This window comes from Amycolatopsis pittospori (assembly GCF_013870525.1).
Taxonomy (GTDB): Bacteria; Actinomycetota; Actinomycetes; order Mycobacteriales; family Pseudonocardiaceae; genus Amycolatopsis; species Amycolatopsis pittospori.
Window position 1 is genome coordinate 1 of sequence record NZ_JACBXD010000046.1, and the last position, 55,006, is coordinate 55,006.

Below are 55,006 nucleotides of genomic sequence, written 5' to 3' on the forward strand. Positions count from 1 at the left end.
GTGCCGCGGGAGTAGAGCAGCGTGCCGTCCGGGGTCACCAGCCGGATCTGCTGCTCGGCGTGCTTGTCGAGTTCCGGCGCGACCCCGCGCAGCGCGGTCGAGACGACGAGGAGCTTGCCGGCGCGGGCGCCGGTGAGCGGGAGCGCGGTGAGGACGAGCGGGGTGTCGCCGGGACGGGCGATCGGGCGGACCGTGAGGTTGGCGACGGCGACCTCACGGAGGTTCTCGACGGCCACCGGCTCGCCGTGTGTGGCCAGGACCTTCCGGGCGGCGGGATCGAAGACGACGACGCCGCGCCAATCCGGGTAGGTCTCGCCGAGCCGGTCGAGGAGGGCGGCGTCGTCGGCGTTGTCGAACAGTCCTGAACCGGTGCTGACCTGGAGGTCGCCGGCCGCGGTGGTGGCCGAGGTGGCCAGTGCCTGCGCGAGTGCGGCGGTCGCGCGCCGCTGGCCCTCGGTGACCTCGTCGGAGACGACGTCTCCGACGTTCCCGTCGATCGCCGAGAGCGGCCCTGTCGTGGACAGGTAGAGGGCGGTGAAGGCGGCGATCATCAGCAGCAGGACGAAGCCGGTCGCGGACGCCACCCCTACGCCACGCGGGAATCCCGCCTCGGGGATCTGGTCGCGAAGACGCGCCACCGGATCGAGCCGGTCCTTCTGCCTGTCCACCTGGCCCCCAGGCCTTTCGATTCTACGATCGGGGGAGATCGCGGCCTGGATCGGCCACTAGCGATACCCGCACCCGATCGGGTTACACGCAGATATCAAAATTGTGCACAGTGACGTTACAAGTCACCTCAAAGGATCCAAAACGCGGCCGAGGCTACCCATTCGGGTGAGTCGGTAGGGTTCGGGTGGTGATCAGCCGAAAGCGGATGCTGCTCAGCGTGACCAGTGTGGTCGTCGCGCTGGCCCTGGTGCTGACCATCGTGCTGGTCCTGGGGGACGACGAGGCATCCGCGCCCGCCCCGGCACCGGACGGGAGCCTGGGCTCCGTTGTCGCCGAGTTCACCGCGGCGTTGTCGGCCGAGCAGGACTACCGCTCGCCGAAAGCCGACGAACGTCGCAAGGCCGCCGACGGCTTCGCGGCGCTCGTGGACGCCGGCCGCACGGCGCCGGCCGATCTGGAAAAGCTCGGTTTCTCGGTGAAAGACGGGGTGGACGCGGACACCGGGCGGCCGTACACGATCGCCACGAACGAGTCCGGCACCGAGCGGGCCTGGGGGATGTACCTGATCGACCGATCCGCCCCGCCGTCACTGGTCATCGAGGTTCCGCACCCGGCGTCGGATCTGCGGACGGAATTGTTCGGACTCGACTACTTCCGGCAGGTCCCGGGCGCGGTCCTGTTGATCGCGGGTGCGCACCGGAAGGCGGACGACGGTCGCGCCGACGTCGCGCACGAGGTGGACTCGGTCTTCCACGTCGTCGCCTCGCTCCTCGCGGGGCGGGGGATGACGCAAGTGCAGCTGCACGGCTTCGACGACCAGAACATGCCCGACGACGACATCGTGCTGTCCGCCGGCGCTTCGGTGGCCGGGGATCCCGTGCGGCGTGCCGCCGACCGGCTCGCCGGCGGCGAGTTCGCCGTCTGCCGGGCGTGGACGTCGTCGTGCGGCGCCCTGGAAGGTATGAAGAACGTTCAGGGCAGGGCGGCGGCCGAAGAAGGCACGGCCTTCCTGCACGTGGAGATGAGCCGCACCGTCCGTGACTCCGCCCCCGCCCGCGCCGCCGTGGTCCGCGCCCTGATCGAAGCCGATCTCCGCAAAGCCTGAGCCGGGGGCGGTCGCCCGCAACCGCGTCAAACGCCGACTTCGAACACCGACTACCCTGGAAAGCCGCCGGTCCGTACCGGCTCGCCACAACGACCCAGCTGGAGCGTGCACACCCGTGTTCGACACCCTCTCCGATCGGCTCACGTCCGCCCTGCAGACCCTGTCGCGCAAGGGCAGGCTCTCCGACGCCGACATCGACGCCACCGCGCGCGAGATCCGCATCGCGTTGCTCGAAGCGGACGTCGCGCTCTCCGTGGTCAAGGACTTCATCGCCCGGATCAAGGAACGCGCCAAGGGTGCCGAGGTGCACGGCGCGCTGAACCCGGCGCAGCAGGTCATCAAGATCGTCAACGAGGAACTCGTCACCATCCTCGGCGGCGAGACCAGGCGGCTCACCTTCGCGAAGAACCCGCCGACGGTCATCATGCTCGCGGGTCTGCAGGGTGCCGGTAAGACCACCCTCGCGGGCAAGCTCGCGATGTGGCTGAAGAAGCAGGGCCACGCGCCGATGCTGGTCGCCTGTGACCTCCAGCGTCCCAACGCCGTCACGCAGCTGCAGGTCGTCGGTGAGCGGGCCGGGGTCGCGGTCTTCGCGCCCGAGCCGGGCAACGGCGTCGGCGACCCGGTCGACGTCGCCCGTCGCGCCATCGACGAGGCCAAGCGCGCCCAGCACGACATCGTCCTGGTCGACACCGCCGGTCGTCTCGGTGTCGACGAAGAGCTGATGAAGCAGGCCGCGGACATCCGCGACGCCGTTTCGCCGGACGAGACGCTGTTCGTCGTCGACGCGATGATCGGTCAGGACGCGGTCACCACGGCCGAGGCGTTCCGCGACGGCGTCGGCTTCAGCGGCGTCGTCCTCACCAAGCTCGACGGTGATGCCCGCGGTGGTGCCGCGCTGTCGGTCCGCCAGGTCACCGGCCAGCCGATCCTGTTCGCGTCCAACGGTGAGAAGCTCGAAGACTTCGACCTCTTCCACCCGGACCGGATGGCCAGCCGGATCCTCGGCATGGGTGACGTGCTCAGCCTCATCGAGCAGGCCGAGCAGCACTTCGACCAGGAGAAGGCGGAGCAGACGGCCGCCAAGCTCGGCAGCGGCCAGCTCACCCTGGAGGACTTCCTCGAGCAGATGCTCGCGGTCCGCAAGATGGGCCCGATCGGCAACCTGCTCGGCATGCTGCCCGGCGCCGGGCAGATGAAGGACCAGCTCGCGCAGGTCGACGACAAGCACCTCGACAAGCTGCAGGCGATCATCCGCGGTATGACCCCCGCCGAACGCGACGACCCGAAGATGATCAACGCTTCGCGCCGTCTGCGGATCGCGAAGGGTTCCGGTGTCGCCGTCCGCGACGTCAACGAACTGGTCAACCGGTTCTTCGAGGCGCGCAAGATGATGGCGCAGATGGCGGGCCGGTTCGGCTTCGGCGGCGGAGGCGGCGGCAGCAAGAACCGCAAGGGCAAGAAGGGGAAGAAGGGCAAGGGGCGCGGCCCCACGCAGCCCAAGGTCCGTGGCGGCTTCCCCGGCGGCATGCCGATGCTGCCCCCGGGCGGGATGCCCGGCGGACCCGCCGGCGGGATGCCGGATCTCTCCCAGCTCGGCGGCATGAACGACGTACCCGGGTTCGACCCGAAGAAGTTCAAGTTCCCGAAGGAAAAGTAGTCGTGGAGGCTCTGCACCTGGCGGGGGTCGTCCTGCCGGACGGCGAGCACCGCGAGCTGTGGATCACCGGCGGCCGGATCACCACCGAACCGGTCGCCGGGGCGGAAACCGTTGTCCGGGAAGGCTTTCTCGTACCCGGGCTGGTGGACGCCCATTGTCATCCCGGGATCGGGGTCGGCGGCCCGACCACGCTCGAAGAGGCCACCGAACAGGCGATCACCGATCGGGACGCCGGGACGCTGCTGATCCGCGACTGCGGGCTGCCGATCGACGTCCGGCCGCTGCAGGCACGCGCCGATCTGCCGCGCATCATCCGCGCCGGACGGCATCTCGCCCTGCGCAAGCGCTACATCCCCGGCCTCGGCATCGAACTCGAAGACCCTTCCGAACTGCCGAAGGCGGTCGCCGAACAGGCCCGCGACGGCGACGGCTGGGTCAAACTCGTCGGCGACTGGATCGACCGCGGCGTCGGGGATCTCGCGCCGCTGTGGCCCGACGACGTCCTCGCCGAGGCCATCGCGGTCGCGCACGCCGAGGGTGCCAAGGTGACGGCGCACGTCTTCGGCCAGGCCGCGTTGCCGGGGCTGATCGACGCCGGCATCGACTGCCTCGAACACGGCACGGAACTGTCGCACGCTCAACTGGGCGTCCTCGCCGAACGCGGGATCGCGCTCGTGCCGACCCTGATCAACATCGAGAACTTCCCCGGGATTGCCGACAAGGCGGGCAGATACCCGGTGTACGCCGACCACATGCGCGCACTGCACGCGGGCGTCGGGGAGATGGTCTCGACGGCGATCGAGGCGGGCGTCGCGGTCTACGCGGGAAGCGACGCGGGCGGCATGGTCGAACACGGCAGGCTCGTCGACGAGATCGAGGCCCTGCACAAGGCCGGGATGACGCCGGAGCAGGCACTGGCGTCGGCTTCGTGGGCGGCTCGCGAGTGGCTGGGCGTGCCGGGGATCGTCGACGGAGCTTCCGCCGACCTCTTGGTGTACCCGACGGATCCGCGGGAAGACCTCGCCGTCCTCCGGCATCCGAGCCATATCGTCCTGCGTGGCAAGATCTTCGCCTGACCCGCCTCCAACCGTGACCGAGACGGCACTTAGCGTGGAGGCGTGGTGGACGACGGGCAGGCCCGCGAGCGTCTCGTGCTCGGAGCGCACTGGGGATTCGTAGCGTTCTTCGCGGGCATAGCCGGGTACCACCTCGTCACGCTCGTCATGAGCTTCGCGATGTCAGGTCGCTTCGGCGGCTACGACCCGCTGGAACTCCGCGACGTCGGTCCGCTGCTGATCCTCGCGTTCCTGCCGACCTTGGTACTCGGCCTCGGTCCCGTCGTCGGCTCCCGGGTCTGGGGGCAGGGACTTCGCACGGACTTCGGACTCCGCCCCACCTGGCGAGACGTCCGGATCGGGCTGGCCTGCGGGGCGGCCGCGCTCGCCGCCGGCTATCTCCTGAACCTGCTGCTGCTCGCCGTCTACGGGACCGACAGCACCGACAGGTCCATCGACGACTTCTCGGCCGCACCGATCACCGAACTTTCGGGGACGGTCGAGGGCGACACCGTTTGGCTGGTGCTCGCGGCGGCCATCGTCGTCTTCGCCGCCCCGGTCACCGAAGAACTGCTGTTCCGGGGCTCGCTCTGGAACGCGATGGGCTTCCACCGGTTGCCCTCGTGGGTGATCCTGCTGGTCACGGCGCTGGTGTTCGCCCAGTTGCACGGCGAGGCCTCGCGCACGATCGCCCTGTTCGGTCAGGGAATCGCCATCGGTCTCGCGCGCTACCTTTCCGGCAGGGTCAGCGCGTCCGTGATCGCGCACGCGGCCAACAACCTCCCACCGGCGGTATTGCTCTTCGCGGCGAGGTGATCACGGTTAGAGTGTCTGTGGGTAACCGAACGATCACCGGAGGATCGGCGTGACCGTATCTCAGCCGAGGGAGCCGATCCCCGAGGCCGCGCCGCCGGAAGAACTCACTGCCGGAGGTGAGGTGGCCGCGCTCGGCACGCCACCGCCGCATCGCTGGGGATTCGGGGCCTTCCTGCTCGTGGAGGCCGTCCTCTTGTCGTCGGCGGCGTTCATCAGCGTCCTGCTCGGAGACGTCCAGCCCGGCCAGCCGCTGCCGATGCGGATGGTGCTGCTCGGCACGATGGTGCCGACCATGGTGGCGGCCGCGGTCGCGCTGCTGATCACCCGCCTCCGCGGCAACGGGCCGTTCACCGACCTGCGGATCGGCTGGAGCTGGGCCGACGTCAAGGTCGGCCTCAAACTCGGCGTCCTCGGGCTCGGGTTCACCTCGCTCGCCGCCTACATCTGGACACAGGTCGTCGGCGACGCGAACGCGACCTCCGCGATCAGCGCGCTCGTCGAAGACCGGCGGATGTCGGTTTCGGCGGCCGTGGTCATGTTCGTCTACCTGTGGCTGCTCGGGCCGATCTGCGAGGAGATCATCTACCGGGGCGTGCTGTGGGGTGCCGTCGAACGGCTGCAGTGGCGCACCGAACGCTGGGGGAGGATCGCGGCGTTCCTGGTCTCGACGGCCATCTTCGCGGCGAGTCACCTCGAACCGCTGCGCACGACCTTGCTCCTGGTGATCGCGGTACCGATCGGGCTCGCCAGGGTGTTCACCGGCAGGCTGCTCGGCAGCATCGTCGCCCATCAGGTGAACAACTTCCTCCCGGCCGTGACGATCCTGCTCGCCTCACTCGGGATAGCCGCGTTCTGATGGCCGCCGGGCGTCTGGCAGAATGTACGCTTGCCTGCTTTGGCCGGACCCTCTCACCGCGCCCGAGCTCCGGACCTTCGGGTGTGCGTAGCCGTGTCCCCACTCGGTTTTCGCGCGCCTTCCACCTGCATCAGAGAGAACTGAGGAGTACCCACACCCGTGGCCGTCAAGATCAAGCTGCAGCGTCTCGGCAAGATCCGTGCGCCGTACTACCGCATCATCGTCGCCGACGCGCGCACCCGCCGTGATGGCAAGGCCATCGAGACGATCGGCAAGTACCACCCGAAGGAAGAGCCCAGCTTCATCGAGGTCGACACCGAGCGTGCCCAGCACTGGCTGTCCGTCGGCGCCCAGCCGACCGAGCCGGTCCAGCGCATCCTCGAGATCACCGGTGACTGGCAGAAGTTCAAGGGCCTGCCGGGCGCCGAGGGCACCCTGAAGGTCGCCGAGCCGAAGCCGTCGAAGCAGGACCTGTTCAACGCCGCGCTCGCGGCCGCCGGCGAGGAGCCCTCCGCCGAGGCCACCACGCCGAAGAAGAAGTCCGCCCCGAAGAAGGCCGAAGCCGACAAGGCCGAGGCCGCCGAGGGTGACAAGGCCGAGGCGTGAGCTTCCTCGCCGATTCCCTCGAGCACCTGGTGCGCGGGATCGTCGACAACCCGGACGAGGTCCGGGTCGAGCTGCTGACCACACGTCGTGGCCGCACGCTCGAGGTGCATGTGCACCCCGACGATCTCGGCAAGGTGATCGGCCGGGGCGGTCGCACGGCGACCGCCCTGCGCACCGTCATGGGCGGCATCGGTGGCCGCGGCGTCCGGGTGGACGTCGTCGACACCGATCGCTGACCACGGACAGAGACAGAGCGGGATGGACGTCGTAGTCGGCCGTATCGCCAAGGCGCACGGAATCCGCGGGGAACTCGCGGTGGACGTGCGCACGGACTCGCCGGAACAGCGGTTCGCGGTCGGTTCGGCCGTCACGACGAAGCTGCGTGACGGCAGCAGCAGGAACCTCACCATCGCAGCCGCCCGCGAACACAGCGGGCGGCTGCTGGTGCGTTTCGAAGAGGTGCTGACCAGGGATGTCGCGGAGACCCTCCGCGGCGCCCTGCTGATCGCCGACACCTCGACGCTGCCGCCGACCGAGGACCCGGACGAGTTCTACGACCATGAACTCGAAGGCCTGCGGGCCGAACTTGCCGACGGCACGCTCGTCGGCAAGGTGCTCGAAATCGTGCATTCGCCGGCGGGGGAACTGCTGTCGATCGAGCACGACGGACGCGAGGTGCTGGTGCCCTTCGTGAAGGCGATCGTCCCGGCGGTAGACGTCGCGGGCGGCCGTGTGGTCCTCGACCCGCCGGAAGGCCTGCTGGACGCCTGATGCGCCTCGACGTAGTCACGATCTTCCCCGAATACCTCGACCCGCTCCGCGCCGCACTGCTCGGGCGCGCGATCGACCGCGGCCTCATCGAGGTCGGCGTGCACGACCTGCGCGACTGGACGCACGACGTCCACCGCGCGGTGGACGACGCCCCGTACGGCGGCGGGCCCGGCATGGTGATGAAACCGCAGATCTGGGGCCCCGCCCTGGACGACGTCTGCGGCGAGAACACCCGCCTCGTGGTCCCGACCCCCGCCGGACGGCCGTTCACCCAGGCCATGGCCCACCAGTACGCCGCCGAGGAACACCTGGTGTTCGCGTGCGGCCGCTACGAGGGCATCGACCAGCGGGTGATCGACGACGCCGCGAAGCGCATGCCCGTCGACGAGGTCTCGATCGGCGACTACGTACTGGTCGGCGGCGAGGCGGCGGTGCTGGTGATGGTCGAGGCCGTCGTCCGGCTGCTGCCCGGCGTACTCGGCAACGCCCGCTCGGCCGAGGAGGACTCCTTCTCCGACGGCCTCCTCGAAGGCCCCAGTTACACGCGGCCGGAGGTCTGGCGGGACCTGGCCGTACCGGACGTCCTGCGCTCGGGCAACCACGCGCTGATCGACCGCTGGCGCCGCGACCAGGCCCTCGAACGCACCGTGCGGCGCAGGCCGGAACTGATCGGCCTCCTGCCGGAAGGTAGTCTCGACAAGCACGATCTCGGGGTCCTCGAACGCTTGGACGAGGGCACCGGCCAGGCCGGGTCGAGCACCTGAGTCCCGGTCTGCAATACTTGACAGGTTGGCGTGAGCGGACGCGCGAACTTTTACTTCGGCCAGTGGCCGGGTGAAGGGCGCGAGGTCGGCCGGAACGCCATCAGCCCCCGGGTAGGTCGCAGTGCACCACTGCGCGCCCTGCTGTACGTAAGCCATACGAAGACGAGGACGGACCACCGATGAACACCCTGGACGCGCTGGACGCGCAGTCACTGCGTTCCGACATCCCGGACTTCCGACCGGGCGACACGCTCAAGGTTCACGTCCGCGTCATCGAGGGCAACCGCGAGCGTAACCAGATCTTCCAGGGCGTCGTGCTGCGTCGCCAGGGCGGCGGCATCCGCGAGACCTTCACGGTCCGCAAGGTGTCGTTCGGCGTCGGCGTGGAGCGCACCTTCCCGGTGCACTCGCCGAACATCGCCGAGGTCGAGGTCTTCAAGCGCGGCGACGTCCGCCGGGCGAAGCTGTACTACCTCCGCGAGCTTCGCGGCAAGGCCGCCAAGATCAAGGAACGCCGCGAAAACCGCGAGACGACCTCCGCCAAGTAGGTAGCCGCACGGTTACAGGTAACCTGGCGTCGTGGTCGAACCCGTGTCCCAGAACACCTCCGAAGACGAGCCCGATCGCCCCGACGAAGAGCGCCCCACTCGGGCCTCCCGCCGGGGCCGATCCGGATCTCAGAAGAAATTCGGCAAGGTCAACAAGAAGCGGTCGTTCTGGAAGGAACTGCCGATCCTGATCGTCGTCGCACTCGTGCTGACGATCTTGATCCAGCAGTTCCTCGCCAAGGTCTACATGATCCCCTCGGGGTCCATGGAGACCACCTTGCACGGCTGCGCCGGGTGCACGGGTGACCGGATTCTGGTCGACCGGATCACGTACGACTTCACCGATCCCGGTCCGGGCGACGTGGTGGTCTTCAAGGGACCGCCGGCGTGGGCGGGCGAGATCGAGACGCCGGAGTCCAGCAACATCTTCGTCACCGGTTTCCGCGCACTGGGTTCCCTGATCGGCTTCGCGCCGCCGGACGAGCGAGACTTCGTCAAGCGGATCATCGCGACCGGCGGTCAGACGGTGCAGTGCTGCGACAACAACCGTGTGGTCGTGGACGGCAAGGCACTCGACGAGCCGTACGTCCACTGGGAAGAGGGCATGGCCCCGACCGAGAAGACGTTCGAGCCGGTCAAGGTGCCCGCCGGATACGTCTGGGTGATGGGCGACAACCGCAACAACTCGAGCGACTCCCGGTTCCAGGGCGGTGGCGGCGTCAACGGCGCGGTCCCGGTCGACAACATCATCGGCAAGGCGCGCGTCATCGTGCTCCCGCCCGGCCGCTGGGGTGGCGTTTCGGACCACAACCCGCAGGCGAGTGCGCAGCCGGTGGCGCTGGGTGCCCCGGCCTGGCAGCAGGGGCTTCCCCTGGGTGTCGGCATCGCCGCGGCGTGGCCCGTGGTCTTCCTCGGCAGGCGGATGTCGTCCGGAGTGCGCAAGGCGGTCGACCGGAGGCGGTAAGGCCTTGAGAGTTCCTGTACCGCTCACACCGGCCGAACCTCTTCGGCCGCCGCGAGCAGTGGTGCGTGGCGACCTCTTCTGGGGGTTGCAGGGTGCGCTGGACCGGCGGGGCCTCGGGCCCGTCGCCGGAGTCGACGAGGCCGGGCGCGGCGCCTGCGCCGGCCCGCTCGTCGTGGCCGCGTGCGTCCTGCGCCCGGGAGACGCCGCCCGGCTGCCCGAACTCACCGATTCCAAGGTCCTCACGGCCAAGGCCCGCGATCGCGTCTACGACCGGGTCGTCCAGCGTGCTCTCGACTATTCGGTCATCGTCATCCCGGCGGCCGAGGTCGACCTGCTCGGCATCCACGTGATGAACCTCGAAGGCATGCGGCGTGCCGTCTCCGCCTTGCGGGGTACCCCGGGCTACGTCCTCACCGACGGGTTCCGGGTGTCCGGGTTGCCCGCCCCGAGCGTGCCCGTGATCAAGGGGGACAAGGCCGTCGCGTGTGTGGCGGCGGCGTCCGTACTGGCCAAGGTCACGCGGGACCGCATCATGGGCGACCTGCACGACGTCCACCCGCACTACGGTTTCGACGTGCACAAGGGCTACAGCACCGCCGAACACAGCGCGGCGCTGAAGACGCACGGCCCGAGCCCGGTGCACCGCTGGTCGTACGCGAATGTCGCCACCGCGGCCGCCGCGCACGGCGCGCGACCGCCTCATCCGGTGGTGCTGACCGTGGCCGCACTGGAAAACCCAAGCGTGCCGATACGTGCCCTCGGCCCGTACGTGGGTAACAATGAACGCTCCGCCGCTGGAGCAGCAGCAGAATCGCGAGGAGGGGCGCGGATTTCATGAGCGCAGAGGATCTCGAAAAGTACGAGACCGAGATGGAGCTCTCGCTTTACCGCGAGTATCGCGACATAGTCGGCCAGTTCTCGTACGTGGTGGAGACCGAGCGGCGGTTCTATCTGGCCAACGCCGTCGACGTGCAGGTGCGCGACGGTGGCGGTGAGGTGTACTTCGAGGTCCGCATGTCCGACGCGTGGGTCTGGGACATGTACCGCCCCGCCAGGTTCGTCAAGCACGTCCGCGTCATCACGTTCAAGGACGTCAACGTCGAAGAGCTCGACAAGCCGGATCTCCGCCTGCCGGAGGACGGTCCGTTCTCGGGCTGAACCGACTCCCGAATACGTGAAGGCCCCCTCCGACGTCTTGGAGGGGGCCTTCACGTATTTCTGGCGCGCGCCCCTAGCACCGGCCACCGACAGTTTTCGTCCGGCGGGCTCCGGCCGCACGCGATTCATCCACAGGACCCCGGTTGTCCACAGGCGGGCGATTCGAGTCTGGCCGGCGCCCTGGTGACCCTGGCAGCGTTGATCGCACACGCACTGTGACGATCGCTGAGGGGGATCGAGATGATGGGCACGGCCGAACAGCCGTTCACCGGGGCATCACGCATCGAGCTGGGGCGCTGGGGCGAGGATCTCGCGATCCGGCATCTGGAGAGCACGGGCTACGTCGTCCTGAGCCGCAACTGGCGTTGCCGCGACGGCGAACTGGATCTCGTCGCGACCGACCAGGAACGCCTGGTCTTCTGCGAGGTGAAGACCAGGAGCGGGCTCGGTTACGGCACCCCCGCCGAGGCGGTGACGCCGGCCAAGGCGGACCGCATCCGCCGTCTCGCGAACCTGTGGCAGCGCCGGTTCATGCTCCGCTGGTGCCCGGTCCGCTACGACATCGTCGCGATCGTCGCCCCGCCCGGCGAGCTGCCGTACGTGCGGCACATCAAGGCGGCGTTCTGAATGGCCCTGGCGAAGGCGTGGGCCGTGGCGCTGCTCGGCGTCGACGGCAAGATGATCGAGATCGAGGCCGACATCGGCGGCGGATCCCCCAGGGTGACCATGGTCGGGCTGCCCGACGCCGGGTTGAAGGAGGCCAAGGACAGGGTCCGCTCAGCGGTCCGCAACTCGCGGCAGACGTGGCCGGACGAGAAGGTGATCCTCGGCCTGTCACCCGCGAATCTCCCGAAGGTGGGTTCCGGCTACGACCTCGGCATCGCGGCGGCGGTCCTCGCCGCGACCGGGTCGGTCCCGGCCACGAAACTGCTCCAGACCGTGCTGCTCGGCGAACTGGCCCTCGACGGCCGGGTGCGGGCCGTCCGAGGGGTCCTGCCGGGGTTGCTCGCGGCGCGCAGGGCCGGGTACCGGAGGGCGGTCGTGCCCGCCGAATCGTTGTTCGAAGCCGCGCTCGTGGACGGTTTGGAGGTCGGCGGGGTAGCCCGGCTGAGCGATTTCGTCGACTGGCTCAAGGGCGAGGGGGAACTGACCCGGCCCGAGCCGTCCCTGGTCCAGGAGACGCCGGAGGTGCCCGACCTGGCGGACGTCGTCGGGCAGCCCGAAGCCCGGTGGGCACTGGAGGTGGCCGCGGCCGGCGGCCATCACCTGCTCATGACCGGACCGCCCGGGGTGGGCAAGACGATGCTCGCGAAACGTCTCCCCGGACTTCTGCCGCGTCTGACGACGGAGGAGTCGTTGGAGGTCACCGCGGTCCATTCGATAGACGGCTCGTTGTCGCGGTCCGCTCCGCTCGTGACCGTGCCGCCGTTCGTCGCTCCGCATCACTCGATCAGCGTGCCCGCGCTGATCGGCGGCGGTAGCGGTCTGGCCGTGCCCGGTGCCATCAGCCGGGCGCACCGCGGCATCCTGTTCCTCGACGAGGTCTGTGAGTTCGGGCCGGAACGGCTGGAGTCCCTGCGCACGGTGCTCGAAGAGGGCGAGGTGCGGATCGCGAGGGTCAAGGGCTCGGTGTGCTATCCGGCGCGCTTCCAGCTGGTGCTCGCGACGAACCCTTGTCCTTGCGCCCCCGCCAAGGACGCCGATTGCACCTGCTCCGCGTCCGCGCGAAGACGCTACTTGGGCAGGCTGTCGGGACCTTTACTCGATCGGGTGGATTTGCGGGTGCGGCTGCGGCCGCTTTCCGCGCTCAGCGCACACCTGAGCGAAGCGCCGGAACCTTCCGCTCCCGTCCGGGAACGGGTCTTGGAGGCCCGCGAGCGAGCCGGGAAACGGTGGGCCGATCACGGCTGGCCGACCAACGCGGAAGTGCCCGGACCGGCCTTGCGTCGCGAGTTCGCTCTTCCCGTGCAGGTCACGGCGTTGCTGGACCGTGCGCTGGAACGAGGAGCCCTCACCGCCCGCGGCGCGGACCGATGCCTTCGCATCGCCTGGACGCTCGCCGACTTGAAGGGCATCGAAAAGCCGGAAGCCGACGAGGTCGCGGCCGCGCTGAACTTCCGGGAGAGGTCATCCTGATGGGTGAATTCGAGGCTGAGCGGATCGCGCGGTCGTATCTCCTGCGGGTGGCCGAGCCACCGGCGCCCGCCTTGGTCGATTTCGTCGGGGAGCACGGCCCGATCGTCGCCGCGGAACGGGTGCGGCGCGCCGGCTGCCCGCCGAAGGTACGAGACGAGACGGCGGCCCGGCGAGCACACGACTACGCCGAGCGTGACCTGGAAAGAGCGGCCGCCGACGAGACCCGGCTCGTCATCCCGGAAGACGACGAATGGCCTGCTTGGCCACTGCTTTCGCTGTCCGTCGCCCGAGGACGGGGCGTCTCCGGCGTGGCACCTCCGCTGGCGTTGTGGGTGCGAGGTCCGGCCCGGCTCGACGAGGCGGTGGACCAGGCGATCGCGATCGTCGGCGCCCGCGCGGCCACCGAGTACGGCGAGCACAACGCGGCCGAACTGGGCTATCACCTGGCGGGCCGGGGGATCCCGGTGTTCTCGGGAGCGGCGTACGGCATCGACGGGGCGGCTCATCGCGGTGCCCTCGGTGCCTCCGGTACGACGGTCGCCCTGCTCGGCTGCGGGATCGACGCCGGTTACCCGGCCCAGCACACGACGTTGCTGCGCACCATCGGGCGGACCGGCGCGGTGGTCAGCGAGTACCCGCCCGGTACCCCTCCCGCCAGGCATCGGTTCCTCGTGCGGAACAGGCTCATCGCCGCCCTGACCGAGGGGACCGTCGTGGTCGAGGCGGGCAGGCGGAGCGGTGCCCGGAACACCGCCGGCACCGCCGGAGCCCTGGGAAAGGTCGTGATGGCGATGCCGGGACCGGTGACGTCCGGGATGTCCTCCGGCTGCCACGCCCTGATCCGTGAAGGGCAAGCGACGCTCGTGACCTCGGTAGACGAGGTCCTCGAGACCGCCGGACGCCTCGGCCAGCCGTTCACCGACCCGGCGAAACCTCGCCGTCGCACCGACGAACTCGGGCCGGAGGCGCTGCGAGTGCACGACGCGCTGTCCGGACGGGCGGCGAAACCGGAGGAGCGGGTCGCCGCCGAAGCCGGCATCCCGGTCGAACGCGTCCGGTCCCTGCTGCCCGAACTCGAACTGGACGGTTTCGCCGAAAGGGGTGACTCAGGGTGGCGAAGACGGACCGGCAAGACCTGACTGGCCTACACCCGAGACGCCATCCCGGCACGATCCGACCACGGACACCACAACAGGGTGCGGCGATACTTGACCATCCGCCGTACATCGCGCAGCGTGATCGCCATGCCGTCGACCGAAGGTCCCCACGGCACGGGAAAACGCGCCCGCAGGCCCGATCTGCGCGCCGCCCGTGCCGCGCTCCCGGAACCCGTCCGGAAGCTGATCGACGACTACGAGCGGCACCTTTCCCTGGAACGCGGGCTTTCCGCGCATACGGTGCGCGCCTACCTCGGCGATGTGGTGTCGCTGCTGGGCTTCGTGGACGGGAACGGCGGCCGGTTCGCCGATCTCGACATCGCGACGCTGCGCGGATGGCTCGCCCGGCAACGTGAGGAAGGCGCCAGCCGGACGACGCTGGCCAGGCGTGCGGCGGCGGCCCGCACCTTCACCGCCTGGGCGCATCGAGGCGGGGCGCTCGCGACCGATCCGGGCGGCCGGCTGGTGGCGCCGCGTGCGCACCGCAAGCTTCCCGGGGTCCTCCGGGCGGAGCAGGCCGGCGAGGTCATGCGCTCCTCAGCCGCCGGTGCCGAACAGCGGGACCCGGTGGCCTTGAGGGACAGTGCCATCGTGGAACTGCTCTACGCGACCGGAGTGCGGGTCTCCGAACTGTGCGGGCTGGACGTCGGCGACGTCGACTTCTCCCGCCGTGTCGTGCTCGTGATGGGCAAGGGCGGCAAGGAACGGGTCGTGCCGTTCGGCGTCCCGGCCGAGGCGGCCTTGCGGGCGTGGCTGGACGACGGCCGGGGGAAGCTCGCCGTGGAGTCGAAGGGCGTGGAGGCGGAAGGTCGCGTCGAGGCCGCGCTCTTCCTGGGGGCGCGAGGCGGCAGGCTCGATCCGAGGGCGGCCCGCCGGGTCGTCCACGACGCCGTCGGCTCGGTGCCGGGCGCGAGCGACATGGGTCCGCACGGCCTCAGGCATTCGGCGGCCACCCATCTGCTCGAAGGCGGTGCCGATCTTCGGAGCGTTCAGGAACTGCTTGGTCACGCTACGCTGGCTACAACGCAGCTCTACACTCATGTGACCGTCGATCGGCTGAAGGCGATCCACGACCGCGCGCACCCCCGGGCCCGATGATGCCGGGGAGAACTCGGCAGGGGACCCGACAGCCCGAATCGGCGGCGCACGCGCATCCGCACGAGCACGGAGACCACCCTGAGTCGCATGCTGAGAACGGCGGTCCGATGACCGCCGACCCACATGTCACCGAAGCCGCCGGGAAACACCGTCCCGGCGGGGACGGTCCTGCCGTCGCGCCCGAAGCGCGGACGAGCTACGAGGTGGACGCCGGGATCCAGGCGTTGTGGCGGCAGTTCGTCGAGTCGCCGGACCAGATCCTGCGCGACAGGCTCGTGCTGCACTACGCCCCGCTCGTCAAATACGTCGCCGGCCGCGTCGGCACCGGCCTGCCGACCCACGTCGACGTCGGCGACCTGATCCAGTCCGGGATCTTCGGCCTGGTCGACGCCATCGAGAAGTTCGAACCCGCCCGTGGCCTGCGGTTCGAGACCTACGCCATGCAGCGGATCCGGGGCGCGATCCTCGACGACCTCCGTTCCCAGGACTGGGTCCCGCGAGCGGTGCGAAGCAAGGCCCGCGAGGCCGAGCGTGCGCTGGAACGCCTCGGTGCCCGCCTGAACCGCACCCCGACCGACGCCGAACTGGCGGCCGAACTCGAAATCAGCGTCGACGACCTGCGCGAGTTCTACGGCCAGATGCAGCTGACCAGCGTCATCGCGCTGGAAGACCTCGTCGCCGCGGGCAAGGACAGCGGATCCCTCGTCGACACCCTGCCCGACGACGGCGCCGTCGACCCGGTGGCCGTCCTGGTCGACCAGGACAACCGCCGCCAGCTGGCGCAGGCCATCGCGCAGCTCACCGAACGGGACCGGATCGTCGTCGGGCTCTACTACTTCGAAAGCCTGACGCTCGCCGAGATCGGCAAGGTCCTCGGCGTCACCGAGTCGCGGGTCAGCCAGCTGCACACCCGCGCCGTCATGCGGCTGCGCGCGAAGCTGGTCGAGCAGGCCTAGAGGCCTTCCCAGGGCTTGAGGCGGATCTCCGACGGTTCGCCGATCAACGCCAGCGGATCGACGTACTCCTCGCCCCGCAGGACACCGAAGTGCAGGCACGCCTGTTCCGGGCAGCCCGGATGGCCCACCACGAGCGTCCCGAGCACTTGGCCCCGGTAGACCTGATCACCCGCGGTGACGGTGAGGGCGAGGGGTTGGTAAGTGGTGCGCAGGCCTCCTTCGTGATCGATCGAAACCACTCCGCGGCCAGCCACCTGGCCGGCGAACATCACCACCCCTTCGGCCGCCGCGAGCACGTTCGCGCCCGGCGCCGCGGCGAGGTCGACACCTCGGTGGCCGGGTCCGTACGGCGTCGCGGGCGGCTCGAAGTACCTGGTGACGCTGGGTGCCGGTGAGACCGGCCAAGAGAGGCGTCCTTGGGGTGAAGGAGCGCCTCTGGCCGTCCCCGGCATGGCCGAAGAGGCGAAGATCGCGAGCAGCGTCGCGAGGATCGCGAGGCGAGGAAGACGCCTCGGCCGTCCGGGACGGCGGTGCCGGCCGCCGGAGCGGTCGAGCGCGAAGGAATGCCTGGTGACAGGGCGGGAACAGGTCGTCATCGTCATGTGTTCCAGCTTGGGCGACCGGCGTGGCGGGCGGGGCGCGCCGGGGGAATCTGTGGATAACCGAGCCGGTTGTGGACAACCGCTCTCATCAGGGGCTGCCGGTGCGGTAGGCGGTGACGACAGGGAGTAGACTCTTTTGCGCGGTCCGCGGCAGCGGACTGACTTCGCGTGCACGTGCGCGCTCCCGACGGCCGATCTCCTCACGGAGGGTCAGGACAAGCGGGGGCACACGGCCCGGCGGTCCCTTGGGTCACTTCACTCCGGGGTCCGGGCCCGAGCATCTGCACCAGGGCGATCGGCCACCCGGCCGAGAGCGACGAACCGAGCAAGCGCGTTCCGGCGGAGCCGGGCGCGCACGACACAGAAGAGGTTGATTCCGGCAATGGCCGTCGTCACCATGAAGCAGCTGCTCGACAGCGGCGTGCACTTCGGGCACCAGACCCGTCGGTGGAACCCGAAGATGAAGCGCTACATCTTCACCGAGCGCAACGGCATCTACATCATCGACCTGCAGCAGACGCTGACGTACATCGACCGTGCGTTCGAGTTCATCAAGGAAACCGTCGCGCACGGCGGCACCATCATGTTCGTCGGTACCAAGAAGCAGGCGCAGGAAGCCATCGCGGCCGAAGCCTCCCGCGTGGGCATGCCCTACGTGAACCAGCGCTGGCTCGGCGGCATGCTGACCAACTTCCAGACCGTGCACAAGCGTCTTCTCCGCCTCAAGGAGCTCGAGTCGCAGGAGCAGACCGGCGGCTTCGCCGGCCTCACCAAGCGCGAGATCCTGACGCTGACCCGCGAGAAGGACAAGCTCGAGAAGACCCTCGGCGGTATCCGCGACATGGCCAAGGTGCCGAGCATCGTGTGGATCGTCGACACCAAGAAGGAGCACATCGCCGTCGGCGAGGCTCGCAAGCTGAACATCCCGGTCGTCGCGATCCTGGACACCAACTGCGACCCGGACGAGGTCGACTACCCGATCCCGGGTAACGACGACGCGATCCGTTCGGCCGCGCTGCTGACCAAGGTCGTGGCCGAGGCCGCCGCCGCCGGTCTGATGGCCCGCTCCAGCCGTAACGGTTCCTCCAACGCCGACGCCAAGCCCGAGGCCGGCGTCGCCACGGACGAGCCGCTGGCCGAGTGGGAGAAGGAGCTGCTCGCCGGCTCCGAGACCGCCGCTTCGGATGCCAAGGAAGCCGCGGCCGCGACGGAGGCGGCCACCGAGCCCGCCGCCGAGCAGGCCACCGCCTCCTCCTGATCCACCTCGCTCGTGGGGTCGCCGTCCGGCGGCCCCACGGGTACCTCTCCCAAAAGACTTTCTCGTACCTGAAAAGGACGGACAACGCACGATGGCGAATTACACCGCCGCAGATGTGAAGCGCCTCCGCGAACTGACCGGCGCCGGCATGATGAACTGCAAGAAGGCGCTGGAGGAGAACGACGGCGACTTCGACAAGGCCGTCGAGTTCCTGCGCATCAAGGGTGCCAAGGACGTCGGCAAGCGCGCCGAGCGCGCGACCGCCGAGGGCCTCGTCGCCGGTGACGGCGGCGTGCTGATCGAGCTCGACTCCGAGACCGACTTCGTCGCGAAGAACGAGGACTTCCAGACCCTCGCCGCGAAGATCGTCGAGGTCGCGAAGACCGAGAACACCAGCGATGTCGAGAAGCTGAAGGCCGCTTCGCTCGACGGCAAGACCGTCGCCGAGGTCGTCCAGGAGCTCGCCGCCCGTATCGGTGAGAAGCTCGAGCTGCGCCGCGTCGCCGCCTTCGAGGGCACCACCGCCACCTACCTGCACCGTCGCGGTGCGGACCTTCCGCCCGCCGTCGGCGTGCTCATCGAGTACACCGGTGAGGGCGAGGCCGCCGCCGAGGCCGCTCGTGGCGCCGCCATGCAGGTCGCCGCGCTCAAGGCCAAGTACCTCACGCGTGACGAGGTGCCCGCCGAGATCGTCGAGAACGAGCGCACGATCGCCGAGAAGACCGCCCGCGAAGAAGGCAAGCCGGAGCAGGCCCTGCCGAAGATCATCGAGGGCAAGGTCAACGCCTACTACAAGGACACCGTCCTTCTCGAGCAGCCTTCGGTCAAGGACAACAAGAAGACCGTCAAGACCCTGCTCGACGAGGCCGGCGTGACCGTGAACCGGTTCGCCCGGTTCGAGGTCGGCCAGGCCTGATCCAGGCACGGAACACAAGAGTCACCACTGTGCCCCGTCTCCGTCCATCGGGGACGGGGCACAGTCGGGTTCAGAGCATTAGGGAGGGCGACATGGGTGTCCGGGTCGAAGGCGGATACCGGCGGGTGCTGCTGAAGCTGGGCGGCGAGATGTTCGGCGGCGGTTCCATCGGGGTTGATCCGGATGTGGTGCACTCGGTCGCTCAGCAGATCGCCGACGTGGCGCGCACGGGCGTGCAGATCGCCGTCGTCATCGGCGGTGGCAACTACTTCCGCGGCGCGGAACTGTCGCAGCGCGGCATGGACCGCGACCGCGCCGACTACATGGCGATGCTCGGCACCGTCATGAACTGCCTGGCGCTGCAGGACTTCCTGGAGAAGGAGGGCCTGCCCACCCGCGTGCAGACCGCCATCACCATGGGGCAGGTCGCCGAGCCGTACATCCCGCGTCGCGCCGAGCGGCACCTGGAGAAGGGCCGCGTCGTCATCTTCGGCGCCGGGGTCGGCATGCCGTACTTCTCCACCGACACCGCCGCCGCGCAGCGCGCGCTCGAACTCGGCTGCGAGGCCGTCTTGATGGCGAAGGCCGTCGACGGTGTCTACACCGCGGACCCGAAGAGCGACCCGACCGCCGAGATGTTCCACGAGATCAGCCACCGCGAGGTGCTGGAACGGGACCTCAAGGTCGCCGACGCCACCGCGTTCAGCCTCTGCATGGACAACAACATGCCGATCATCGTGTTCAATCTGCTCACCGAGGGGAACATCGCTCGTGCGGTCAGTGGTGAAAGGATCGGCACCCTGGTCGACACCCCCGCCGACGGGGTGCCCGCGTAGTCCTGCTCTGATCTTCGCAACCGGTACGAATACACAACAACGGGAGTTGCCGTGATCGACGAGACCCTCCTCGACGCCGAGGAGAAGATGGAAAAAGCGGTGTCCGTCGCCAAGGAGGACCTGTCGTCGGTGCGCACCGGCCGGGCCCACCCCGGGATGTTCTCGCGCGTTGTCGTCGACTACTACGGCGCGCCGACCCCGCTGAACCAGCTGGCGGGCGTCAACATCCCCGAAGCCCGGATGGCGTTGATCAAGCCTTACGACCAGACGTCGCTCAACGCCATCGAGAAGGCGATCCGCGAGTCGGACCTCGGCGTCAACCCGAGCAACGACGGCAACGTGATCCGCATCGTCATCCCGCAGCTCACCGAAGAGCGCCGCAAGGAGATGGTGAAGGTCGCCAAGTCCAAGGGTGAGGACGCCCGCGTCTCGATCCGCAGCGTCCGCCGCAAGGCCAAGGAAGAGCTCGACCGGATCAAGAAGGACGGCGAGGCGGGCGAGGACGAGGTCGTCCACGCGGAGAAGGAACTCCAGAACCTCACCGACACCTACACGCACAAGGTCGACGAGCTGGTGAAACACAAGGAAGCCGAGCTGCTCGAGGTCTGATGAGCCAGGTGAGCGAGGAACGCGAGGACCGGGTGGACGCCCCGGAACCGGTTCCGGCCGCAGGGCCGGATCCTGAAACAGTGCCGGAACCGGCACCGAAGGCTTCCCGCGCCGGCCGTAACCTGCCCGCCGCGATCGGGGTCGGGTTGCTGCTGGGGGCGGCGATCGTGACGTCCCTGCTCACCGTGCGCTATCTGTTCATCGGCATCATCGCGATCGCCATCGCGGTCGGCACGATCGAGCTCGCCGGTGCCCTCAAACGCGCCGCGGACATCCGGATCGCGCTGGTCCCGGTGCTCGTCGGCGGCCAGGCGATGATCTGGCTGGCCTGGCCGTTCGGCCGCGAGGGCGCGCTGACGGCGTTCGTGCTGACGGTCCTGGTCTGCCTGTTGTGGCGGTTGCCCGGTGGAGCGAAGGGCTATCTGCGCGATATCAGCGCCTCGGTCTTCGCCGTCGCGTACATCCCGCTTTTCGGTGCCTTCGCCGCGATGCTCGTCCCGCCCGCGGACGGTGTCGGCCGGGTGCTGGCGTTCATGATCGGTGTCGTCGCCTCGGACACCGGCGGCTACATCGCCGGTGTGCTGGGCGGCAAGCACCCGATGGCGCCGAGCATCAGCCCGAAGAAGACCTGGGAAGGCTTCGCCGGTTCGCTGGTGGCCGGTGTGGTCGCCGGGGCGCTGACGCTGAGCCTGCTGCTCGACGGCCACGCCTGGCAGGGTGTGCTGTTCGGCGCGGCGATCGTCTGCACCGCGACGCTGGGCGACCTCGTCGAGTCGCTGATCAAACGCGACCTCGGCGTCAAGGACATGGGGAACATGCTGCCGGGCCACGGCGGTCTGATGGACCGGCTCGACTCGTTGCTCCCCTCGGCCGTCGTCTCCTGGTTGCTGCTCTCGGCGTTCGTTCCCGTCTAGGTGAAACCCGTGTGACAAGCCCGGAGCGCTGGGCCAAGGTCGAAGTATGCGAACTCAAGGAATGAGTAAGCGACTACTGACCGTGGCGCTGAGTGTCTTGACGCTCGGCGCCCTGACGACCGCCGTGGCGGACGCGGGCGAAAGCCCCGTCGTCCGCACGGATTCCGGCCCCGTTCGCGGGGTGATCACCAGCGAACTCCGGAGTTTCCAAGGGATTCCGTTCGCCGCGCCGCCGGTCGGCGACCTCCGCTGGCGCCCGCCGCAGAAACCCGTTTCGTGGACCGGGGTGCGGGACGCGAGCAAACCCGGGCCTCGCTGCGCCCAGGGCGAAGGACTCGGTTCGGCTCCGAGTGAGGACGAGGACTGCCTCTATCTCAACGTGATCGGTCCGGCCAAGCCCACGCACGAACCCCGTCCGGTGATGGTGTGGGTCCACGGTGGCGGGTTCACCGGCGGAGCCGGCAGCGATTACGACTTCAAACGCCTCGCCCTCGGCGGGGACGTCGTCGTGGTGAGCGTGAACTACCGCTTGGGGGCGTTCGGCTTCTTCGGCCATCCCGAACTCGGCCGCGACTCCGGCGCCTTCGGCCTCGAAGACCAGCAGGCCGCGCTTCGCTGGGTGCAGCGCAACGCGCGTGCGTTCGGCGGGGATCCGCGCGACGTCACGTTGTTCGGTGAGTCGGCGGGCGGGATGAGCACCTGTGGTCATCTGACCTCGCCGTCTTCCGCCGGGCTGTTCGGCCGCGCGATCATCCAGAGCGGTCCGTGCACCCTGAACTGGCCCGATGGCGGATTCGCCCCCGGTGTTCCCGCGGGAACACCGTTCCGTGCGCGTGCCGACGTCGAGAAGGACGGAGCGGCCGTGGCCGCGAAGCTGGGCTGCGCCGATGTCGCCTGCCTTCGGCGGCTCTCGGTCAAGGACGTGCTGAACGTGCCGCTCGCGACGCCCGCGTTCGACTCCGCGGTGCTTCCGGAGCATCCGGCGACCGCGTTCCGGGCGGGGCGGTTCGCCCGGATCCCGGTGCTGACCGGGACGACCAGGGACGAGGCGAGGCTCTTCGTCGCGCTGTATCCCGGGCATCCGTTCACGGAGGAGCACTATCAGGAACTGCTGCGGACGGCCTTCGGTGACAAGGCGCCGATCGTCGCCGCGAAATACCCGTCGGTGAAGCACGGCGGTCCGGCGATGGCGTTCGCGGACGCCATGACCGATCGGGTCTGGTCCTGCCCGGAGGCCGACGCCCGGCGATCGCTGAGCGCGCGCACGCGGACATTCGCCTACGAGTTCGCCGACCGGGACGCCCCCGCGCTCTTTCCGGCGCCGCCCGGAATGCGCATGGGCGCCTCCCATGGCGCTGAATTGTCATATTTGTCTGATTTGGTCGGCGTGCCGGTCGAATTGAAGCCCGCGCAGCAGAAGCTCGCGGCGCAAATGATTCAGTACTGGACGCGGTTCGCGCGCACCGGTGATCCGAATGGCGCGGAACTGCCCCGGTGGCGTCCCTCGCCGAAGGTGCAGTCGCTGGCTCCCGGCAAGATCGGCCCGGTCGACTTCGCCGCCGAGCACAACTGCGGATTCTGGGCGGGTCTCTGACGAAAGAGCCGGGGGCGGCGACGCCCCCGGCTCGATCGGCTCGGTCGCTCAGTCGTCGTAAGGATCGTCGACTTCGGCGGTGCCCCAGCCTTCGACGGCGCGGGAGTGGTCGATCACCGCGAACACCGAACCGTCCGGGTCGGCGAGGATCGCCATCCGGCCGTACGGGGTGTCGTAGGGCTGGACCACGACGGCGCCGCCGAGCATCAGCGCCTGCCCCGCCGCGGCGTCCGCGCCACGGGCCGGATCCAGTTCGATGTAGACCAGCCAGTGCGGCGGAGTGTCCGGCCGGTACTCCGTGCCCATCACGTACCGGTACAGCACGGGTTCGTGCTCGATGAGCCATTCGGCGTAGTCGAGCGAGGTGCCGTCACCGATCTGGTGGCTCGTGTAGTTGAAGAGACGGCAGTAGAAGTGATCCGCCGCCGCGCCGTCGTGGGTGTTGAGGTCGGCGCCGCTGAACGTGTTGGGCACGCCGGTCGCGAACTCCCAGGTTTCGGGCGGTTCCCAGAACACGACGTGCGTGCCGCTGGCGTCGATGGCGTGGATGATGTTGCCGCGATGGGGAATCGCCATCGGTCCGAGGGTGACCCGGCCACCGAGACTGTCGACCCACTCCGCCGCGGCGGCCGCCTGCGGAACCGAGATGTGGATGCTCCAGCCGGACGGCCCGTTCGTGCCCGAGCGGTACAGACCTCCGGTCGGGACGCCGTTCAGCGTCGCGATCGAGTACCGGCCGGTCGGGGTCGCGGGGTCACGCTGGACGACGTACTCCCAGTCGAAAAGCCCGCTGTAGAAGGCTTGTGCGGCCGCTTCGTCTCTGCAGGCGAGTTCGATCCAGCACGGGATTCCTGAAGGGATTACGGAAGTGTGAGCGGCCGAGCCAAGCGACATGCGGTTCTCCCTTACCGGTGGGAGTAAAGTCTAGTCGCTATCCGCATTGTTTCCGTTAAAGATTTCGACCGGACGACCTGGAACCCGGCTCGGCGTCCCGTCGTTGGAGTTCCCGTGCGCTGGTTTACCCGATCTGCCTCCTCCTTCCGCGACGCCGGCGAGGAAGTGCTGCCGAGCCCGAATATCTGGTACTACCAAAAGGCGTACGAGGTCGAGAACCGCGCGCAGGACGTCGACGACGAGATCTGGCGGGTACTCGGCGAGTGTCGCGACTGGTCCGGTGCGGACGTGCTCGACATCGGCTGTGGTGACGGATTCCACTTGCCGCGCTTCGCCTCGACGGCCCGGTCGGTGGTCGGGGTCGAGCCCCATGAACCACTGGTCCGTGACGCGCGACGACGAGTCGGGGAAACGCCGAACATCGAGGTGCGGCAAGGCCGGGCGCAACGGCTTCCGGTGCCGGACTCGTCCTTCGACGTCGTCCACGCGCGGACCGCGTACTTCTTCGGTCCCGGCTGCGAACCCGGCTTACGCGAGGCGGAGCGGGTGCTGCGGCCCGGCGGGACGATGATGATCGTCGACCTGGATGTCGCGAGTGAGCCGTACGGCCGGTGGATGCGTCGGGATCTGCCGCACTACGACCCGCCCGGCGTCGAGAAGTTCTTCGCCCGTCGGGGATTCGGCTGCCGCAAGGTGATGACGCGCTGGCTGTTCGAGGACGCCGCCGCGATGGAGGCGGTGCTGAAGATCGAGTTCAGCGCTCCGGTCGCGGCGAAGGCGATCGCGGAGGTCCGGCGTCTCAACGAGGTTTCGTCAAGCGCCGGGGAGAAGCGGGTGACGCTGCCGGTGGGCTATCGCGTGCATACGCGCACCAAGCCCACCGGCCTCGTCGTGCCAGATCACTCCGTGTCCTCGGCGGATGCCTCGTCCGGAGGGGTCTCGTCGTCGGCCTCGCCGAGGATGCCGTAGATCGTCCGGCGTGCCTCGTTGAGGACGTCGACGGTGCGAGCCTGTTGTGACTCGCTGCCGGCGTGCATGACCTGCGCGACCGCGGCGGCCAGGGTGGCACCCGCCTTGCGCAGGTTCACCTCGACCGGGTCGACGTCGTGGGCGATCTGCTCCCACGGCGGGACCGCTTCCTGCTGTTCGGCCGCGGCGCGACCGGACTCGGTGAGCTCGAACAGCTTCTTGCCGCTCTCGTCCTTGCTGATCACCAGGCCTTCGTCGGCCAGCATCTGCAGCGTCGGGTAGACCGAGCCCGGGCTCGGCTTCCAGAAGCCGCCGCTGCGTTCGCCGATCTCGCGGATGATCTCGTAACCGTGCCTCGGCTGCTCGGAAAGCAGCGCGAGGATCGCGGCGCGGACGTCACCGCGTTTGCCGCGTCGTCCGCCGGGTCCGCCGCGACGGCCGCCGCGGTGACGGTGGCCGGGGCCGCCCGGTCCGCCGGGGCCCCAGCCGGGAGGCGGTGGGGGGAATTCGCCGAAGCCGCCGCGAGCCCAGGGCCCGAAGGCGGGTCGGCCGTGTTCTGGAGGGAAAGGTCGTCGTCGCATGATGTGAATCCTCTCTACGTAATGTTTCGACACGTTCACGATATATCGGAAACGGTCGTACGGCAACCTCGCTTCGGTGACGTGGGTCTCAGCGCAGGTCGAGCGCGAGCAGGTCGACGCCGCGGGACCCGAACTCGCCGACCTTCCGCCAGCCCCAGCGGTCGTACAGCCGCCGGGCGGGCGACGTGACGCGGGACGCCAGTACGGCGAAGCGCTCGGGACGGTCTTTCAGCAGGTCAGCGAGCAGAGCGCGGCCCTGTCCGCGGCCGCGCAGTTCGGGAACGAGGGCCAGTTCGTACACGTAGAACAGCGGTTCGCCGTCCAGCTGATCCGGCGCGGAGGTCGTCGCGTGGGCCGGCCACCACCCGGCTTCCCGGCCGACTCCGTACGCGAAGCCGACCAGTGCGCCATCGGCGGAGACGGTCTTCATGGCGAACCCGGGGAGCGCCGAGTGTTCGGCGAACAGGACCCCGAACCGGGCGACCTCGACCTCGCCTTCGAGGTACGGCGGTTCCCGGTAGACGCGGCGATAGACGTCGGCGAGCTCAGAGTGCACGGTTCAGTTTGCCCAGCACCACGATCGCCACGCCACAACAACCGATCAGCACCAGCCACGGCAGTCCCGAGCCGTGCGACAGCAGCCAGGTGAACGTCGCCGGGGCGAGCACGCGGGCCGCGCTCCACACGAGTTCTTCGAGGCCCAGGTAGCGGCCTCTCAAAGGGGCCGGGGCGATCGCGACGGTCAGCGCGCTGCTGGTCGGCGCCTGGAGCAGTTCGGCGCCGGTGAAGACGATCATCGCGAGCGTGAGAAGCGGGAACGCGGTCGTCGGCTGCCCGGCGGGTACGAACGCGAACAGCAGGAACGACAGCGCCCACACGCCGGCCGCGACCTGGAGCGTGCGCGGCATGCCACGCCGTTCCACCCGGCTCGCGACCACGGTCTGCGCGAGCACGACCAGGACGGTGTTGATCGCGAACAGGACTCCGGGCTGCCATGCGGGGAGTTCCAGCCCGTCGAGGACGTACGCGCTGAGCAGGACGGTCAAGGCCAGGTCGCATAACGCGAAGACGAAGACCGTCACGAGGACGCCGCGGAAGATCCGGTCGGCGAACACCTTCCGGTAGCCGCCCGCCGGTGGGGCCTCGGCGGGGCGAGGTGTGCCCGCGGGCGCCCGCCACGACGCGACCAGCCCGGCCGCGACGACGAAGGTCGCCGCGTTGACCAGCACGATCACCGTGTAGCCGCCGGTTCCGCCCCAGGCGACGAGGAAGGCGCCGAGCAGTCCGCCGAGCCCGATGCCGACGTTGCGCAGCGCGCGTTCCATCGCGTACCAGCGGGCGCGCTGACCGTCGTCGGCCACCTGCGCGACCAGTGCGCCTGTCGACGGCCAGAACATGCCTTCGCCCCAGAACGTCACCGCGGCCAGGACGACCAGGTGCCACGCCTCGTCCGCGAAGACGTACCCGGTGAAGGTGACCGCCCGGAGGAGGTTGGCGGCGATCACCGTCCGGCTCGGCCCGAACCGGTCGATCGGCCGTCCGGCGAGCGGACCCGCGGGCAGCGCGATCAACGCCGCGATCGACAGTGCCGCGCCGACCACTGTCAGCGGAAGTCCTTTGGCGACATGGAAGTAGACGACGGCGAAGGGCAGGAACAGTCCGGTTCCCAGCGCGTCGACGCTCTGCGCCGCGATCAGCGGGAACCGGCCGCGGGTACTCGGCAGGCCGAGCAGTTCGGTGACGGCCATCAGGCGTGGGGGAGCGGGAAGACGTTGAGGTCCCGTTCGGCGAGCGCTTTGGCCCGCCAGCCGAGTCTCACCGCCGCCTCGGCGATCCTTCCGTTGCCCCACAAGGGCAATCCGGCGGGGAAGTTCGACACGAGGCCGGGTACCAGCGTATGCGCGGCGTGGAATCCGGCGGCCGCGACGTCGCAGGTGGTCAGGTCGACGCTGATCACCTCGAACCCCCGGGCCTCGACGCGGTCCTGGTAGGCCTTGAGCCGCCGTTCGCCGAGCGCGGGCAGGTCGTCCCAAGTGCGCTCCGGCAGGTCGCGCACCCAGGGCGCGACCCATCTGCCTGCTCGGGGATCGAGGTAGATCTGCTGCTGGCAGAGGAGATCCGCGACGTCGGTGAAGTCTTCGCGGTAGGAGTCGAGGTAGCGCCTGTCGGCCCGGTACGGCTTGAGGTTCCCGAGATGCGGCAGATCCCGGCGCAGGGCGGACAGTTCGTGCTCGTTGTCGAGGGCGCGGCAGGTGTGCTGCAGCGTGAACCCTTCGGCGAGCGCCTTCTTCGCGGCTTCGAGGGCGTCCGGCCGGGCGGCGAAGCCGATGGACAGCCAGCGCGTCACACGGTCGAGAACCGCCGCGGCCACCACCGGGACGTCGAATTCGTTGTCCAGGTGGATGAGCGTGACCTCGTAGCCGTCCACCGTGTCCGCGATGAGCGACCGGATCTCGTCCGGGATCGGGAGCCGGGCGAGGCGCGGGGTGTTCGCCCACCACAGCATGGTCGTGTCGCGTTCGAGAACCTCTTCGAGACCGGAGGTGACGGCGTGTTCCTCGGTGGTCCCGCCGGCGAGACCCGCGATCAGCGGATCGGCGAAGTGGGCTTCTCCCGCCTGCCGCTCGTTCGAGATCAGGAACGCCGGAACCCAGACGGATTCCTTGGTGGTGTGGGAAAAGCCTTCCACCCACGAGCATTCCGTGTCCGGCGTCAGCGGCGCGAACGGGAACCCGGGTGATCGGTACTGCTCGGCCGAGTAGAGGTTCAGGCGGCTTGGTTCGACCGCGGGAACGCCGTAGCGCGCCAGTTGCGCGTAGCTGCCGAAGCGCACTTCGCGTTCCGGAGCGAGCCAGCTTCCGCAGTAGCGCTCCACCGCTTCGCCGATGGCTGATTGCCGGGCGAGGTCGAAGTCGTGCCACGACGTGCCGAAGGCCTGCCGGTCGTTGGGCCAGTTCGTGACGCGGCGCATGTCCGCGACGTCGACCGCGCACACCTTCAGCCGGGCGGGCATCCCCGGCGACGGCGGGATCTCGCCGACGCCGGTCACGATCCCGGTCTGGTCGTCGACCAGCAGTTCCGGGTCGGTCACGGCGGGGACGGGCCGGGCGCGATCCGGAACCGGGAGGATCGGACGGCGGATCTCGGTCAGGTCCGCGGGATTGAGTTCGATCTCGCCGGTGGTGACGGCGGTCCGGCCGCCGGAGAGCCAGCGTTCGAGGTGGACGGCGAGGTTCGCCAGCGCCCAGCGAGTGTCGCCGGGTTTCGCCGATGTCCCGCTCGCGGGGGCCGAAAGAAAGGCATCGACGACGCGAGGATCCTGCGCGGCGGATCGCCGGCGCGCGACGACGTCAGCGAAGTCGATCCCCCCGTGCGTGATCGCGGGCCCGGCGATGAACCGGCCGCGTTCCCGGCGCAGCGGCAACCAGCGCACCGCGCTCCCGGCGCACAACGCGTCCAACGCGGTCAGTTCGGCGTAGGCGGGGTGGTCGAAGGCGGCGACCACGACCGTGTTCGCGGTGTCCACTTCGGACAGATCGTGGAAGAACGGGACGGTTTCGACGCTCGCGAATCCGCTGACGGCAAGGGTTTCCGCCAGGCGCTCGGTGAGGGCCGGAGAACCGGTGAGGAGGATCGTGGTCGTGGGGATCTGGTCCACCTCGTCGTCCTGTGCCAGACAGCCGTCGGCTTCGAGGATCTCCACCACCTCCGCGTAATCCGGGCTCATCCCCGCCAGCAGCTCGGCGCGGGTCCGCGTACCGTCGCAACGGCGCGCCCACGCGCGGAACTCCCTGGTGGGCGCGGTGATGGAGAACTGACCCCCGTTCGGGGTGACGAGAAAGCAGAGCTCCGGTTCGAGATCGGTGATCTCGACTCCGTCGAGCCGCAACCTGACATCTTCGGACCCCATGGCAACCCCATCGTTTCCAGGACTCCCGCCTCGGCGCGCCACGGTCCCGGGCGACGCGGGACCGTGGCGGCGCGGGCGGCTTGTCGGCCGGTTACTTGGCGGTGGAACGGTTGTGGACCACGGCGCGGTTGTGCACGACGGCCCGGTTGTGGACGACCGCGCGGTTGTGGACCACGGCGCGGTTGTGGACGACGACGGCGCTGGGACGCTCGAAGGTCGAGATCATGCTGCCTCCTGAGTTCACTCGGGACGTCACGCTCCGTGGCGCGACCTGACCAAGTCTCGGACCGGACATGACCTCGCGACGTCTCCTCGTATGCGATCCGCATGGTCCGACCGGGCACACGTCACGTGACCTGGGGAACAGCGACCCGGGGCGCCCCGGGCGCGTCGGAGGTGGACATGGGAGACTGGTTGGGCTATGACTGCCCTCCCTCTCGTCTTCGACGCGCCCAAGCGCGGCCTCCCGCCGCGCCACCTCGCCGACCTCACCGCCGCCGAGCGGGCCGAGGCCGTCGCCGAGCTGGGTGAGAAGCCGTTCCGCGCGAAGCAGCTGTCGAACCACTACTTCTCGCGGCTCACGGTGAACCCGGAGGAGATGACCGACATCCCGGCGGCGACACGGGAGAAGCTGGTCGGCGATCTGATGCCGACGCTGCTCACCGAGATCAAGGCCCTCGCCGCCGACGACGGCGCGACCCGCAAGACCCTGTGGCGCGCGCACGACGGGACGCTGCTGGAGAGCGTGCTGATGCGCTACCCGGACCGCGCGACCCTGTGCATTTCTAGCCAGGCCGGCTGCGGCATGGCCTGCCCGTTCTGCGCGACCGGCCAGGGCGGCCTCGACCGGAACCTGTCGACCGCGGAGATCGTCGACCAGGTCCGCTCGGCCGCCGCCGTGATGCGTGACGGCGCCATGCCCGGTGGCCCCGGTCGCCTGTCGAACATCGTCTTCATGGGGATGGGCGAGCCGCTGGCGAACTACAAGCGTGTCGTCGCGGCGGTCCGGCGGATCACGGATCCGTCGCCCGAGGGCCTGGGCATCGGCCAGCGTTCGGTGACGGTGTCGACGGTGGGCCTCGCGCCCGCGATCCGTAAGCTGGCGGACGAGAAGATGCAGGTTCGGCTCGCGGTTTCGTTGCACACCCCGGATGACGAGCTTCGCGACACGCTGGTGCCGGTGAACGAGCGCTGGTCGGTGGACGAGGTTCTGTCCGCCGCCCGGTACTACGCCGACACTTCCGGTCGTCGGGTGTCCATCGAGTACGCGTTGATCCGCGACATCAACGATCAGCCTTGGCGGGCCGAGCTGTTGGCGAAGCGGTTGCGTAAGCACCTCGGGCAGTTGGTGCATGTGAACGTGATCCCGCTGAACCCGACGCCGGGTTCGAAGTGGGACGCGTCGCCGAAGCCGGTCGAGCGTGAGTTCGTGCGGCTGGTGAACGCCGGTGGTGTGGCGTGCACGGTGCGGGACACGCGTGGCCAGGAGATCGCCGCGGCCTGCGGTCAGCTGGCCGCAGAGAACTGATTTTTCCTTTCAGTGATGGAGATTCTGTCGTGATGTATGCCCCCAGCCTGCTGGATCCGGCTGCGGAGGAGCTGAAGCTCGCCGACTGGACCGGTCACGGTGCGACCGGTGTCGCCCGTGAGGCTCGGACGTTGCTGGGTGAGCGGTTCAGCTCGGTGACGTTCATGTACGTGCTGATGCGGGCGTTCGAGGTGGAGTACAACGCCGCGCGGGACGCTTCGCGGTGGCACGAGTTCCACGGCGGGCCGTACGCCTTGTCGGACGCGGACCTGGAGAAGCTGCTCGCTCCCTGGCTCGGCCGCTAACCCACGCGTTTCCCGATTCCGTCGAGCAGGCATTCGAGTCCGCTCCGGAAGGTCTCGTCGGCGTCCAGGTGGGCGGCGTCGCGCACCACGGTTTCCAGCGCCGGGTACTTGCCGGTGGCGAAGGCCCGTTCCAGGTAGGGCCCGAGTGAGACCTGCCAGCCCCTCTCGTCCATCCCTGTGGCGCGTTCGGCGCGCAGCTCGGAGATCTCCCGGCGCACCGCGCCGATCACGTACGCGTTGACAGCGGCGGCCATCGGCATGACGGCGTCCAGGTCGACGGCCTTCAGCGCGGCCGCCACGGCTTCCCCGCTGGCCAGTGCGTTCGGCCCGAGTTGGGGCCGTCGGCCGATCAGGTCGGCGAACCATTCGTGGCGGTGAGCGGCCCGCCGGACGGATTCGGCGTGGGAGCGCAGCGTTTCCCGCCAATCGTCCCCGGCCGCCCGGACCTCGGCGTAGATCGCGTCGACCATGAGGTCGAGCAGCTCCTCTTTGGTGTCGATGTAGCCGTACAGCCGCATCGGGCCGACGTCCAGCGCCGCGGCGACCTTGCGCAGCGACACCGCGTCCAGGCCGTCCGCGTCGGCCAGCCGGATCGCCGTCCGCACGATCCCCTCCCGGCTCAACGGGGTCGGCACCGGTCGATTCGGCGGTTCCGGCCTCTCCCACACCAACATGCCGGTGACAATACAACGCACTCTGCGATACAGTGTATCGATAAGTACAGTGTATCGGAGGGATTCGGATGAGCATCGCCATCGTCGGAGCCGGCCTCGGAGGACTGGCCCTCGCCCGGGTGCTGCGGGTGAACGGCGTCGACGCCGTCGTCTACGAACGGGAAGCGTCGCGTGACGCGCGCGGCCAGGGCGGGATGCTCGACATCCATTCCGGTCAGCGGGCGCTGCGTGAGGCCGGCCTGATCGAGGAGTTCCACGCGATCGCCCGGGGGGAAGGCCAGGACATGCGTCTTCTCGAACCGGACGGCACGCTGCTGCTCCAGGAGGACACGCCCGACGACGCACCGCTCGCCCGACCCGAGGTCGACCGCGCCGACCTGCGCGACCTGCTGGTGGATTCCCTCCCCGAAGGCACGGTGCGCTGGGGGCGCGCGTTCACCTCAGCCGAAAACGGCGTGCTGTGCTTCGCCGACGGCAGCACGGTGAAGTACGACCTGCTGGTCGGCGCGGACGGCGCGCAGTCCCGGGTCCGCGCGCTGCTCACCGACGCCCGCCCGGCGCATATCGGCCAGAACATCGTCGAGGTCGGTATCCCCGACATCGACCGCACGCACCCCGACCTGGCGGCGATGGTCGGCCGCGGCAACTACTGGGTACTCGGCGCCGGGCTGTCGTTGGGGGCGCAGCGCAACGGCGACGGCCGCGTCCGCATCGGCCTCAGCTTCTACAACACCGACGAGGACTGGTTCGCCGCCAGCGGGATCCCGTTCGACGACCCGGCCGCCGCCAAGGCACGGCTGATCGACCTGCTCGACGGCTGGGACCCGCGGTTCATCGCGCTGATCGAGGCCTGCGACGACACGGTCGTGCCGCGGTCGATCACCAGTCTCCCGGTCGGCCTGACCTGGCCGTCGGCGCCGGACGTCACGCTGGTCGGCGATGCCGCGCATCTCATGCCACCGGTGGGCGAGGGCGCCAACATGGCGCTGCTCGACGGCGCCCTGCTCGGTCTCGAGCTGGCCGCGCGTCCGGACGACTTTCCCGCCGCGGTCAAGGAATACGAACGCGAGATGTTCGAACGGACCGGCGCCGCCGCCCGGATGTCCGCGGAGATGCAGGAATTGCTGATGTCGCCGGATGCCGCCCGGAGACTGCTCGCGTTCTTTCAACCCGGCTGAAGGCTCAGGCGGACTTCATGCCGGCCGCGAAGGCCGAGGTCATCGCCGCCAGCAGGCAGAAGGCGGCGGTCAGCAGGATGGCGATGCCATTGGCCTTCTCGAATCCGAAGACGAAAGCCAGGTGAGCGCCGACATCCGCGCCCCTCATCAAGGGCGAGACGAAGATCGCCACGGCGAAGAAGGCGCTGAGAACGCACAACGTCAACGCGCCGCCGACCTTGCGTGCGAAGGTGAACCCCGCTGTGACCAGCAAGAGCAAGGCGGAAGCGAAGCCGCCGACGACGTTCACCCAGTCAAGGCCGTACCAGCGCTCGGCGGAATTGGCGACTTCGACGTTGTAGAGCGCGAACCAGACGTTCGTCCCGGCGGCGAGCAGGGCGAAGACGCCCGCGATCGGCGATGCCGCGGCGTGGGCCTTCGGGCGCCGCGGAGTGTTCGGTCGCATGCGGATTCCTCGCGTGATCGGTGGTTTCGAAGCAGGCCGACGGTAAAGGACACCGATGAAATCCTGGTGAAACGACCCGCTACTGGTAGTAGGTGGCGATCGCGGCGGCGCGGTTTCGGAGAGACGTACGTAACCACTGCGGGGACAGGACTTCCGCGTTCGTGGCGAGTTGCCACAACGCCCATTCGGCGTGTCTCGAGTCCTGAAAGGACGCTTCCAGTCGCAGTCGGCCGTCCGCGTCGGTTTCTTCGGCGAGGATGGCCAACGCGGTACCCGCCAGTTCCTCACGTCGCGCCGGGTTCACCCGCGCCAGCACGGTGACCTGGTCGCCACCGGTCCGGAATCGCGTGCTGCGTTCCTGCCAGGCCAGGCCCAGGTCGACCCGGTCCGGTCGTTGCGCGGGTTCGGCGAGCACTTCGGCGGCCAGGATCCGGGACAGCCGGTAGGTGCGGTCCGCGCCGGACCTCGTGGCCAGCAGATAGCCCTGATCCCGCACGGTGACCAGGCCGATCGGATCCACCGTGCGCCACTTCGGGGTCTGGTCCGCGGCCGCGTAGTGGATGCGCAGCTTGTGCCCGGCGAACACCGCGCGCCGGACCTCGGCCACGACGAGGTCCGGCACCTCCTCGGGGACCAGCCGCCGCGCCAGGAGATCGGTTCCGGGGTCGATGAGGAGGCGCTGTGCCGCACCGGCCGCGGTGGTCCGATAGCTCTCGGGCAGCGCGTCGACCACCTTGCGCATGGCGGAGGCGAGCGCCGAACCGAGACCGAACGCCTGTCCGCCGCGCCGCGATCCGGCGACCAGGAGGGCGAGCGCCTCGTCGTGGTTCAAGCCGGTGAGCTCGGTCTGGAAACCGGGCAGCAGGGCGAAACCGCCGAGCCGGCCGCGTTCGGCGTAGACCGGGACACCGGCCGCGGACAGCGCCTCGATGTCGCGCAGCACGGTGCGGGTGGACACCTCGAGTTCTCTGGCCAGCGCCGTCGCGGACATCCGGCCGTGCCGGCGCAGCAACAGCACCAGCGATACCAACCGGTCGGCCCGCATACGGAAACCCTACCGGAATACACGACAGAGGATGTCGTGATTCGTTGGGAGGCTGATCCCCATGACAAGCGAGACAGTGGCCACTGAGCCGAACGACCTGGGCAGATTCTTCATCGAGCGCGGTAACGCGGGCGATGTCGACGGGCTGGTGGCGTTGTACGAACCGGACGCCGTGCTGGCGTTCCCGCCGGGGAGCCTCGCGACCGGGCACGCGGAGATCCGCAAGGTGTACGAGCAGTTCGTGGCGGCCGCGCCGGAACTCCTGCCGGGCAGGCAGCATCCGCCTCTGGTGAGCGGCGACCTGGCGCTCACGGTGGCCACGCTGACCAGCGGTGAGATGACCGTCGAGATCGCCCGCCGCCAGCCGGACGGAACGTGGCTGTGGGTGCTGGACCAGCCGATGCTCGTGCCCTAGGGGGACGGCGGTGGGCCCGGCCGGGCCCACCGCCACCTGGCTGCGGGAGGCGGCGATGAAGCGAATCACGACAATCGGCGTCTACGGCTTCACGGCCGAAACTTTCGCCGAGAAGCTCACCAATGCGGGCGTAGGACTGCTTCTCGACCTTCGCCAGCGTCGCGGCGTTCGGGGTCCCGACTACTCCTGGGCGAACTCGGCGCGGCTCCAGCGCGCGCTCGCCGCGACGGACATCGGCTATAGACATTTGAAGGACCTTGCGCCGACGACGGAGCTTCGCCGGCTTCAGTACCGCGAGGACGACCGACAAGGCGTGGGCAAACGCAACCGCGTCGAGCTCGCGGCCGAGTACGCCGAGCGCTACACCCGGGAAATCCTCGACCCGTTCGACCTCGGCACGCTCGTGGCCGGCCTTCCGGCCTCCGGGATCGCGCTCTTCTGCGTCGAACGCGATCCGGAGGCGTGTCACCGTTCACTGGTGGCCGCACGCGTGCGTGCCGAGCATGGTCTGCCGGTCACGGACCTTCGTCCGGGTCAGGCAGGCTCCGATTGACAGCGCGGTACGGATCCCACCACGCCCGCACCGGACACGGTGATCGCGACCTTCGCCTGATTATCGGTTTCGTCGCTTTCCGCGATCTCCTTTCGGGGGTCCAGTGTGATGATCAAAGTGTGCGTGCGGTTCACCTGCGTCGTCTTGAGCGGGAAGGAGACGCTGCTGGTGACGGATTTGCCCGGTGCTCCGAGAACGGCTTGAAAGCCGGCCGACAAACCCGTGTCGCTCCTGGCCGAGACGCGCACTGTCGGTTTGGTCCTGCCGGGAAGCGCACCGGTGAGCTGGATCTTGAAGGTCACCCGAAGCGCGCCGGTGCCGGCGATCGACCTGGTGGGTTGCATGCTGCACGAAACACCAACGGCGGACAGTGACAGGTCGGGGAGACTCGAGGTCCTTCCTTCGACAGTGACGGACGACGGGGAATCCGTCGCGTTGTTCTCGATGAGCATTCGACCATTCCTCGTCACGCCGGGATCCTCGGTCTTGAACGTCACCCCGAACTCGCATTTCTCCTGGGGTTGAAGTGTCTTGCCCTGGCATTCCCCGGTCCTGCCGAAGCCGCTGTCGCCGTCGAACGAGATCTTTCCCACCTTCAGCGGGGCCTCGCCGGTACTGACGATCGAGATCTTTCGTGGGCATCCCGAGGTCGTGCACTTCAGGATGTCCGGTGACACGGCGATCCCGGCACGGCGGTCCTTGGTAGGTCCGCCCACGAACAACTCGGCGGGATCGGGGAAGGTGGACTGTTGCTCCGTCACGTAGGCGAACGAAGTGAATCCGCCGTAGGTGACGAGTACGGAAACCGCCGTCACGGCGACGGCGACGCCGACGCGCATACCCGGCCGGGGACCGCTGGCGCTGATCATGGGCGGGATGGCCGCGGCGAGGACCGCACCGGCGAGGTTCCAGCCGGGGGTCGCGCCGAGCGTCGTGGTGATGACGGCGGAGCACACCGCTGCCAGAACCGACAAGAAGAAAGGAGCCCAGGGCTGTGTCGTCGGCTGGACGGCGGTCTTCGCCGCCGTCATCGCCCTCTCGCCCTTCTTCGCTCGCGGGTGAACGTCATGGCGTTCACCCGCCACGCAGCTTGGCCATGATGAGCGCGGTCAGCGCGTCCTTGGCGATGCCCGGCAGCTTGTCCTTGACCTGGTCCCACCAGCTCTGGCTGTCCGGCCAGCCGATATCACCGCCCACGGTCCGATCGAAGTGGATCAGGACGCCGGGAACGTCGGCCGAACCGGCTTTGGCGTTGTGGATCGCGAGCCGATCGCCGCATTCGACCGGACGGCCGGTGACACCGCCGAGCAGTCTCCATTCGAAAACGGGAGTCTTCGACCAGCCGAGGTTGATGCCGAAGGTCCGGTTCTCGTAACGGATGAACGACGGGCTCTTGCCGTAGCCGAGCGCGATCGGTTCGCCGTACTTGACTTGTGCGGTGGCACCACCGGGCCGCGCGGCGAACCACCGCGACACCCGGACGCCGGTCGACGGTGACGCGTCGTCGGTCCAGCCGAGGTTGATGCCGAAGTCCTGCTCCTCCCACTGCAGGAACTTCCGCGGTTCGGTGCCCTTGAGGTTGTAGTTGCGGTCGGAGCCCTCCTTGAAGGCGTGCTGCGGCATCAGCGGACGTCGCTTTTCGGCTCCGAAGACCCACTGCTTGTAGGAATCGGCGAGCTGACCGGCGACCGTGTCGACGTTGACGGTGTGCGTCATGGGTTCTCCTCGTGGCTGGGCTTTCGTGGTTGTCACTTCTCTGGCGTGACGCCCTGTGCCAAGCCGTGCCACGTGTTCCCGCCGGATCAGCCCTGAGGATGCCGGGGGAAGTAGCAGCAGCGGAGACCTGTGACGATGGTGTCGTCGAGGGCTTGCCCGATCGCGGGATCGGCGGCCCTCACCCGGGTGATGGCGCGCTGGATGGCCTTCCGGGTGGCCGTGCGGGCACGCTCGTCCGTGTCGCCGAACGCCCGGGTCCGCCCGGCCAATCCGGTGGCCCGCTGGAGTTCGGTCACGAGTCGCCGGTACTCCTCACGGGCACGTGCCGCTCTGACACCGTCGTTGGCGTCTTCGGAGTCCTCGATTTCCGTGCGCAGGTCGTCGAGCCGGCGACGGTAGGCCTGTTTCGCGGTCTGGTCGAGAACCGGTTGCGCGGTCCGGGGCCCGAGCGAGCTTCCGGCCAGATCGGCCGCGGCGACCTCGATACCGGGCCGGGAAAGAAGAACGGCCAGATAGCGCATGCCGACGCTGTCGGCGACCACGGCGGAACGAGAGCCGAGCGTGAGTTTCCAGCCCTTCCCGGATCGCAGACAGCCGATGGGATCTTCCGGCGCGATCGCCGTCTCCGGCCCGTTTCTCCGTCGCAGCGCGGTTTTCAGCCGGTTGCTGGCGAGCCGGTGCGCCGGCCAGTTCCCCAGTTCGGCGTTGGCCGTGACCGCCGCTTCGAGATGTTCGACCGCGAGGTCCAGCTCTCCGGTCGTGAGCGCGGCGGTACCCAGCGGGTAGTGGGTGGATCCGAAACAGACGACCGCGAGGCTGGCCATCACCGGATAGCTCGCATAGGGCAGCAACAACTCGTAAGCCTCGGACGCGGTGGCCGAGTCTTCCAACAGCAGAGCGGCTTCGGCGGCGCCCAGCATGGAGATCAGCCAGGTGCTCGACGACCGCATCGCGCTCAAGCCGCCGTGACACAGACGACGTAGCGCCCCGGACGCCTCGGTCAGATCACCCGCGTCGGCAGCGCTGACCGCGAGCGCGGCGAAATACGCTTCGTTGGACTCGGCAAGCGTGGGCGAATTGGCCACTTCCGCCAGCAGGGGGACCAGTTCGCCACCTCGGCCCTCGTACCAGCGGATCATCGTCAGATGCGCGCCGAACCACCCCAGGGCGTCGGCGTCACCGACGGCGGTCCCCAGACGTTCGCATTTCGTCGCCTGCTGTTCGGCTTCCGCGAGTCGCCCGGAACGGGCTGTCAGCATGACCTCGATGGCCTCCACCACGAAGCGGACCGCGGAGTGTTCCATGAGCCGCGCGAGCTCGCGCAACTCGTTCATGGACCGGCCGGCATGGGGATCGCCGGCGAGGAACAGATCCACCGTCCGCCACAACATGCCCAGCAGGGTGTCGACGGGGCGGCCGACCGTGGTGCCCAAGGCCAGCAATTCCTCCGCCAGGGAAAGACGTATGGCGGCGTGTTGCGGTCCGAGGAGACAGTGATGGGCAAGATGCAACGCCTCGGCGAGCATGAGGACGTCGCCGCTCCCGCGCGCCTCTTCGACGGCGCGCAGGGTTTCGGTCGAGGTCCCTTTCAGGTACTCCGCTTCGGCGGTCAACCTCAGCCGGAGCCTGGAAGCCAGGGACGTCGCCGGGTCGACGGTCCCCAAGGCGCGCCGCTGCCACGCCCTCGCCCGGGCGGCGTCGGCCGCGGAACGATGTTCGTGAACCCAGAGACCTCCCAATCCCAAGGCCGCTCTGCCGAGCGACTGGCTGTCCTGTGCGGCATCCGAGCGGGAAGCGGCTTCGCCGAAGCACCGCCGGGCCATCGAAAGATCACCGGTCAGTTCCAGGGCCGCGTCGCCCGCCTTCAGCAGGTCGGTGATTTCAGGTCGTCCGCTCACTTGCGGCCGCCCTTCAACCGACGTTGAAGCCGATGGTCCGCAGTACCCAGCCGACGGTTTCGTCGGCCCAGCCGAGAATGTCCAAAGTGGAATTCAGATTCTGCGGAGGCCGGGTGAGCAGGGTGTCCCGGCGGATCAGCCGATCGAAGTCGACGGTGACCGGATCCTGTCTCGGTTGACCGGTCGGGGAGCGGAACTCGACGCCCGCCCGCCGCATGATGGTGATCATCTCCTGCGCGATGATCCCGTAGGCGACCGTCGTGGGATGAACGCCGTCCAGGGAGAACAGCCCTCCGGAGGCGCGGCCGCCCTGGCCGTCGCCGGTGATGAACCGGGAATCCGGTGCAGGGGAGAGCGCCTTCAACTGTGGTGGCAGAGGATAAGGCGTCCACCATTCGGGGCGCGCCGTCGGGTCGGTGATGTATCGGCGACTGGCCATGCGGTCCAGCAGACCGGCGACGTCCAGTAGATGCCAATCCCGTTTGACGCCGTCCGCGCCGCTGCGGGCATTCAAGACGCTGTCGGTGATCGCCTCGTTGTACATGTCGATCGCGTAGTCGACCGCCCGTGCCTGCTTTTCGGTGAGATGCCTGTGTCTCGCCGGGTCGAATTCGTCGTCCGAAACCCAGGGCCGGGCGTAGAACGGGTAGTACCGGGAGCCGGGCGCCACTTTGCCGCCGATCCCGTGGGCGATCGGGGCGACGGTCACATGCGGAACGGTGCACCAGATGACATGCCGCGCTTTGATCGCCTTGACCGCTTTGACGACTTCTCGAAGCTCGGTCTCGAAGTGATCCGGGCGCCACACGGTATAGGCGTTCTTCTTCTTGAGGTCTTGGAAGTCGTCACCGCTCCAGGCCACCTTCAGTTTCGTGACGGCCTGCAACGCGTTGTTGGCGCCCAGGAACACGACGAGTGTTTCGATGCCCGCGTCCTGCTTCTCGTCGCGGTCCTCGCCCATCGCGGCGGCCGCGTCGAAGACCGTCATCTTGCTGGTTTCTTCGGACCAGTGGGGGTACACGCGCAGCGCGGCCCGCTCGCTGTTGTTCTCGACTATCTGACCGAAGAGGTCGTCGTTCGGCGCGACCAGGGCTTCCTGGCAGGACTTGGCGGTCTTCCGCAAGGCGTCGCGGAGGTCCCAGCCGTACACGGACAGGCAGTGGTTGTACGCGGACACCAGCGGAGTCGCGCTGCCCGGGCCTCGCTCCCAATGGTCCTCGATCTTGTCCATCAGAGTTCTCGCTTCGAGGAGCGCGAACGGTGTCTCCCAGCCGGAAATATTCGAACCGAAGCGTTCTTCGAGAGTCCGTAACACCAATTCCAGATTGAGCGGCAGACCACCGTGGCCGGGATAGCGCGGATAGCGGTAGTTCTCCGCCCAGCCCAGTTCGTGGGCGATGATCGCGGGATACGAGAGATCGGTGTTGAACACCGCGCCGCTTTGGAAGCCGTGCGACAAGGAGTCTCCGATGACCACCAGCCGGTGGCGGGGTTCGGTGCGGGAACCGTTGGTTTTTCCCGGCCCCTCACGTCCGAGAGTGGAGTCGAAGACAGGTATTCTCGGCGCGGCTTCCGCGCGCTTCTTCACCTCGTCCGGCGTGTCTTGGGGAACGCGTTCCTCAGCGGCGATCATCGCCATCGCACGACCTCCTGGCCTCTCGCGCATCGGGATGTCCTCATCGGGGATGCTCCGCTCGCGACCGGCGATTTCCTAGGGTCGTTGTACTCCATTGTTCGCGTTACTGTTTCGCGAGTAGTCATTGCTCGTTGTCGAATCTCGTCGGCGTGGGAGAATGCGGACATGTATCGTTTGCAAGCCGTCATCGTCACCGAGTCCGCGTGTCGCGAACTGGTTTCGTCGGTCCAGGGTGCGCGACTCGTGCCGCTCGATCGGAAACTGTCGCTGTTGCCTGTGACGGACGGACTCTTCGGTGGGGTCGCTCTTGCTGAAGCCTATTTCGGCGGGGCCGGGACGCAGTGCGCGCAGGTATGGGACGGCGGGGAGACGGTCCTCGGTCCGCTGCGTCTGGCCGAAGACGACCCGGACCCCCTTGCCGGTAGGCCGATCTCCCGGGTGCTCCGGCGGCTCGGGGCGGTCAAAGGCGACCACGTCGACGAGTTCGCCGCGGTCGGGCTCGGCAGGCACCGCGATACGGACGACTTGCTGTCCGACGCGAATTGAGCCGGGGTAGTGGCAGGCTTCGGCGCGGAGTGGTCAGCGCCGGGGCGTGGGCGTGCCGAAGGGCCCGTCGCCGGTTCGGTGGCGGGCTCTTCGGTTCCTGCGGTCATGCTGCGGCGCGGTGGAGGGTGTTGCGCCGGGGACTTCGAAGTGGGTCGCGGTATTGGGGTGGGATGAACTCGGGTAACCCGTCGGCGGCCATGCGGACTTCCCACTCGCCGTGATGGATCAGCCGGTGATGAAACCCGCACAGCAGCACCAGGTTCCGGAGGTCGGTGCGTCCGCCGTCTGCCCAGTGATGAATGTGGTGTGCGTGACAGTTCTTTGGCCGCCGATGGCAGCCCGGGAACGCGCAGCCTCCGTCGCGGATGTTCAACGCCCGTCGTTGGCCGGGTGTGACGAACCGTCTGAGCCGTCCCACATCGAGGGGCTCACCAGCGGCGTTGAGCACCACCGGCAACATGAGGCAGTCGCAGGCGGCCATGCGGGCTTCGCGGGCGGTCATCTCCCCGACGTAGTCGAGGCAGGCTTTGCCGATCCCGGTCTTGAGTTCGTCGAGACCGACAGTCACGTGGATCAGAGTGCGGTACCCGCTGGTGCCGGGCTGATCCGGGCACGCGATCGCGAGATCCAGCAGTTCCGCCCACGCGTCACCCTGGCGCTCGGCCTTGGTGCGCCAATCGGCTTCGCCGAACTCGTCTACAGGGCGGGGTTTCGCATAAGCCTCAAGCGCGGCCGCGGTCCGGGCACCCAACTCATCATCAAGAAGGCCCTTGATCTTCCAGAACCCGTCCTTACGGCGTTCCACGGTCAGTTCACGACGCGGCTGAGCGGGCTCGGGATCCTTCGGCTCCGCGCCATCCGGATCCAGCAAGCCCAGCAGGGTGCTCCCCAGTTCCGAAACTTCACTGGGACCCGCATCCCGAGCCAGGTCGACGAGGGTCTTCTCCGTACGCTCCCGAGCTTCGACAGACACCTCAGCCGGAATCTCCTTCAAGATCCCCAAGATCTGCTTGATCCGCTCCTGCCCGATCGCACCGTCGGCCGCCGCAGCAGCCGTCGCGGGCGCGAACGCGGGAACCTCACGGCCGTCCAAGGCACGCGTGGGATTCAGATCGATGGCCTGATTCACATACGGACGCGCCTCAGCCTGAGACAAACCGGCGACATCGGCGAACCACGCCAACGTCGTCCCATACCCATACAAATCCTTGGAACCACGAGACTCGATCTCCGCCAGATACCGGCCCAGACCAGCCGACGCGACCCGCATCAGCTGCAGGAACTGCTGCACGCCATGGGCAAGCTCCAGCTTGCCTGCGCGCCACAGCTCCTGCGGCAACTCGGGAACGAACGTCGTCTCGGACACACCCCAAGAATACCAAACCCTGTCGAACATGTGTTCGTAATCTTAGGTCACATTTAAAGTGGTCCGAATAACCCTGAAGGGTGATTTCGACACCGCTGGCCATCGCGGACAGGCATTCAGAGCCAGTCGCATAGTGCGGGGTGGCTCAATCCGTCGCCCGGTAAGCGATCCCGTCCGGTTTGCGTGGCGGCGGCAGCGGGGAACGACGTGAGGATGGCGAGTGTCCATCGCCTCGCACTGGGCCGGATGGACCAGTCGCGCGGCGGTGGGGGCCGTCGACCGCGACACTCGGTGAAGACGAGCGAGGAAGGTGAATCGAATGCCCGCGACCAAGGCGAGACAGGTACGCCACAACAAGGCCGTCCAGGTGATCGGACGCGTCGGGATGGCCTGCTATGGGCTGGTGTACCTGCTCATCGGGTACCTGGCGGCGCGTATCGCGTTCGGCGGCGGTGGTCAGGAGGCCGACGGGCGTGGTGCGGTCGCGGAGGTCGGGTCGACGCCGCTGGGTGGTGTGCTGCTGTGGGCGCTCGCGGCCGGACTGGTCGCATACGGGCTGTGGCAGGGGCTGCAGGCCGCGGTGGGCTACACCTGGTACGAGAAACCGAGACGCCGCACCATGAAGCGAGTGACGTCGGGGGTGCGTTGCCTGGTCGGGCTCTCGCTGGGCTTTTACGCGGGCCGCCTCGCCGCGGGGGCGGGTGATCAGGGCAGTGGCGACCAGAAGCAACAGGAGTTCACCGCGAGCCTGCTCGCGTTGCCCGCCGGACCTTTCCTGGTGATCGTGGTGGCCGTCATCGTCCTGGGTGTCGCCGTGGCTTCCGTGGTGAACGCGGTGCGCCGGAACTTCCTGAACGATCTCGACCTTTCGTCGTTGCCGAAGGGCACCCAGCGCTGGGTCGAGCGACTCGGGCGGATCGGTTATGCCGCGCGGGGCGTCGTGTTCGGGGTGGTCGCGGTACTCATCGGAATCGCGGCGCTGACGGTGGATCCGTCCCGCTCCGGCGGACTCGACGCCGCTCTGCGCACCTTGGCGGCACAGCCGTTCGGCACGGTGCTGCTCGTCGTGGTGGCCGTCGGTGTCGCCGCGTTCGGCGCGTACTGCGTCGGTGCCGCCCGTGCACAGCGGGCCTGAGTCGTCTCTGGGGGGACAAAGCTTCCTCAGCCTGACGCCGCAGTGATCTTCCACTGGGCGAAGGGGAAACCATGATGAGAAAGAGGCTGGCCGAGGTCGTGATGACGCTGTCCTTGGCGACGGCGTTCGTGGTGGCGGATCCGGCACACGGGGCGGCGGCGATCCGCGATATCGGGAGAAACCGGCGGAGGTGCGGACGGTCGCGACGCTGACCGGCCGTGTCACGAATCTGCGCTGGTCGCCGGATGGGGCGTCGCTGGCCTATCTGGCGCCGGGCGACGGCGCCGACGAGGTCTGGCACTGGAAGGCGCGACACGAGCCTTCGTCAGCCTGGGGAACCGCGCGGTGGGACGCCGAGGACGGCTTCGTCTCCATCGCCGGTCCGGTCGGCGGACGCCGGGGCGACGCGGGATTCCGCGCCGTCCCGTGCTTCTCGGTCGGTCACCCGGATATCCGAGGCCTGCGGATCCGGGTGGCCGCTCATCTGGCCCCTGACGCTTCTCAGGCGCCGGCCCAGCGTTGGATCGCGACGTCGAGCAGCTTGCGGGAGAGCTCGGTGTCCTGCTCGTCCGCCCAGGCGATGACGCCGTCCGGCCGCACGAGCAGGCTCGGCGACTCGGCGGAGGCGGGATCCGTCAGATACGAGATCCGCGGGTGCGTCGCGTCGGCGAACCGGCCGTCGGGTGTGCGGTCGACGAGGACGAACCGGCCCTCGTGCGCGTGGTCGGCCAGCCGGGTCCCGGACGCGAGGTCGACGTCCCCGGCGATCGATCCGACCGGGTCCGTGGTGGCTTCGGCGTCCTCGGCGACGTCGTACCGCTGCAGGATCCCGGAGGACAACGCGATCATGCGGTTCATCGCGCCCGGCACGGTGAAGAGGTCTTCACCGACGACCTTCCGCAGCTGCGCGGTGCGCTCGTCACCACGCATCAGGGCGACCTGCGCACGTGTCCAGTCCAGGACCCACGCGCCGATCGGGTGCCGTTCGGTCTCGTAGGTGTCGAGGAGGCCTTCCGGCGCCCAGCCGTTGATGGTCGCGGCGAGCTTCCAGCCGAGGTTCACCGCGTCACCGAGACCGAGGTTCAGGCCCTGCGCGCTGAACGGCGAGTGCACGTGCGCGGCGTCGCCGGCGAGCAGCACCCGGCCGTGCCGGTACGACCGCGCCTGGCGCGCGTTGTCCGACCACCGGGTCGCGCGGCCCCGCAAGGCCTTGATCGTCACCGGGATCCCGGTGACCTCCCGCACCGCGCTCTGCAGTTCTTCGAGCGTGACGGGCGCGTTCCGGTCTTCGGGCTGTGGCCCGAACCGGGCGACGAGGATGCGTCCTGGGATGGGCCCGTAGGTGTAGATGCCGCCGGGTGTCCAGTTCCAGCCGCGACGCAGTTCGCTCGCGTCGTCGAAGTCCGCGATGGCCTGATAGCCCACCAGTTCGGGATCGGTGCCGTCGAACGGGATGCCGAGCCGACGGCGGATCACGCTGCGCCCGCCGTCGGCCGCGACGACCCACCCGGCGGTGAAGTCTCCGGCATCGGTTTCGACGACGACGTCGGCGTCGTCCAGGAGATCCCCGCCGGTGCTGTGGACTCCCCGGACCTCGACGCCGCGGCGGATTTCGACGCCCAGCCGGACGCAGTGCTCCGCGAGCAGCAACTCGAGATCGTGCTGTGGCACCGCGATCGCGTTGGCCACCGCCGTGTGGGCGGTGAGCACGGGATCCTCCTGGTCGACCAGGTCGTTCCGGAACATGATCCCCGCGAAGTGCCCGATGACGGCGAAGCGGCGGGAGGTCCGGGTGGCGGCGTCCAGCAGACCGCGCACCGTGCTGTTCGGGCGGCCGTTCGCGAAGGCGTTGGTGACCGCCAGGATCCGGCGATGGACCTCTTCCGCGGCGGGCAGCAGGCCGCGCCGGTCCAGGATCTCGGCGCTGGCGACGTTGATCGAGCCGGATTTGATCGTCGTGTCCGGCTCATCGAGTCGCTCCAGGACCGTCACCCGCACTCCTTGAAGTGCCAGCTCACTCGCGGCGAGCAAGCCGGTCGGACCCGCTCCGATGACGATCACATCGTTCCCTCGCATGACGCACTCCTATGCTTTACTCAATAAGCTTACCGAGTAAGGCTACCGAGTAAAGCTAAGGTTGTCACATGGCGAAACGGGGAGATCGCGGCGGCGCGAAGACGCGGGCGCATATCGCCGACGTCGCGACCGCCCTGTTCGTGGAGCGCGGTTTCGAGGACGTCACGATCGCCGAGATCGCCGCCGCGGCGGGGGTGTCGAAGGTGACGGTGTTCTCGCATTTCGACCGTAAGGAAGATCTCGCGCTCGACCGTCTTCCGGACGCCGTCGGCGTCGCGCGGGCCGCGGTGCGCGAGCGGCCGGACGGCGTCGGCGTCGTCGACGCGGTCAGACGGGCCGCCCTCGATCTCGCGGAGCGACAGCATCCGCTGTCCGGCTTGAGCGACGACGGCGATCCGCTCGCACGCACGGTCATGGAGTCCCCGGCGCTCATCTCGCGGCTTCGCGTGTTCGAGCACGAGATCGAAGCCGAGCTGGCCGAAGAACTCGAAGGCGATGCCCGGTTTTCGGGCGACAGCGCGCTTTTCGCCGCGCTGATCGTCGCCGTGTATCGCACGGTCGCCGTGGAATCGGTCCGGCGCCGGCTCGCCGGGGACGCTCTCGCCGACGTCGCCGCCGCGCATCGGCGGCGGCTCGAAGACGCGTTCGGCGCGCTTTCCGCCGGTTTCCCCGGCTGACACACTTCCGCCCCGGTTCGGGTGAAGAACCGGGGCGGGAAGCGGGATCTACTTGACGGCGAGTTCGCCCAACTCGGACCAGCCGTCCTGGTCGACCTTCGCGTTGATGATCCGCGGCGTTTCGGCCAGGTACTGCGGCAGGTCTCGCTGGGCGGCGCGGAAATGCTCCGAACCCACGTGCGCCGCGCCGGCGTCGTCGTCGCGGAAGGCCTCGACGAGGACGTACTCGTTCGGGTCGTCGAGGCTGCGGGACCAGTCGTACCAAAGGCAACCGGGTTCGGCGCGGGTCGCCTCGGTGAAGTCACGCGCGATTTCCGGCCACCGGTCCGCGTGTTCGGGACGGACCCGGAACTTCGCCGTAATGAAGATCATGATCGTTCTTCTTCCTGCTCAGGAGAATTGGATTCCGCCGTCGATCATCACCGACTGGCCGGTCATGTAATCGGAATCCGGTGAGGCGAGGTACGACACGTACGCCGCGACGTCCTCGGGTACCGAAACCCGCCCGAGATGGATCAGGTCGGAGTATTTCGCGATCGCCTGCCCCTTCTGGATTCCTTCGGACTCCGCCAGTTTTTCGTCGATGAGATCCCACATGGCCGTCCCGACGATACCCGGGCAATAGGCGTTGACCGTGATGCCGTGCTTGGCCCATTCCATCGCCGCGGCCTGGGTGAGCCCGCGCACCGCCCATTTGGACGCGGAGTAGTGCCCGAGCATCGCGAACGGGCGGTGGGCGACGATCGACGCCGCGCCGATGATCTTCCCGCCGCCGCCCTGCGCGATCATCTGCTCCGCGGCCGCCTTGTAGCACAGGAAAATGCCGCGGGCGTTCACCGCCATCATGCGGTCCCAGTCCTCCGGGGTCACTTCGAGCAGAGGTAAGACCTGTGCGATACCCGCGTTCGCGACCATGACGTCCAAGGAACCGAAGGCCTCGACGGTCGCGGCGACCATTTCGGTGACGGACCGAGGGTCGGAGACGTCCGCGATGACGGCCGCGGAACGCCGTCCGATCTCCCGGATCTCCTTGGCGACGGCTTCGAGTTCCGCGTCGTTCGCCGCGATGTCGTTGACCGCGACGTCGTGGCCGTCCGCGGCGAGCCGCAGCGCGATTCCCTTTCCGATTCCTCGTGCCGCACCGGTGACGAGTACGTTCTTGCTCATACGCTGACTCCCTTGTTCGCCGTTGGACCGGAGCACTGGGGCTTGAACGGAAGGTAGGTGCGCCGGCACGGCTCGGGGAGGGGCGGCGTGTCTCACTTTGAGACAACCGCTTCGAGGCGATCGCTTCGAGAAAGGGCCCGTCAGAGGGCGATGGCCGCGCGGTAGTCCCTCGGCGAGATGCCGAGTAATCGGGTGAACATGGTGGAGAACGCCGCCGGGCTGTCGTAGCCGAGCGACGCGGCGATCCCGGCGATGGGCTGACCGCCCGACAGCAGCGAAAGAGAGTGCAGGACGCAAGCCCGTTGCCGCCAGCGGGCGAAACTCAGCCCGGTCTCGGTGGTGAAGAGCCGGTTCACTGTCCGTTCGCTCACGTGCAGCCGGGAAGCCCAGTGCCCGACGGGGTCATGGATGTCCGGATCGTCCAAAAAGGACTCGCACAGCGCACGCAGCCGTTCGTGCTTCGGCAGGGGAAGGTCGAGCTGGACCGGGGCGGCCCGGCGGATCTCGTGCAGGATCAGGCCGATGACCGCGGCGTCACGACCGCGCGAGTACAGCGGCGGGACGTCGACGGCCTCGTGGAGCAGCTCCCGCAGCAGTGGCGAGACCTCGACGACCTGGCAGCGCCGCGGGAACCACGGCACGGCTTTCCGCTCGATGTAAAGACTTCTGGTGCTCACGTTCGTCGTCACGACCTGGTGGTCGGTTCCCGGCGGGACGAGCACCGCGCGCCGCGTCGGGATGGTCCAGGTGCCGTCGGCCGTTTCGACCCGCATCGACCCCGTCGCGCTGTAGAGGAACTGGGCCCGCCGGTGCCGGTGCACGGGAATCCGGTGTCCCGGCGGGTAATCGGTGCGGATCGCCACCACGGCGCGATCGAGGTGGTCGACCTCGTCGATCGGGATGTCACGCACGTCACCGAGGCTACCCGCCCTGTCCGATACGCGAAAGAAAGTGTCGTCCTTTCGAATGCCCGCCGCGCGCCGACGACCTACCGTCGGAGGAGTGCTGATCGAGATCTCGGTGCTCCTCGGGTTCGGTTGCCTGAGCGGCGTCACCACCGTCCTTTTCGGATTCGGCGGCGGGTTCATCACCGTGCCCGTCGTCTACGCCTTCGCGCTGGCCGATCCGGAGCACGCCCTCGGCGCGATGCACGTGGCGGTGGCCACTTCGACGGCGGTGATGGTGGTCAACGCAGGCAGCGCGACCCTGGCGCAACTGCGGGCGGGACGGCTGCGCCGGGACTACCTCTGGCCGATCATCGCCTTCATCGGCCTGGGTGCCGTGCTCGGCTCGCTCGCCGCCACCGTGGCCGACGAAAGCGTCCTCCGCTGGCTCTTCGTCGCGTACCTCGCGCTGACCATCGCCGACAGCGTCGTCCGGAAAGGGTTCGTGAGCAGGGAACCCGACGCGCGGCCGCGGGCGCTCGGCGGGATCACCACCACCGCGGGCGGGACCGGGATCGGCGCCGTGGCGAGCTTTCTCGGCGTCGGGGGCAGTGTGCTCACCGTGCCCCTGATGCGGCGGAAGGGGTTGCCGATGGCCGAGGCGACCGCGCTGGCGAACCCGCTGAGCCTGCCGGTCGCGGTGATAGCCACCGCCGTCTACGCCTTCGCGGCGACGGGCACGTCCTCGGGCGCCGCCCACCTCGGCTACATCGACCTGGTGGCCGCGGGCGCGCTGCTGTGCGGGTCGCTGCCGACCATCGCCGTGACGCGCCGCGTCGTCGGCCGGATCCCGGACCGCGCGCACGCGATCGCGTATCTCGCGTTGCTCGCCGCCGCGCTTGTCGCGATCGTCGTGCGCTGACGATGTCGAAACGGCGGTCCGCTGTTCGACGCGTAGGTGACACCTGAGAAGGAGGAACCGATGGGCAAGATCATCACCGGTGGCACCATGTCCCTCGACGGCTACATCGCCGGGCCCGAAGACAGCGGCTTCGATCTGCTGTTCCAGTGGTACGGAAACGGGGATGTCGAGATCCCGACGGCGAGTCCGGACGTGCCGCCGCTCCGTCTTTCGGCGGCCAGTGCCGAGCTGGTCCGGGCCGAATGGGGGAGCATCGGCGCGCTGGTCGTCGGCCGCTACCTCTACGACATGACGAACGCGTGGGGCGGCCGTCACCCGATCGACGTGCCCGTGGTCGTCCTCACGCATCGGCGCCCCGAAGACCGCCCGCAGGACGACGAGAACTTCGTCTTCGTCACCGACGGTATCGAGGCCGCGATCGTCAAGGCGCGGGAACTGGCCGGGGAGAAGAACGTCGTCGTCAACGGCGGTCAGATGGCCCGGCAGGCGCTGGAGGCCGGCCTGCTCGACGAGGTCGGCGTCGAACTGGTGCCGGTCGTGCTGGGCGCCGGGAAGCCGCTGTTCGGTGAACTCGGCGGCACTCCCGTGCGGTTCGAGGGGCCGACGGTGGTGGTCGAGGGTGCGGGCGTCACCCACCTGCGTTACGACGTCAGGAAGTGATCCGATGGATGGTTGCCGATAGGGAGATCTGAGGCGACCTGGCGAAGGTAACTGGCAGTAAAGATCGGATGAATCTCTGTACGTTCGCCGTCTTTTACGCCAAGATCCTCCGCATGAAGCTGAGATCGATCGCCGAACGCATCTTCGTTCTCGGGCTGCTGACGGTTCTCGGGACCACCGGGACGACGTCCGCGGCCACCGCCGACCCCCTCCCCGCCCAGCCGGACGTGAACGCGACCGGGCTGCCACGCGGTGGCTGGGAACCGGTCGGCCCCAACAGCATCGGCGGACTGTTGTCCGTTTCGCCCGCCGGGCTCGCGATGATGCAGCCGAGCCCGCCGTCGTTGTGGCTCTCGGGAGATCGCGGTGCCTCGTGGACCGCGCGCCGGGGACTGCCCGAAGACACCGTCATCCAGGGTTTCTTCGTCGATCCCGCGAACGGGGACCGGATGCTCGCGGTGGGCAACAAACCCGCCGGCTTCCAGGGCGAATGGCGCGGCATGCTGCTGAGCACGGCGGACCGCGGCCGGACCTGGGAGACGCTGCGCGAGTGGTACCCCGACGGCGCTTTCGGCATGGCGACCGACCCGACAGGCCGCGTCGTGGTGGTGCAGAACCTCGATTCGCTGAGCGTCAGCATCGACGGCGGCGTGCACTGGAACGACGTGCCGAGGACCTGGCCGCGTGAAGGGATCGCCGCCCCTGTCGGCGGGCTCAAGCTGACCCTGGTCGGGGACGACGCCTACTTCACGACGGTCTACCCGGAGTACGCGCTCTGGGTCGTCCGCGGGGTCAGCGGCAAGGAGCCGCGGGCCGAACTCGTCTACCGCGCCGATGGTGAGGTCGGGCAGGTCGCGTCGGACGGCGAACAGTTCGTCGTCACCGTCGGCCCCGAGCTGCACGGCTCCACCGACGGCGGCCGGACCTGGACGGTGCTGCGCCGCGATCCCACCGGGCAGCCCCTGCGTGAACCGCATTTCGTCGGCGGCCGTCTGTATGTCGCGACGTATAACGACATAGACGTCAGCGCGGACGGCGGTCGCACCTGGACCCGCAAGCCGGTGCCCGCGGCGGGTGAAGGCGTGAGCGACATGGCCGAACTCCCGGCCGTGGCGGGCAAACCCGCCACCACGCTGATCTCGTCGGTGTACCGGGGCGTGTACGCCGACGGCGGCAAGAGCGGCTACCAGCAGCTCGGCGTACCCGGCGAATCGATCCGCGACCTGGTGACGACCGGGAACCTGCTGCGCGAAAACGTCGTCGCGGCCGGGGTCCAGGAGATCTACAACTCGCCGCTGCCGCGCGGCAAGGTCACCGCGTCGACCCGCGCCTGGCAGTCGCATCCCACCGACCGCCTGCACGAGGACGCGCGCCTGTCCGTCTCGCCGAGCCGCCCGGACGTCGTCTGGCAGGTCACCCGGAACGGCTTCTCGCTCGACGTCCTGCGCAGCGGCGACGGCGGCCGGACCTGGCAGTTCGCGGCGAAGGCGAAGGAGGGACTCCCGAGGACGATCCTGGCCCATCCGGCCGACCCGAACCGGATCCTGGTCTCCGCCTTCGCGCCCAGCGGGTATGTCACCTACCGCAGCGGAGACGCCGGGAAGACCTGGGAAAAGCTCCCGTCCGGCAACGGGTTCATCGCGTTCGCGGGGGATCCGTGGAACCCGGACCGCGTCTGGGGCGGCGACACCGACGGCCTGTCGCGGTCCGACGACGGCGGCAAGACCTGGACCCACGTTTCCGGCGAACCGGTCAGCTCGATCTCGGTGAGCCCTTGGGGCCGCGTCCTGGTCGGCGGTGCCGGTCTGCTGCTGAGCGAGGACAACGGCAAGTCGTTCCGCCGCGTCCGCGACGGTGAGGACCCGCGCGAGATCAGCCGGATCCTGCCGCATCCGTTCGACTTCAGGGTGTGGTTCGCGAGCAACGCGACCGGGGGAGGAGTGCTGCGCAGTACGGACTTCGGTCGCACCTGGGCGCCGCTGCCCGGCGCGCTGCCCGACACCCGGGTGCTCTCGCTGACGATCAGCACTGACGGCCGTTATCTGTTCGCGGGTACCGCGCAATCCGGTGCGTACCGCCTGACGTTGTACTGAGTCCCACGCGCTTCGTGGCCGGGCGAAAGTTCCGGCCACGAAGCGTTTACTCGGTCCGTTCCCGGATGTCAGAGTCGGGGTATGGCCATCGACGTCGCCGCCCTCCGGGCCCACTTCCCGTCCCTCGCCACCGGAACCGCCTTCTTCGACGGACCGGCGGGTACCCAGACCCCGCGGCCCGTCGCCGAGACGATCGCCGCGACGATGACCGGTCCGCTGTCCAACCGCGGCAAGGTCAGCCCGTCGGAACTCAACGCCGAGAACGCCGTCTCGGGCTTCCGCGCCGCCTACGCCGACTTCCTCAACCTGCCCGCGGGGGGCGTCGTCCACGGCCGCAGCGCCACGCAGCTGACGTACGACTTTTCCCGTCACCTGGCGAAGAACTGGAACGAAGGCGACGAGATCGTCGTCAGCAGGCTGGACCACGACGCCAACGTCCGCCCGTGGGTCCAGGCCGCGGAACGGGCCGGGGTGACCGTCCGCTGGATCGGCATCGACCCGGAGAGCACCGAACTCGACCTCGATTCCCTCGTCCTCACCGAGCGGACGCGGCTGGTCGCGGTCACGGCGGCCTCGAACGTCCTCGGCACCAAACCGCCGATCCGACGGATCGCCGATCTGGCGCACGACGCCGGCACGCTGCTGTTCGTCGACGGCGTGCACTACGCCGCGCACGACCTGGTCGACGTTCCCGCGCTGGGGGCGGACTTCTTCGTCTGCTCGCCGTACAAATTCCTCGGCCCGCACTGCGGGGTACTGGGTGCGTCGCCCGCGCTCCTCGAAACCCTCGAACCCGACAAACTCGTCCCGTCGCCCGACACCGTGCCCGAACGCTTCGAATTCGGGACCCTGCCTTACGAAATCCTCGCGGGTGCGACAGCGGCCGTGGACTTCCTCGCCGGGATCGACCCGGGAACGGCCGAAGGACGGCGAGAACGGCTGACGAACTCGATGAATTCGTTACACGACCACGAAAGCGCGCTGCGCTCCAGGCTGGAGAAGGGGCTCGACACGGCCACCGTCCACTGCAAAGCCGAGCACCGGACACCGACCCTGCTGCTGAGCCTCGGCGGCCGCGAGCGCGAGGCGCAACTGCATCTCGCGTCGCTGAACGTCGTCGCCCCGGCGGGATCCTTCTACGCCTACGAGGTTTTCGCCGCCTTGAAGCTGGCCGACCCGGCGCTGCGAGTCGGACTCGCGCCCTACACCGACGCCGACGACGTCGACAGGCTGCTGGACGGACTGTCGACGTTCCTTTGAGGACACCCGGCTTCCACCTGGGCGACGTAACCCGAACAGGTTGGGTTTCCGGTCGGCCGCGAGCGATCGTATTACCGTGAGTCCATGATCGACTACGGGAGGTTCGCGATGCGTTTCCGGTCGGTGGCCGCGACGGCTCTTCTCGGGTGCGCGCTGTGCGTCGCGCCCGCGGCGCTCGGTGCCGGTGCGCAATCGCTCGCGATCCAGCCGTGCCCCGAGGTCAACGATCCGCCCGACTACAAGATCTCGAACGGTGCCAAGGCCTGGATGAAGACGAACCTGCGCAGCGACTACCTGCGCGGGCCGGGCACGATCACCTACAACAAGACCACGACCTCGTCGGTCAACGCCTCCATCACCGGCACGACCAGCGCCGAGGCGGGCGTCATCTTCGCCAAGGCGAGTGTTTCCCTCGCGGTGAGCGTCGGCGCGAGCTACTCGAAGGCCGACTCCTGGTCGTACGCCGCGACGGTGCCCGCGGGAAAGACGCTCCGGCTTCAGCAGTACAAGGAGGGCCGGTCGTTCACCGTGCAGAAGTACCGGATCGTCCCGCCCTGCAAGGTGAAGTATCTCTGGACCAAGAAGGCCACGGCGCCGGTGAAGAGCCCGAGCTACCTGTGGCAGCTCATCAGCTGACCGTTGGCGCCACGTGGGTGACGGAGGGGTCGTGAGTGTTTTGGGTCGTTAGGGCCAACCGTGTCTTAGGTACCTACGGTCGCGCGGGTCGGCGTGACTGGGTGGACGGCACACGTGACTGGACGGACGGCAAGCGTGACTGGACGGACGTCACCGAGTGTCGTCCGTCTGATCACATGTGCCGTCCACCCAGTCACGCGAAAGGACCGACCCGGCCCGGCTTGGTCGTGAGTGGTGAAGGCGGTTAGAGCCAACCGGGTCTTAGGTGCCCACTGGGTTCTGGCTGCGGTGGGTCGTAGGCCCGGTCCGTGAAGGCCTCCTTCCCTACCCTGAAAGTAGGCAAGGAGGCCTTCACGGAGACCGCGATCGCCACATCCGCCCCAGGGTGCCGCGCCGTAGTGGGTCAAGGGGCTCGTGAGTGGTAAGGGCGGTTAGAACGACCCAAAACACTCACGACCCCCACCAGACGTTGTTCGCCGAGAACTCGCGTCCCGGGAGCCGCTACTTCGGGAAGATCGACACCGCGCACATCGGCGCGACCGGGCATTCCCAAGGCGGCGGCGGGTTCCGGGGCGCGATCACGGCGTGGTTCCGGTTCTGGCTCTCCGGCGGCGAACGGGCCCGTGGCGAGTTCTTCGGTCCGTCGTGCGGTCTGTGCCGGGATGGGGAGTGGTCCGACGTCCAGCGCAACGCGAAGGCGCCGGCCGTTTCGGGGGCTTGATCGCGGGTTTCTGTCGGTGGGTCCGGTTAGGGTCTGCCGCGGCAGACCGACCAGGAAGGACATCCCGT

Annotated in this window: 60 protein-coding genes; 40 read left to right on the top strand and 20 right to left on the bottom strand. The window is 68.7% G+C overall.

Annotation, left to right across the window (positions count from 1 at the left end; genetic code table 11):
- Window positions 1–668 (bottom strand): hypothetical protein (locus H5J31_RS24135; RefSeq protein WP_181774921.1); only part of this gene is annotated, 668 nt, incomplete at its 3' end.
- A 188-nt stretch (window positions 669–856) separates the two neighbouring features.
- Here H5J31_RS24135 and H5J31_RS24140 point away from each other — a divergent pair.
- The 18 genes from H5J31_RS24140 to H5J31_RS24225 all read left to right on the top strand — a co-directional run bounded on the left by H5J31_RS24140 (window position 857) and on the right by H5J31_RS24225 (window position 16,319).
- Window positions 857–1,774, top strand: a complete 918-nt coding sequence (locus H5J31_RS24140; RefSeq protein WP_328701588.1) for a hypothetical protein — start codon at window positions 857–859, stop codon at window positions 1,772–1,774.
- Window positions 1,775–1,889: 115 nt separating this feature from the next.
- Window positions 1,890–3,434 carry a signal recognition particle protein gene (ffh, locus tag H5J31_RS24145; RefSeq protein ID WP_181774922.1) on the top strand — a complete coding sequence of 515 codons (1,545 nt, stop codon included), beginning with the start codon at window positions 1,890–1,892 and terminating at the stop codon, window positions 3,432–3,434.
- A 2-nt stretch (window positions 3,435–3,436) separates the two neighbouring features.
- The gene (locus H5J31_RS24150) at window positions 3,437–4,510 is read left to right on the top strand and encodes an amidohydrolase family protein (protein WP_181774923.1); all 1,074 of its coding nucleotides are present in this window, start codon (window positions 3,437–3,439) and stop codon (window positions 4,508–4,510) included.
- Window positions 4,511–4,555: 45 nt separating this feature from the next.
- Entirely contained in the window at window positions 4,556–5,305 is a 750-nt protein-coding gene (locus tag H5J31_RS24155) for a CPBP family intramembrane glutamic endopeptidase (RefSeq protein ID WP_181774976.1), read from the top strand.
- A gap of 49 nt (window positions 5,306–5,354) precedes the next feature.
- Window positions 5,355–6,161 carry a CPBP family intramembrane glutamic endopeptidase gene (locus H5J31_RS24160; RefSeq protein WP_181774924.1) on the top strand — a complete coding sequence of 269 codons (807 nt, stop codon included), beginning with the start codon at window positions 5,355–5,357 and terminating at the stop codon, window positions 6,159–6,161.
- A 159-nt stretch (window positions 6,162–6,320) separates the two neighbouring features.
- Complete coding sequence (rpsP, locus tag H5J31_RS24165) at window positions 6,321–6,767, top strand: 30S ribosomal protein S16 (RefSeq protein WP_181774925.1); 447 nt, start codon at window positions 6,321–6,323, stop codon at window positions 6,765–6,767.
- Window positions 6,764–7,003 carry an RNA-binding protein gene (locus tag H5J31_RS24170; RefSeq protein WP_003103110.1) on the top strand — a complete coding sequence of 80 codons (240 nt, stop codon included), beginning with the start codon at window positions 6,764–6,766 and terminating at the stop codon, window positions 7,001–7,003. Before rpsP ends, H5J31_RS24170 begins: the two co-directional genes overlap by 4 nt.
- A 22-nt stretch (window positions 7,004–7,025) precedes the next feature.
- A complete protein-coding gene (gene rimM / locus H5J31_RS24175; protein ID WP_020630592.1) occupies window positions 7,026–7,538 on the top strand; it encodes a ribosome maturation factor RimM in 513 nt (170 codons plus the stop codon).
- Entirely contained in the window at window positions 7,538–8,302 is a 765-nt protein-coding gene (trmD, locus tag H5J31_RS24180; RefSeq protein WP_181774926.1) for a tRNA (guanosine(37)-N1)-methyltransferase TrmD, read from the top strand. Before rimM ends, trmD begins: the two co-directional genes overlap by 1 nt.
- A gap of 179 nt (window positions 8,303–8,481) precedes the next feature.
- Window positions 8,482–8,850: a 50S ribosomal protein L19 gene (gene rplS / locus H5J31_RS24185; RefSeq protein WP_181774927.1), complete on the top strand. Its 369-nt coding sequence runs from the start codon at window positions 8,482–8,484 to the stop codon at window positions 8,848–8,850.
- A gap of 31 nt (window positions 8,851–8,881) precedes the next feature.
- Window positions 8,882–9,814, top strand: a complete 933-nt coding sequence (gene lepB, locus H5J31_RS24190) for a signal peptidase I (protein WP_181774928.1) — start codon at window positions 8,882–8,884, stop codon at window positions 9,812–9,814.
- Window positions 9,815–9,872: 58 nt separating this feature from the next.
- Window positions 9,873–10,652 carry a ribonuclease HII gene (locus H5J31_RS24195; RefSeq protein WP_181774929.1) on the top strand — a complete coding sequence of 260 codons (780 nt, stop codon included), beginning with the start codon at window positions 9,873–9,875 and terminating at the stop codon, window positions 10,650–10,652.
- Window positions 10,649–10,972 (top strand): DUF2469 domain-containing protein, encoded by a 324-nt coding sequence (locus tag H5J31_RS24200; RefSeq protein WP_003096226.1) that lies wholly within the window; start codon window positions 10,649–10,651, stop codon window positions 10,970–10,972. Before H5J31_RS24195 ends, H5J31_RS24200 begins: the two co-directional genes overlap by 4 nt.
- A gap of 240 nt (window positions 10,973–11,212) precedes the next feature.
- Window positions 11,213–11,599, top strand: a complete 387-nt coding sequence (locus tag H5J31_RS24205) for a YraN family protein (RefSeq protein WP_181774930.1) — start codon at window positions 11,213–11,215, stop codon at window positions 11,597–11,599.
- A complete protein-coding gene (locus H5J31_RS24210) occupies window positions 11,600–13,108 on the top strand; it encodes a YifB family Mg chelatase-like AAA ATPase (RefSeq protein WP_181774931.1) in 1,509 nt (502 codons plus the stop codon).
- On the top strand, window positions 13,108–14,247 hold the full coding sequence (gene dprA / locus H5J31_RS24215; protein WP_181774932.1) for a DNA-processing protein DprA: 1,140 nt from the start codon (window positions 13,108–13,110) through the stop codon (window positions 14,245–14,247). The genes H5J31_RS24210 and dprA overlap by 1 nt, the downstream gene beginning before the upstream one ends.
- A 105-nt stretch (window positions 14,248–14,352) precedes the next feature.
- Entirely contained in the window at window positions 14,353–15,363 is a 1,011-nt protein-coding gene (locus H5J31_RS24220) for a tyrosine recombinase XerC (protein ID WP_181774933.1), read from the top strand.
- A gap of 107 nt (window positions 15,364–15,470) precedes the next feature.
- Window positions 15,471–16,319, top strand: a complete 849-nt coding sequence (locus H5J31_RS24225) for a FliA/WhiG family RNA polymerase sigma factor (protein WP_181774934.1) — start codon at window positions 15,471–15,473, stop codon at window positions 16,317–16,319.
- Here the strand turns inward: H5J31_RS24225 and H5J31_RS24230 are convergent.
- Window positions 16,316–16,921: a murein hydrolase activator EnvC family protein gene (locus H5J31_RS24230; protein WP_181774935.1), complete on the bottom strand. Its 606-nt coding sequence runs from the start codon at window positions 16,919–16,921 to the stop codon at window positions 16,316–16,318. The genes H5J31_RS24225 and H5J31_RS24230 overlap by 4 nt on opposite strands.
- A gap of 382 nt (window positions 16,922–17,303) precedes the next feature.
- On the opposite strand from H5J31_RS24230, the gene rpsB reads away from it, so the two are divergent.
- From rpsB to H5J31_RS24260, 6 genes are all read left to right on the top strand, one after another.
- A complete protein-coding gene (gene rpsB / locus H5J31_RS24235) occupies window positions 17,304–18,179 on the top strand; it encodes a 30S ribosomal protein S2 (RefSeq protein ID WP_181774936.1) in 876 nt (291 codons plus the stop codon).
- Window positions 18,180–18,270: 91 nt separating this feature from the next.
- Window positions 18,271–19,095 (top strand): translation elongation factor Ts, encoded by an 825-nt coding sequence (gene tsf / locus H5J31_RS24240; protein ID WP_181774937.1) that lies wholly within the window; start codon window positions 18,271–18,273, stop codon window positions 19,093–19,095.
- Between the two features lie 92 nt (window positions 19,096–19,187).
- Window positions 19,188–19,931, top strand: a complete 744-nt coding sequence (gene pyrH, locus H5J31_RS24245) for a UMP kinase (RefSeq protein WP_005154669.1) — start codon at window positions 19,188–19,190, stop codon at window positions 19,929–19,931.
- 51 nt (window positions 19,932–19,982) lie between these two features.
- On the top strand, window positions 19,983–20,540 hold the full coding sequence (gene frr / locus H5J31_RS24250) for a ribosome recycling factor (protein WP_038509892.1): 558 nt from the start codon (window positions 19,983–19,985) through the stop codon (window positions 20,538–20,540).
- On the top strand, window positions 20,540–21,454 hold the full coding sequence (locus H5J31_RS24255; RefSeq protein ID WP_181774938.1) for a phosphatidate cytidylyltransferase: 915 nt from the start codon (window positions 20,540–20,542) through the stop codon (window positions 21,452–21,454). The genes frr and H5J31_RS24255 overlap by 1 nt, the downstream gene beginning before the upstream one ends.
- Window positions 21,455–21,515: 61 nt before the next feature.
- On the top strand, window positions 21,516–23,048 hold the full coding sequence (locus H5J31_RS24260) for a carboxylesterase/lipase family protein (protein ID WP_207898656.1): 1,533 nt from the start codon (window positions 21,516–21,518) through the stop codon (window positions 23,046–23,048).
- Between the two features lie 48 nt (window positions 23,049–23,096).
- Here H5J31_RS24260 and H5J31_RS24265 read toward each other — a convergent pair whose 3' ends face one another.
- Window positions 23,097–23,942, bottom strand: a complete 846-nt coding sequence (locus H5J31_RS24265) for a VOC family protein (protein WP_181774939.1) — start codon at window positions 23,940–23,942, stop codon at window positions 23,097–23,099.
- Window positions 23,943–24,056: 114 nt separating this feature from the next.
- On the opposite strand from H5J31_RS24265, the gene H5J31_RS24270 reads away from it, so the two are divergent.
- Window positions 24,057–24,911: a class I SAM-dependent methyltransferase gene (locus H5J31_RS24270; RefSeq protein ID WP_181774940.1), complete on the top strand. Its 855-nt coding sequence runs from the start codon at window positions 24,057–24,059 to the stop codon at window positions 24,909–24,911.
- On the opposite strand, the gene H5J31_RS24275 is transcribed toward H5J31_RS24270, so the two are convergent.
- From H5J31_RS24275 to H5J31_RS40255, 5 genes are all read right to left on the bottom strand, one after another.
- Complete coding sequence (locus tag H5J31_RS24275; protein ID WP_181774941.1) at window positions 24,842–25,492, bottom strand: PadR family transcriptional regulator; 651 nt, start codon at window positions 25,490–25,492, stop codon at window positions 24,842–24,844. The genes H5J31_RS24270 and H5J31_RS24275 overlap by 70 nt on opposite strands.
- Before the next feature lie 88 nt (window positions 25,493–25,580).
- Complete coding sequence (locus H5J31_RS24280) at window positions 25,581–26,048, bottom strand: GNAT family N-acetyltransferase (protein WP_181774942.1); 468 nt, start codon at window positions 26,046–26,048, stop codon at window positions 25,581–25,583.
- Complete coding sequence (locus tag H5J31_RS24285; protein ID WP_181774943.1) at window positions 26,038–27,240, bottom strand: MDR family MFS transporter; 1,203 nt, start codon at window positions 27,238–27,240, stop codon at window positions 26,038–26,040. The genes H5J31_RS24280 and H5J31_RS24285 overlap by 11 nt, the downstream gene beginning before the upstream one ends.
- Window positions 27,240–29,402 (bottom strand): YcaO-like family protein, encoded by a 2,163-nt coding sequence (locus tag H5J31_RS24290; RefSeq protein WP_181774944.1) that lies wholly within the window; start codon window positions 29,400–29,402, stop codon window positions 27,240–27,242. Before H5J31_RS24290 ends, H5J31_RS24285 begins: the two co-directional genes overlap by 1 nt.
- Before the next feature lie 91 nt (window positions 29,403–29,493).
- Complete coding sequence (locus tag H5J31_RS40255) at window positions 29,494–29,628, bottom strand: hypothetical protein (protein ID WP_268880553.1); 135 nt, start codon at window positions 29,626–29,628, stop codon at window positions 29,494–29,496.
- 195 nt (window positions 29,629–29,823) lie between these two features.
- On the opposite strand from H5J31_RS40255, the gene rlmN reads away from it, so the two are divergent.
- Both rlmN and H5J31_RS24300 read left to right on the top strand, forming a co-directional pair.
- Window positions 29,824–30,930, top strand: a complete 1,107-nt coding sequence (rlmN, locus tag H5J31_RS24295; protein ID WP_181774945.1) for a 23S rRNA (adenine(2503)-C(2))-methyltransferase RlmN — start codon at window positions 29,824–29,826, stop codon at window positions 30,928–30,930.
- Window positions 30,931–30,962: 32 nt separating this feature from the next.
- Complete coding sequence (locus tag H5J31_RS24300) at window positions 30,963–31,235, top strand: hypothetical protein (RefSeq protein WP_181774946.1); 273 nt, start codon at window positions 30,963–30,965, stop codon at window positions 31,233–31,235.
- Here H5J31_RS24300 and H5J31_RS24305 read toward each other — a convergent pair.
- The gene (locus H5J31_RS24305; protein ID WP_181774947.1) at window positions 31,232–31,909 is read right to left on the bottom strand and encodes a TetR/AcrR family transcriptional regulator; all 678 of its coding nucleotides are present in this window, start codon (window positions 31,907–31,909) and stop codon (window positions 31,232–31,234) included. The genes H5J31_RS24300 and H5J31_RS24305 overlap by 4 nt on opposite strands.
- A 68-nt stretch (window positions 31,910–31,977) precedes the next feature.
- Between H5J31_RS24305 and H5J31_RS24310 the strand changes: the two genes are divergently transcribed.
- The gene (locus H5J31_RS24310; protein WP_181774948.1) at window positions 31,978–33,087 is read left to right on the top strand and encodes an FAD-dependent oxidoreductase; all 1,110 of its coding nucleotides are present in this window, start codon (window positions 31,978–31,980) and stop codon (window positions 33,085–33,087) included.
- Window positions 33,088–33,091: 4 nt separating this feature from the next.
- On the opposite strand, the gene H5J31_RS24315 is transcribed toward H5J31_RS24310, so the two are convergent.
- Window positions 33,092–33,532 (bottom strand): hypothetical protein, encoded by a 441-nt coding sequence (locus H5J31_RS24315; protein WP_181774949.1) that lies wholly within the window; start codon window positions 33,530–33,532, stop codon window positions 33,092–33,094.
- A gap of 79 nt (window positions 33,533–33,611) precedes the next feature.
- Entirely contained in the window at window positions 33,612–34,577 is a 966-nt protein-coding gene (locus H5J31_RS24320) for a helix-turn-helix transcriptional regulator (protein ID WP_181774950.1), read from the bottom strand.
- Between the two features lie 76 nt (window positions 34,578–34,653).
- On the opposite strand from H5J31_RS24320, the gene H5J31_RS24325 reads away from it, so the two are divergent.
- Entirely contained in the window at window positions 34,654–34,992 is a 339-nt protein-coding gene (locus tag H5J31_RS24325) for a YybH family protein (protein ID WP_181774978.1), read from the top strand.
- Between the two features lie 10 nt (window positions 34,993–35,002).
- The gene (locus H5J31_RS24330) at window positions 35,003–35,545 is read left to right on the top strand and encodes a DUF488 domain-containing protein (RefSeq protein WP_328701594.1); all 543 of its coding nucleotides are present in this window, start codon (window positions 35,003–35,005) and stop codon (window positions 35,543–35,545) included.
- Here the strand turns inward: H5J31_RS24330 and H5J31_RS24335 are convergent.
- The 4 genes from H5J31_RS24335 to H5J31_RS24350 all read right to left on the bottom strand — a co-directional run bounded on the left by H5J31_RS24335 (window position 35,527) and on the right by H5J31_RS24350 (window position 40,798).
- Window positions 35,527–36,519, bottom strand: a complete 993-nt coding sequence (locus H5J31_RS24335; RefSeq protein ID WP_181774951.1) for a hypothetical protein — start codon at window positions 36,517–36,519, stop codon at window positions 35,527–35,529. The genes H5J31_RS24330 and H5J31_RS24335 overlap by 19 nt on opposite strands.
- Window positions 36,520–36,619: 100 nt before the next feature.
- Window positions 36,620–37,261 (bottom strand): hypothetical protein, encoded by a 642-nt coding sequence (locus H5J31_RS24340; protein ID WP_181774952.1) that lies wholly within the window; start codon window positions 37,259–37,261, stop codon window positions 36,620–36,622.
- Between the two features lie 86 nt (window positions 37,262–37,347).
- Entirely contained in the window at window positions 37,348–39,159 is a 1,812-nt protein-coding gene (locus H5J31_RS24345) for a hypothetical protein (protein WP_181774953.1), read from the bottom strand.
- 13 nt (window positions 39,160–39,172) lie between these two features.
- Window positions 39,173–40,798, bottom strand: a complete 1,626-nt coding sequence (locus H5J31_RS24350) for a hypothetical protein (protein WP_207898660.1) — start codon at window positions 40,796–40,798, stop codon at window positions 39,173–39,175.
- 162 nt (window positions 40,799–40,960) lie between these two features.
- On the opposite strand from H5J31_RS24350, the gene H5J31_RS24355 reads away from it, so the two are divergent.
- Entirely contained in the window at window positions 40,961–41,341 is a 381-nt protein-coding gene (locus H5J31_RS24355) for a hypothetical protein (RefSeq protein WP_181774954.1), read from the top strand.
- A 103-nt stretch (window positions 41,342–41,444) separates the two neighbouring features.
- On the opposite strand, the gene H5J31_RS24360 is transcribed toward H5J31_RS24355, so the two are convergent.
- Window positions 41,445–42,707, bottom strand: coding sequence for an HNH endonuclease signature motif containing protein (locus H5J31_RS24360; RefSeq protein ID WP_328701595.1), 1,263 nt, complete (start codon window positions 42,705–42,707; stop codon window positions 41,445–41,447).
- A 319-nt stretch (window positions 42,708–43,026) separates the two neighbouring features.
- Here H5J31_RS24360 and H5J31_RS24365 point away from each other — a divergent pair, with 319 nt between their 5' ends.
- Window positions 43,027–43,842 carry a DUF1206 domain-containing protein gene (locus H5J31_RS24365; protein ID WP_181774956.1) on the top strand — a complete coding sequence of 272 codons (816 nt, stop codon included), beginning with the start codon at window positions 43,027–43,029 and terminating at the stop codon, window positions 43,840–43,842.
- Between the two features lie 71 nt (window positions 43,843–43,913).
- Window positions 43,914–44,054: a hypothetical protein gene (locus H5J31_RS24370; protein ID WP_181774957.1), complete on the top strand. Its 141-nt coding sequence runs from the start codon at window positions 43,914–43,916 to the stop codon at window positions 44,052–44,054.
- Window positions 44,055–44,343: 289 nt separating this feature from the next.
- On the opposite strand, the gene H5J31_RS24375 is transcribed toward H5J31_RS24370, so the two are convergent.
- A complete protein-coding gene (locus tag H5J31_RS24375) occupies window positions 44,344–45,918 on the bottom strand; it encodes an FAD-dependent oxidoreductase (protein WP_181774958.1) in 1,575 nt (524 codons plus the stop codon).
- Between the two features lie 68 nt (window positions 45,919–45,986).
- On the opposite strand from H5J31_RS24375, the gene H5J31_RS24380 reads away from it, so the two are divergent.
- Window positions 45,987–46,595 carry a TetR/AcrR family transcriptional regulator gene (locus H5J31_RS24380; RefSeq protein ID WP_181774959.1) on the top strand — a complete coding sequence of 203 codons (609 nt, stop codon included), beginning with the start codon at window positions 45,987–45,989 and terminating at the stop codon, window positions 46,593–46,595.
- 48 nt (window positions 46,596–46,643) lie between these two features.
- Here the strand turns inward: H5J31_RS24380 and H5J31_RS24385 are convergent, their stop codons facing one another.
- From H5J31_RS24385 to H5J31_RS24395, 3 genes are all read right to left on the bottom strand, one after another.
- The gene (locus H5J31_RS24385; protein ID WP_181774960.1) at window positions 46,644–46,967 is read right to left on the bottom strand and encodes a putative quinol monooxygenase; all 324 of its coding nucleotides are present in this window, start codon (window positions 46,965–46,967) and stop codon (window positions 46,644–46,646) included.
- Window positions 46,968–46,985: 18 nt separating this feature from the next.
- Window positions 46,986–47,762, bottom strand: coding sequence for an acetoin reductase (locus tag H5J31_RS24390; RefSeq protein WP_181774961.1), 777 nt, complete (start codon window positions 47,760–47,762; stop codon window positions 46,986–46,988).
- A gap of 140 nt (window positions 47,763–47,902) precedes the next feature.
- Window positions 47,903–48,673 (bottom strand): AraC family transcriptional regulator, encoded by a 771-nt coding sequence (locus tag H5J31_RS24395; RefSeq protein WP_181774962.1) that lies wholly within the window; start codon window positions 48,671–48,673, stop codon window positions 47,903–47,905.
- 91 nt (window positions 48,674–48,764) lie between these two features.
- On the opposite strand from H5J31_RS24395, the gene H5J31_RS24400 reads away from it, so the two are divergent.
- The 6 genes from H5J31_RS24400 (at window position 48,765) to H5J31_RS24425 (ending at window position 54,938) form a co-directional block, all read left to right on the top strand.
- Window positions 48,765–49,568 (top strand): sulfite exporter TauE/SafE family protein, encoded by an 804-nt coding sequence (locus H5J31_RS24400; RefSeq protein WP_181774963.1) that lies wholly within the window; start codon window positions 48,765–48,767, stop codon window positions 49,566–49,568.
- Window positions 49,569–49,628: 60 nt separating this feature from the next.
- The gene (locus H5J31_RS24405; protein ID WP_181774964.1) at window positions 49,629–50,228 is read left to right on the top strand and encodes a dihydrofolate reductase family protein; all 600 of its coding nucleotides are present in this window, start codon (window positions 49,629–49,631) and stop codon (window positions 50,226–50,228) included.
- 113 nt (window positions 50,229–50,341) lie between these two features.
- Window positions 50,342–52,321, top strand: a complete 1,980-nt coding sequence (locus tag H5J31_RS24410; RefSeq protein ID WP_181774965.1) for a beta propeller repeat protein — start codon at window positions 50,342–50,344, stop codon at window positions 52,319–52,321.
- Window positions 52,322–52,402: 81 nt separating this feature from the next.
- Window positions 52,403–53,581 (top strand): cysteine desulfurase-like protein, encoded by a 1,179-nt coding sequence (locus H5J31_RS24415; RefSeq protein WP_181774966.1) that lies wholly within the window; start codon window positions 52,403–52,405, stop codon window positions 53,579–53,581.
- An 84-nt stretch (window positions 53,582–53,665) separates the two neighbouring features.
- Window positions 53,666–54,217, top strand: coding sequence for a hypothetical protein (locus tag H5J31_RS24420; protein WP_181774967.1), 552 nt, complete (start codon window positions 53,666–53,668; stop codon window positions 54,215–54,217).
- Between the two features lie 469 nt (window positions 54,218–54,686).
- Window positions 54,687–54,938: an alpha/beta hydrolase gene (locus H5J31_RS24425; protein ID WP_236005358.1), complete on the top strand. Its 252-nt coding sequence runs from the start codon at window positions 54,687–54,689 to the stop codon at window positions 54,936–54,938.
- The last annotated feature ends 68 nt before the right edge of the window (window positions 54,939–55,006 follow it).

Excerpts from the sequence above, each read along its gene's own strand:
- rimM (WP_020630592.1), top strand. The coding sequence starts at position 7,026 with ATGGACGTCGTAGTCGGCCGTATCGCCAAGGCGCACGGAATCCGCGGG.
- trmD (WP_181774926.1), top strand. The coding sequence starts at position 7,538 with ATGCGCCTCGACGTAGTCACGATCTTCCCCGAATACCTCGACCCGCTC.
- rplS (WP_181774927.1), top strand. The coding sequence starts at position 8,482 with ATGAACACCCTGGACGCGCTGGACGCGCAGTCACTGCGTTCCGACATC.
- H5J31_RS24200 (WP_003096226.1), top strand. The coding sequence starts at position 10,649 with ATGAGCGCAGAGGATCTCGAAAAGTACGAGACCGAGATGGAGCTCTCG.
- H5J31_RS24205 (WP_181774930.1), top strand. The coding sequence starts at position 11,213 with ATGATGGGCACGGCCGAACAGCCGTTCACCGGGGCATCACGCATCGAG.
- H5J31_RS24210 (WP_181774931.1), top strand. The coding sequence starts at position 11,600 with ATGGCCCTGGCGAAGGCGTGGGCCGTGGCGCTGCTCGGCGTCGACGGC.
- dprA (WP_181774932.1), top strand. The coding sequence starts at position 13,108 with ATGGGTGAATTCGAGGCTGAGCGGATCGCGCGGTCGTATCTCCTGCGG.
- H5J31_RS24220 (WP_181774933.1), top strand. The coding sequence starts at position 14,353 with ATGCCGTCGACCGAAGGTCCCCACGGCACGGGAAAACGCGCCCGCAGG.
- H5J31_RS24225 (WP_181774934.1), top strand. The coding sequence starts at position 15,471 with ATGACCGCCGACCCACATGTCACCGAAGCCGCCGGGAAACACCGTCCC.
- H5J31_RS24230 (WP_181774935.1), bottom strand. The coding sequence starts at position 16,921 with ATGACGATGACGACCTGTTCCCGCCCTGTCACCAGGCATTCCTTCGCG.
- rpsB (WP_181774936.1), top strand. The coding sequence starts at position 17,304 with ATGGCCGTCGTCACCATGAAGCAGCTGCTCGACAGCGGCGTGCACTTC.
- tsf (WP_181774937.1), top strand. The coding sequence starts at position 18,271 with ATGGCGAATTACACCGCCGCAGATGTGAAGCGCCTCCGCGAACTGACC.
- pyrH (WP_005154669.1), top strand. The coding sequence starts at position 19,188 with ATGGGTGTCCGGGTCGAAGGCGGATACCGGCGGGTGCTGCTGAAGCTG.
- H5J31_RS24255 (WP_181774938.1), top strand. The coding sequence starts at position 20,540 with ATGAGCCAGGTGAGCGAGGAACGCGAGGACCGGGTGGACGCCCCGGAA.
- H5J31_RS24260 (WP_207898656.1), top strand. The coding sequence starts at position 21,516 with ATGAGTAAGCGACTACTGACCGTGGCGCTGAGTGTCTTGACGCTCGGC.
- H5J31_RS24265 (WP_181774939.1), bottom strand. The coding sequence starts at position 23,942 with ATGTCGCTTGGCTCGGCCGCTCACACTTCCGTAATCCCTTCAGGAATC.
- H5J31_RS24275 (WP_181774941.1), bottom strand. The coding sequence starts at position 25,492 with ATGCGACGACGACCTTTCCCTCCAGAACACGGCCGACCCGCCTTCGGG.
- H5J31_RS24285 (WP_181774943.1), bottom strand. The coding sequence starts at position 27,240 with ATGGCCGTCACCGAACTGCTCGGCCTGCCGAGTACCCGCGGCCGGTTC.
- H5J31_RS24290 (WP_181774944.1), bottom strand. The coding sequence starts at position 29,402 with ATGGGGTCCGAAGATGTCAGGTTGCGGCTCGACGGAGTCGAGATCACC.
- H5J31_RS40255 (WP_268880553.1), bottom strand. The coding sequence starts at position 29,628 with ATGATCTCGACCTTCGAGCGTCCCAGCGCCGTCGTCGTCCACAACCGC.
- rlmN (WP_181774945.1), top strand. The coding sequence starts at position 29,824 with ATGACTGCCCTCCCTCTCGTCTTCGACGCGCCCAAGCGCGGCCTCCCG.
- H5J31_RS24300 (WP_181774946.1), top strand. The coding sequence starts at position 30,963 with ATGTATGCCCCCAGCCTGCTGGATCCGGCTGCGGAGGAGCTGAAGCTC.
- H5J31_RS24305 (WP_181774947.1), bottom strand. The coding sequence starts at position 31,909 with ATGTTGGTGTGGGAGAGGCCGGAACCGCCGAATCGACCGGTGCCGACC.
- H5J31_RS24310 (WP_181774948.1), top strand. The coding sequence starts at position 31,978 with ATGAGCATCGCCATCGTCGGAGCCGGCCTCGGAGGACTGGCCCTCGCC.
- H5J31_RS24315 (WP_181774949.1), bottom strand. The coding sequence starts at position 33,532 with ATGCGACCGAACACTCCGCGGCGCCCGAAGGCCCACGCCGCGGCATCG.
- H5J31_RS24320 (WP_181774950.1), bottom strand. The coding sequence starts at position 34,577 with ATGCGGGCCGACCGGTTGGTATCGCTGGTGCTGTTGCTGCGCCGGCAC.
- H5J31_RS24340 (WP_181774952.1), bottom strand. The coding sequence starts at position 37,261 with ATGACGCACACCGTCAACGTCGACACGGTCGCCGGTCAGCTCGCCGAT.
- H5J31_RS24350 (WP_207898660.1), bottom strand. The coding sequence starts at position 40,798 with ATGGCGATGATCGCCGCTGAGGAACGCGTTCCCCAAGACACGCCGGAC.
- H5J31_RS24355 (WP_181774954.1), top strand. The coding sequence starts at position 40,961 with ATGTATCGTTTGCAAGCCGTCATCGTCACCGAGTCCGCGTGTCGCGAA.
- H5J31_RS24365 (WP_181774956.1), top strand. The coding sequence starts at position 43,027 with ATGCCCGCGACCAAGGCGAGACAGGTACGCCACAACAAGGCCGTCCAG.
- H5J31_RS24370 (WP_181774957.1), top strand. The coding sequence starts at position 43,914 with ATGATGAGAAAGAGGCTGGCCGAGGTCGTGATGACGCTGTCCTTGGCG.
- H5J31_RS24375 (WP_181774958.1), bottom strand. The coding sequence starts at position 45,918 with ATGCGAGGGAACGATGTGATCGTCATCGGAGCGGGTCCGACCGGCTTG.
- H5J31_RS24380 (WP_181774959.1), top strand. The coding sequence starts at position 45,987 with ATGGCGAAACGGGGAGATCGCGGCGGCGCGAAGACGCGGGCGCATATC.
- H5J31_RS24385 (WP_181774960.1), bottom strand. The coding sequence starts at position 46,967 with ATGATCTTCATTACGGCGAAGTTCCGGGTCCGTCCCGAACACGCGGAC.
- H5J31_RS24390 (WP_181774961.1), bottom strand. The coding sequence starts at position 47,762 with ATGAGCAAGAACGTACTCGTCACCGGTGCGGCACGAGGAATCGGAAAG.
- H5J31_RS24405 (WP_181774964.1), top strand. The coding sequence starts at position 49,629 with ATGGGCAAGATCATCACCGGTGGCACCATGTCCCTCGACGGCTACATC.
- H5J31_RS24410 (WP_181774965.1), top strand. The coding sequence starts at position 50,342 with ATGAAGCTGAGATCGATCGCCGAACGCATCTTCGTTCTCGGGCTGCTG.
- H5J31_RS24415 (WP_181774966.1), top strand. The coding sequence starts at position 52,403 with ATGGCCATCGACGTCGCCGCCCTCCGGGCCCACTTCCCGTCCCTCGCC.
- H5J31_RS24420 (WP_181774967.1), top strand. The coding sequence starts at position 53,666 with ATGATCGACTACGGGAGGTTCGCGATGCGTTTCCGGTCGGTGGCCGCG.